Genomic DNA, 56,564 nt, shown 5'->3' with positions numbered 1-56,564 from the left:
AGGACCTCGCAACTTTGAAGTTTTTTTGCTTTTCTTTGCAAAACGTATGATGCAAAATCAAAATAATCCCTCTGCACTTGGGTATATAATGGCCTTGTCGGCAGCTGTTATGTGGGGGGTATCAGGTACCTGTGCACAATATTTGTTTGAAGAAAAGGGGGTTTCTCCTTCCTGGTTGGTGTGCTGGAGGATGGTAATTGCCGGCTCGCTTTTATTGGCATTTGCCATTTTCAGAAAAAATTCCGATGCCAGGCTGATATGGGGCAAAAAAAGAGATATATGGGAAATTTTGATTTTCAGCACTTTTGGAATGGTCGCTGTACAATTTACCTATTTCTACAGTATCAGTCTTTCCAATGCCGCGACGGCAACAGTTTTACAGTATGTAGGGCCGGTTTTCGTAGTTGGGTTTTATGCGGTCAAATTAAGACGGCTTCCCAAACCGAATGAATATATCGCTTTGGCTCTGGCCCTGACCGGTACTTTTCTTCTGGTAACTCATGGAAGCTTTGAAGCTTTGGTGATTTCGGAAGGGGCCCTGTTGTGGGGATTGCTTTCGGCGATATCTTTGGCTGTTTACACTATACAACCTGTGCAATTGCTCAGGAGGTTTTCTGCACCCACGGTAACAGGGTGGGGGATGTTTATCGGAGGATTAATCTATTTACTGGCCAGCAATCCATGGTATTTATCCGGGACATGGGATGTGGGTACTTTTTTGGCATTTGCCTATATCATTCTTTTGGGTACGGTCATTCCTTTTTCCATCTTTCTGGCTTCTTTGAATAGTATTGGGGCACAGACAGCCAGTCTGCTTTGTTCTGTTGAGCCCTTGTCAGCAGCCTTAGTGGCGGTTGCATGGCTGGGGGTGACATTTACCGCAATGGATTGGCTGGGGACCTTTTTCGTTGTCATCACGGTAGGATTGCTTACCATGTCCAAACGACCTGTCAAGTTACCTGCTTTGCGGGCTTTTTGGAAAGGGAAGGTGAGGTAAGAGGCCTAAATGGCGTGACGGTATCAGGACTAATCTATTCTCTCAGCATGAATCACGAATACAGCTGGGAGTCTTATGCCTAGGGTAGAACATGCGATTGCTTCGGAATCTAGTTTTTTTCTTATCCTGACACGTAATTTCATGCTTGCTTCACCAAATCTATTTCTATCTAAATTAAACCCCTCCCTTAAACTTCGGTCCATGACAAATTGGTCGCCTACCAAAGCTTCAAGCCTTTCAATATCACTTTCTTCAAATCTTAAAACATTTAACTTATTTTTTCGACTAAAGTCGGTTGAGTCTGATTTCAAGCTCTCACCACCGGCTAAAGCGCGGTGGAAACTGTACTTCATCTGCGGGAATCACCGAGATCTGCGGGCGATTTTTCTTTGCGCCCTTGCGTCTCTGCGTGAAACAATTATCCTTCCGACCTGAGAAACCCTAATCATCGTGATACCTCCTGCCCTTTTATATTCTATTGATTTTTAATATCTTAATTTCCGGAAACCCAAGACAGCCATGAACAAAAACCCTAACCCTTACCATGTTGACAAGCCCGGCAATCCCTCCACGGCTGCAAGCAGTAAAGTCAAACTTAATGACCGTTCCAGCGGGAAACCCTTGAAAGTACTCTCTGAGGAAGACTGGGATTTTTGGGTACACAATGGCTATGTGGTGGTAAAAAATGCCGTTCCTAAAGAGCAGGCTTCCCGGACCGCGTCATTTTTATGGGAGTTTGAGGATAAGGATCCTAATGCCCCTGAAACCTGGTACAAAAACCCTTACAATGAAATGGAGATGAAAGAGCTGGTGGGTACAGGAATGGTAGAAGTGTACAATCACCAGCAACTTTGGAACAACAGACAGGCACCCAAAGTCTACGAGGCCTTTACGGATATTTGGGGGACAGAGAAGCTTTGGGTGACCATTGATAGGGCTAACCTGAATTTTCCCATTCGTCCCGGACATGAATACAAGGCCTTTATTCATTGGGACTATGACCCGGAAACCAAGCCTCAAAATGTGCAAGGCGTGCTTGCCCTTGCTGATCAGAAGGATGAGAATATGGGTGGTTTTCAGTGTATTCCCGAACTGTACCGGACTTATGACATTTGGAAATTAACACAGCCACAGGACAGAAACAGGTTTATGCCAGATATCAGCCAATTTGAAAATGACATAGTCAAAGTCAAGTTGGAAGCAGGTGACCTGTTGATCTTCAACAGCCTGCTGCCCCATGGCATCCGGGCCAACAGGTCTGAACAGGTAAGGATTGCGCAGTATATATCTATGATGCCTGCCGAGGAGGAAAATGAGGAGCTGCGACAATGGCGGATCAACTCCTGGGAAAACCGGGTAGCTCCTACAGGTTATGCCTTTCCCGGAGATCCCCGCAATTGGGAGCAGACCAAGTATGAGAGAGCTGAATTGTCAGCATTAGGGAAAAAGTTGTTGGGGTTGGAAAAGTGGTAATTTGGCTGCCAATGACAAATAGCTATTTCTCGCGGCGATCGCGGCGACCTCGCTGCGCCCGCTGCGTGAAACCTTTTGTCATTTGATTATCTGTAAATGCCTAATTTTAAAATCGCAGAGTGACTGAGTGAATAGGAAAACCGCCGAAGGCCACAAAAACAGAAAGGCACCAAGGTTCACAAAGTAATTTGTGTTATTCTTAGTGCCTTCTTGTCATCGTGGCATGAAAAAATCAAGAAATCTCCATTCCAACTCTTTCCAGCAATGCCTTGGTTGCCTTGATCCCTTCTACTTCTGATAGATCGTTTCCTTCATATTCTATACCTACATAGCCCGTGTATCCAGCATTCTTGACAATCTGCATCATTTTGTAAAAATCTGTTTCCACGCAATTGCCTTCTGCATCAAAGTTATTGGCTTTGGCACTGACCCCTTTGGCAAAAGGCATCATCTCTGCCACACCCTGATAGCGGTCGTATTCTTCCACACATTCCCCTTCCCACTCGGTCTCTCCGGAGCGCTTGACACAGAAGTTGCCGAAATCAGGTAAAGTGCCGCAATTGTCCATGCCGGTATTTTGAATGACTTGGGTAAGCCATTGACCATTGGAGGAATAGCTGCCATGATTTTCCACTATTACATTTATTCCGTGGGGCTTGGCAAATTCGGATAGGTTGCGCAGACCATCTGTGGCCGCGGCCCCCACTTCTTCAGCGGTTCCCCTCCCAAAAGCATTGACCCTGATAGAATGACATCCCAGAAACTTGGCAGCTTCTATCCATTTTTTGTGGTCGTCTACAGATTTCATTCTGGCTTTTTGGTCCAAATCCCCCAAAAACCCTTCCCCATCCACCATGATCAATACGGACTCCATACCAAGGTCATTTACCCTTTTTTTCATCTCTCCAAGATAGTTCCTGTCTTTGGCTTTGTCCTTAAAAAAAGCATTCACATACTCTAAGGCATTGATATCAAAAGTGTCTTTGGTAAACTTCGCAAAGTCCAGGTTGTCCAGCTCTCCTGCAAAAAGCATCTTGTGCAGCGACCATTGGGCCAATGAGATTTTGAAAAACATGTCTTTGGATGTTTCTGATACAGTTTCTTCGCTTTTTTGGTTTGCGCCTCCGCAACTCTGCAGCAAAATTGGGCTGACATAGGCGCCTATTCCAAGTAGACCAAGATTTCGGATAAATGTTCTTCTTTGGGTATTGTTCTTCATAGTTCAGGTTGATTACTTTTTCAGAAAGGCAAAATACCCAATCCCCTACATTTAGAGTTAGCCTTTCATATAAATGTTATTAATTTTGTCCGTATTAAGCATGGCATTTGCCAGCTTGGCTGTGTTACAGTCTGCAGAAGCGCATTGTGAAATGGTGGCTCAGGATCCTTATGGGTGTGATGTATGGGATTGTTACGCGATTGGATGTTTGTATTGGCATTGTGATAATACCGCTGGGAATGGGGAGTTTTGTTATGATCATCATTAATTAATATGATACAGCGCTGTTTATGGGTAGTGGTGTTTTTATCAATAATTTCCTGTAATCAACCTATTGATAAAGATACCCTACCTAATTTAGTAGATCTTACAGTTATAGATTCAGTATTGGTGGAAGAGCCTGACTTTTTCATGAATGGGCAATTTCAAGTTAAATTGATTGGAGATAGTATAATTGGTGTATCTTCTTATAAATCACCATCTGTTGGATTTTACCATATTTCTGGTACGCAGCGTAAAAGAATTGCTTCAGGAGATTATCCAATTGGAGCCTTTTCGCCATCCTATTTTGACGCATCTGAGTATCCTGTAGTCTATATTCTTGATGGCAAAAGTGAATCAGTTTTAAGTTTTGATGTTGAAAAACAAGAGTTTTTGGAAAAAATTAAACTAAGTTTACCTGATGGGAAAAAAATCAAATTATTAGGCGCAAATTTCAAGAAAACAAAAAATAGCTTTTTGGTTGAACTGACATCCTCTGCATATGATGTTCTCCACCCTGACTTCTACAAGAAAAGTGGAAGTTTAGTCTACACTTTTGGAATGGACGGTAAGGCAAAGAGCCTTTCTTTCATGGAATATCCTGATGTTTATAAGTCTGTTGAGGTTTCTTTAACCCCGTCAAATTATCTGTCAATGGGAAGCAACTCAGATCAAGTACTGTTTTCCTTTCCCCATTCAAAGACAATAAGCATTTACTCAGATTCAGGAGAATTTTTGGATTCTTTGACCTTGCCTCAAAGCAGATACTTTGATTATTCTTTAGTAGGGGCAGAAAAAGTAGTTGGTTATGATGACTTATTTAATTCTGTAGACGAAGAAAAAATCCGTCTTCCCAATAACGATTATTTCACCTCTGTATATTGGTCTAATGATTTGTTCCTTTTCGAAACTTGGATGAACAATGGAGAAATTGGCCCTGATTATGCAACTTTTTGCCATCTACTTTTATATGACCAGAAAAAGAAAAAATGGTCAGAAACCTCAAACCCAATGAATCTTTTAGACATAGGAATGCTTGTGGGTGTAGTGAATGACACACTTTACTTCTTTGAAGGAAGTCTGCTCCAACATGATGAAAAATATATCAAAAGGGCCGTTCTTAAATAATTTGGCAACCAGTAGAAAAAGTAATTCAGGTGAATAATAATTAAACGCAACACTTTTGGTTTAATATTTTACCCAGGATTGAAGCATCAAAAAAAACAGGGCAATACGCCCTGCCTCAATTGGTCCATCAATTAGCAATGGGTATCAACTTAACTTAAACCTGATCGGCAATCTCATCCTGACAGCTACTTCTTTTCCCCTTTGCTTTCCTGGAATCCAGTCAGGAGATTGACGGATAACCCTGAGTGCTTCCTCGTCACAGCCCCCACCTATTCCTCTGAGAATTTCCGGGTTGGTTACCCTTCCATCATTCTGAATTTCAAACACCACGTAAACTGTGCCCTCAATGCCCATCTCTTTGGCTTTATCCGGGTAATGCAAAGTCGAGCCCAGGAATTCATTCCAGGCCTCCATTCCCCCTTCGAATTCCGGAGAATCTTCTACTACATCGAAAATTTCATCTCCACTGGAAGACAGGGTGTCAACGTCTAAAGGAATGTCCAAAGTCTCAGCAAAATCTTCCTCTTTGCCGGTATCGCAGGCAAATACCACAAGCATAGCTGCCATCAATGGGAAGGCCAATAGAAAAAGGGCTTTTTTGATGGCTTTTGGTTTTTCGTTTTTCATCATCATTTTGATTCGTTTTTTGGTTTGAAAATGGTTAAAATTATTGACCAGCTCGTTGTTGCTTTCGGTTATCAAAAGTCCCAAAAGCAATTTGGCATAATCAGTTTTCGAATAGGCAGTGGTTACTTCTTGGTCTGCTTCATACTCATGCACTTCTCTTAGACTTGCTTCCAAAAATATCCATACCGGGTGAAACCAAAGGAAGGACTTGCTGAGATGCAATAACAGTAGATCCATGGTATGCCCTTTTTTGACATGAACAGATTCATGAAGGAGAATCGGTTTTTGGTCTGGGTCATTTTCATCGTAATGGGGCAGGAATATGTAGTGGAAAAAAGAAGATGGCTGTAGATCTGGATTGACAACGATACAATATCCATCCTTATGATACTTTTCTGATTGGACAATTCTTTTAGCAGTCAGCCCCAACCCATACAGCAACATGCTTATCTGCCAAATTACACCTGTGATGTACACCCAGAAAAGAATCCCTAATACCGTCCAGGTACTACTTTGATTTTCGCTTTCCAGAAACTGAAACTCAGGTAAACTATATGAAAAAACACCAGGTAAAGTTCCACTTGAAGCTCCAACTTTAAAACTTAAAAAGGGAAGTATCATAGCGAATATAACTGAAGAAATCAGGTATGCCCTATTCCAACTGAAAAAGGTCAATTTCCTTAAAAAGAGCCTATAAAATCCGTACAAAAGAGCCAAGGCTAAACTGGCTTCCCAGAGATAATTGAACAGCTGATTCATGGCATATCCTTGTTTTCATTTTCTTCAATTAACTTTTTCAGTTCCTCAATTTCCTTTTCGGAAACACCTTTTTCTTTCACCATAAAAGAAAGCACGTTTTTGATCGATCCATCAAAGTAGTTTTTTAGGAGACTATTGAAGCTTTTGCTTCTGTATTGCTCCTGTGAAATGATGGGGAAGTATTCATGGATGTTGCCATAGGTCTTATGGTCCAGATATCCTTTCTTTTCGAGTTGCTTGATATTGGATGCCAAGGTTGTGTAGGGAGGCTTTGGTTCGGGGAGTTCATTGAGAATATCTCTGACAAATCCCTTTTCCAAGCTCCAAAAGACCTGCATCAATTGCTCTTCATTGTGTGTTAATGGTTCCATAATCCAAACATAATACTAATTTTTTAATATAACTACGAAAAAGTCGTAAATCTACGAAAAAAATGTAATCATCCTGGCTATTGATAAATCAAAGAATTGATGAACTGTGTAATTGTGCACTAGGCTTCATCGTCCATATAAGCGAAGCTAATATGCGAAAATCAGCAAAATCAGCAAGATCAGCGGCTAATTTTTTTTAAGGCCCCAATTGGAACCTTTGGTTGTTTTACACCGCTGTGGGCATCAACTCGCACCGCTTCCATGGGTTGTTAATAGTCAATTGGCCAAATGTTATTCTTCGTCAATTGCTCAGAAAGCGTATTGAAATTAGTTAAAAGTTAATGGTTAAAAAGTTAAAAGTAGGGTTTTTGGTGGATGGAAAAGGTGATCAAGGTGTGAAGGAGATAAACTTAGATCGATACACTATTCCTTAAACTCAACATTTAACTCAATCTGAAATTTATAATCTAAGATTTCTCACTAAGTTCGAAATGACAAGGTGAGGCCGACTTAATTTTAAACCTGAAAAGAGATTTGATGTTGGGAATTTATTTCGCCGTAGGCATATATCAACTTTATATCGCGAAGCATATATCCAACATTCATTTCTCAAAAATCACTTCCTCACTGGGAACCCTGAATCTCTCTCCGTAGATTCCTTCGGGGAGCCCTTTTCCGCAAGCGATGACCATGGATATTTCAGCTGATTTCGGTAGATCCAGTAGTTTCTTCACCCTTTTAGAGTCAAAACCCTCCAAAGGACAGGTGTCGTACCCTTTGGATTTCATGGCATACATAAAGGTCATGGCCGCTAGTGCTACGCTTTTATGGACTGAAATTCTTACATCTGTTTCGGACACTTCTCTAACCATAGGTCTTTTCAGTCCTACCAACCAAGCAATCAAACGCTTGGTCAGAGACCAAAAAGGATATTTGGAATATAACCTCGGTATCAGCTTCCCATAATAGGAAAGCACTTGCTTCTCTTTCTTTGGGTTTATTCCATTGTAATTTTTCTTAACCTGTTCGTAATTGGCCCGGGCTCTTTCCTTCCAATTATCCCTGCGGGCTACGATCACGACCAATTCCCTCGCTGTTCTGGCCGCACTCTGCCTCATACATATCTCTGCCAGGGCCTTTTTTAGCTTAGAGGATTCTGGCACCCTGTAAAATTCCCAAAGTTGCAAATTGGAGCTATTGGGAGCTAAAGTTGCCAACTCCAGACATTCCTGTATTACCTGATGATTGAAGTTTTCTCTTTGATCAAAAACCCGCACGGACCTTCTTTCTTCGACTATATCTGAAAATTCTCTTTCCTGTATCAAATCCTTCATTTGTTCAAAATAATTAACTTGGTATTTAAGCTTTTTTTAGTTTTGTTAAAAAACCAATTTAAAATTACATTAAATTACGAGCAACTTTTAATTCTGCCCTTATGGTTTTGCAACTTATCAAATTAGAACTGCTCAAAAGCATGCGCTCGACTTCCTTTGCAAAGTCTGCTTTAGTAGCGATATTTTTAGCATTTATGGCCGTGGTACTCTTAGCCTATGTGCTTTTACTGGGAATAGTACTTAAAGATGTATTGGAGAAGGTAGTTGAAAATGCAGACGCTTATACCACATTGAGTTCTGGACTGATTTATTTCTTTCTTTTCGAGTTTATGTACCGGTATTTTACCCAGCAACTGCCCGTAATGGAGCTGGAGCGCTTTTTACACCTTCCCATCAAGAAAAGTAAAATCATACACTTTCTACTCGGAAGAAGCTTTATTTCGCCTTTGACTTTGATCGCTCCATTGCTTTTTGGCCCTTTTGCTTATCGGGAAATTCTCCCAAGGTTTGGAGATACTGCAGCCATTTCCTGGATTGCGGCTGTAGTATTGACCAGCTGGTCTTTGCATTGGCTGATGCTTTGGTTTAAACAAAAATTCGAAGATAGCCTGACCGGAATAGGAATAGTGTTTTTAGTCTTGCTGCTTGGTGCAGGATCAAACTATTTCGGATGGTACAACCTCGGGGAAATCATCAAACCTTTGTTCGACTGGTGTTTGACTTCTCCTATCCCGGTACTTGTCCTTTTAGGCGTTTTTGGTGGGCTTTATCAATTGGCATTTATTTACTACAGTAATAATGCTTACCTGGAAGATTTATCACAGGAAGAAAACATACGTTTTGCAAATCAAGACCTTGGATTTTTGTCAAGATTTGGTTTGGCTGGAGAGTTTGCAAACTTGGAATGGAAGCTGATCATAAGACATAAAAAATCCAGGACTTACCTGATGCTTGCAGGTTTCTTTCTTCTTTATGGTTTGATATTTTATAACAATCCTCAATACAAAGCAGATGAAGGATTCAGTCATTTATTTGTCTTTGTAGGTTCATTTATCACAGGGATTTTTATGCTCCAATACGGACAACTTTTCCTGAGCTGGAATTCTGCCAACTTTGATTTTTTCCTCCAAAAAAGAGAGGGAGTGGAAGCTTTGATCAAAGGCAAATATCTTCTTTTTATAGTGGTTTCTATTCTTTGCTTACTTGCTTCTATACCTTATGTTTATTTTGGGTGGGACATTCTATTGATCCATTTAGCTACTTTCCTTTTCAATATGGGGCTGGTCATACATCTGGTGATATATTTATCTCTTTGGAAACCTAAACCTATGGACCTCAACAAAGGCGCGATGTTCAATTACGAGGGAGTGGGTATTGCCCAATTCCTGATGATCATTCCTATGCTGGTCGCGCCTTACGTTGTCTATTTACCATTTGCCCTGATTTTCAATCAATATATAGGCTTGGCTGCATTGGCCATTGTGGGCATGGCTGGAATCATTGCCTTCAAACCACTTTCCAAAATCTCGGTACAACGTGTATTGGATAACAGATATGAAATTTCATCCTCATTCAGACAAGAAATATGATTACTATAGAAGGACTCAAGAAGCAGTATAAAGATGTCGTGGTACTTGATGTACCGAATCTTTTTATTCCCAAAGCAGAATGTTTTGGCCTGGTAGGCAACAACGGGGCAGGCAAAACCACTCTTTTCCGAATCATCCTTGATCTGGTTCGGGCCACATCAGGCAAGGTCACGATAGATGAGGAAGACGTAAGTCAATCAGAAGATTGGAAATGGAAAGTAGGTGCATACCTCGACGAGCATATGCTATTGTCTTATCTGACTCCAGATGAATATTTTGAAGCACTTCGTAAAATGTACAGAATGTCTGATGCAGACCTAAGCTTGCACTTAGAAAGGTTTCATGAGCTATTTAATGATGAGATTTTGGGTAAAAAGAAATATATAAGGGATTTATCCAAGGGCAACCTCAAAAAGGTCGGAATAGCTGCCGCATTGATGGGAAATCCTGAAGTGGTCTTGCTGGATGAGCCCTTTGAAAATCTTGACCCTAGCTCTCAGAACAGATTGAAAAAACTGATTCTTAATGAAATAGAAAAATCCCAGATTACATTTCTGATTTCAAGTCATGACCTGAATCATGTCACAGAAATCTGCGAAAGAATAGTCTTGCTTGAAAAAGGTGTTGTGATCAAGGATATCAAAGAAAAAGAGCTGATGGTAAATGAGTTGAATGAATACTTTGGGACTTAATTTAGTTTAAAACATATTTTTAAATAAAGTCCTGAAAAGAAAAAAATAATTAAATCTGGATAAAAGAGATTTACCGGAATGGTAAATCTCTTTTTGATTGTAAACAATTGATATCACCTGTTCAGTGGAGAAAGGTTGTTTTCTCGCGATTGAAATTAATTGACGCAAAGGCAATCCTATTTTTGGGATACTGGCACCACTAATGGCAACAGCAATTTCACTTTCGTTGCTCAAAACATCAATCTGAAAGTTTTCTCCTTCTATATGCAAATCCGAGATCAATTGTACAGGATACATACCATTTATTTTTCGGATGTTGAAATTTTGAGTTTCCCGTTGATTTTCCAAGTGGTCACATCACTGGATCCAACTTCTCTGGGAACCCCTAAGTTAAAATCTTCAAACTCATAGGAAATTACTGCTCCTTTTCCTGTAAGTTTTTCATAAAGACCAATGGCCAAATCCGGCCAAGATTGAATATTTTCTTTTGATTCTGACATGGTTTAAAATTTTTATGGTTTAGTAATCATTTAACATGTACCTGTCTATTTTGTTTTTTTAAAAAAATTAATGAGTCAGAAAGCCAGCAATTCCACCAGCTCCTTGGATAAAGGCATCCTAAACCTTAATTTTCAATATTCAATCGTACCATCCGTGAAAAAGGAAAGAAGAGCATTTATAAAAAAAATCAGTATGGCATCCCTGGCATCAGCATTAGGTGCCGAGATCGTTTTTGCTGGAAATATGCCCAAGGGATATGTCCCTGTATTTTTGGAAGAGCAGGACAGCCTCAAGTCTATGGGTAAGGACCCTGCTTTGAAAGTTCTCAATGACAGGCCTTGGAATGTGGAAACCCCCATACATCTACTTGATGAAAAAGTGACGCCTGCTGAAAAAATGTTTGTCAGAAACAACGGGCTTATTCCGGAAAAAATCGAGACTTCCTCCTGGACATTGACCATTAGGGGAGAATCCGTCAATCAGGAAAAAAGCTATACACTTGACGAGTTGAAGTCCAAGTTCAAAACCCATACTTATCAGCTCACCCTAGAATGTGGCGGCAATGGTAGAGGTGAATTTTACCCTCCTGCTGAAGGCAATCAATGGGGGCAGGGTGCAGTTTCATGCGCGCAATGGACAGGAATAAGACTTAAAGACCTATTGGACGATGTAGGAATAAAAAAAGATGCGGTGTACATAGGCTATCACGGTGCAGATTCCCACCTAAGCGGAGATCCTGGTAAAGAATCCATCTCAAGAGGTATCCCCATTGCTAAAGCCATGCAAGAAGAAACTTTGGTTGCTTTTCAAATGAACGGTAAGGATATTCCCTTGGCGCATGGATATCCCTTGAGATTGGTGGCGGGAGGCTATCCAGCTTCCGTTTCTGGCAAGTGGTTGAAAGCATTGTCGGTGAGAAACAAAACCCATGATGGCTCAAAAATGGAATCTCCCTCATATAGAGTTCCCATAGAACCTGTAGAGCCAGGAGAAAGGACACCTGATGAAAATATGCGTATTATAGAATCAATGCCCGTGAAGTCTATCATCACTTTTCCCAAATCAGGAGCTGAGTTTCCCTTAGGAAGAAACCTTGAAATTCGTGGACATGCCTGGGCAGGTGAAGAAGAGGTAAATCAGGTTGCTTATTCGATCGATTTTGGAAGCACCTGGCAATCCTGTAGACTTGAAAAACCTGTCAATAGATTTGCTTGGCAGCATTTTCAGGCTCAGATTAAGTTTCCGAAAAAAGGATATTATGAAGTATGGGCCATGGCTACAGACAATAAAGGACGTAGCCAACCCATGGTGGTCCCTGGATGGAACCCTAAGGGCTACCTCAACAATGCCTGCCATAGAATTGCCGTGAAAGTAAGCTAAAATGAGAGAGCAGGATATCAGAAAATTAATTACAGCGATTTCAGCTTTAGGACTTTTGATGGTTGTGATGGTTGTGGCTGCCATCAGTTTTGTGCTTCTGGTACAATATCAACCGGAAACACTCTCCAGATGGTTCTCAAAAACGAAAAAAGAAACCACAGCAGAAGTGGCTCCTGTCGATGAAGATGAATGGACTGCAGAACGCATAGAGGAAGTTGGCTTGGTACAAGGTGAAGGCTTGCAACTGGTATTGACCAACTGCACCAATTGTCACTCAGCCAAGCTAGTGACACAAAACAGGTTTACCCGGGAAGGCTGGATTCAGGTAATCCAATGGATGCAGGACACACAGGGGTTTTGGGACTTGGGTCCTTATGAAGAACCTATAGTCGATTACTTATCAACCCACTTTGCTCCCGAAGCCCGAGGTAGAAGGATGCCATTGGAAGTGGAGTGGTACAGCTTGGAGTAGGGGAATGAGCATAAGTAGAGAAGAATTTTTTATGCAAGAGCGCAAACGCAAAGAAAACGAAGGATTTCCAATATTTTTTTTAAATTGATTTTACAACCCAATATATTACTTTGGAAGACTAATGGAAATGGAAGAATTCAGCGAAGAGGAAAAGTTAGAAGCCAGAAAAATCATGGCAGCTGAGTGGAATAGCTTTAGGCCACCTGTAGAAATCGATCAGCGCATCACCGAGCTGGTTTGGGAGCATTTTTCTGAGGAAAAAATCATCAAAAAATTATCGGAGGAGTTTGAAGCCAAGTCTTGCTATATCCAAAAATGCTTTTGGTTTAGCGAGGCCAACACCCTCACCAGGCGGGAAGAAGAAGCACGTGGCGCATTTTACCAAATCACCAAATGCCACGAGACTTGTGTACCTAGAAGGTTTAGAAATGTTTGATTTAAAATATTCTATCATAAAACTAGATTATTTAAAGACATTAAATGATAAACTTTGAACACATCATTCATACTACATTTGATAAGAAACCTTCTATTACACATAAGAAGTTACTTGATTATTTTGGTCAGGATAAAAATGGTATAGCCAAAGCCAATGACATTTATCTTAAAATGACTGAACCTGAATTTCTTAATAAGTTTCATGGTAACAGAGAACCTAACTGGATGCATTTACAGGAGATAGGTGATTTTGGTAAAGTTGATAGAAGTAGGTTTACTGAACAATTTGAACCTGATCTAAAAGAAATGCCAAATGGTGAGTTATATTTTATCAACCATGATGGATCAAGACAGTTTGTAGCAGGTAAACCTTTAGCTTTTTTGGATAATAAAGCAAGACAGAAACTTGTTGAAAATGTTGTATTCAGTGCTGTTGGTGGATGGGATGGTAGAATGATAGATGTTGATTTTGAAAATGATATGTCTATTCCTGTTACTGAAGTTGTTAATGCTCTCAGAGAAAGTCTTATTGAAGTCGGTGCTACTGAAGCTGATCTTTCATGGTTAAAAGAAAGAGCTATCAAAATATTAAAAGACAGACAATTGTCTTTAATGGATAGTGATGAACTTCAGAATGTAGTTGAAGAAGAAGGTAATGAATTTCTTAATGAGGAAGAAGAAACTGATATCAGACAGTCCAATGATGTAGTAAGAGTTGAAAGTTTTCTTAAAAACAGTAAAGACAATGCTACTGCAAATGTTAAATTGATGTTATCTTTTATTCCTGATTTAGCAAGATTTGAAGTAGTTACTGATGAAGCTGGTAACAGAAGTGCTGAAATTGAATATAAAAGAGATAGTTTAGAAGAATCACTTCAGATGGATGAAGATGATACTTTACCTGGTTTTGTAGATCCACATCAGATATGGAGAAAACTTGAAGACACTTTATCAAATATATTTACACAATCTGATTCAGGTAAAGTTGAATCTGTATTAAGTCAGATGATGGAAAAACTGGAACATAAATCCAAAACTGATGTTTCTGTTGCTTATGTTACTGAAATGGTAAAACAGATGCCTGAATGGAAACAAGTACAGTTTGCTTCTGCATTTAGTAAATCCAGAGTTATATTTAGCACAACTGAAGTAGCAGGTGATATTGGTAATTATAATTACAAAATATTTGATCCAGCTGAAACAGGGAGTAAAACTACTAAGATTAAAAACACTTGGTCTGAAAGTATTTCACAAAGTATGATGTTTACTTCTACAAAAGACAAGTCAGGAGTAGTTCAATATAGTAAAAATGATAAAGGTATTAAAGAATTAGAGGGTCTTATTGCTGGTACACAAAGCCTTATTAGAAAAAATAAATTTTCTAATTGGAATGAAATGGGTGAAGTAATGACTCAAATGGAAAATTTATTGAATGCAATGGGTATTCCTGTAACTAATTTTGATAATAATAGTTACATGGCTTTGTTTCAAGACATACAATATAATAATCCTAATTTACAAAAACCTAATCAGATCTTAATGCATATTGCTGGTATGATAACAGAAGCTAGACTTACTGTTAGAAATCAATCAGATTTTGGTAAAGATGGTACATTCAAGAATCCAATAAAGAATACCAGATTACTTAATACATTTGCCAGATATGCAGCTATGACTTCTGATGATATCAGTGAATCCACTGTTATGTTGGCAGGTAATAAGATGGCGTGGACTTTCTCTATGCCTACATATCTTGACCTTAGGCTAGCTGAAATAAGAAATGGACTTTATAGAAATGAAGAAGGTACACCAAGAAATAAGTTTGTAGAAGAGTTAGAAGCAAGTAGTCCTTACTACCGTAACAATAGTTTCTTACAAAGATTACGGAGACTGTTCATTTAAGTGTGTCTGCTAACTTTACACAAGATGAACAAGAAAAAGACAATTGAGGATTTATTAAATGATCCAAAGATGAGTGACCGTCTAAAAGAGCGGTTATACAGCAAGAAGGGCTTGCTGGGCAAAGAGAGCCCCTTTAGTGAGATTTTACAACAAATGGTGAATACCATGCTTGAGGGAGAGATTGAGAGTTTGGAACAAATACGAAAACAAAGACATATCCACGTTAAAAGCCAATGAATAGACCCATGAAGAAGCTGTTTTTATTCCTGATCGCCCTTTCTTTTTTTGGACAGGGAATGGCCCAGAACCCCTTTGCCTAACTGGGGTACCAACCGAGGGTCGCCACGGCGAGCAACGGGAAGTTCAACGAGTTCCACGACTAGGACAGCGTGGTGAGGATCGGGTCGGTGCTGTTCAACGTCAATACCAAGCGGATCGTCGGACTTGTGGAGAGGGACTCCGTTGCCTTGGAGACTTCCTACGAGGTGGACGTGGTCAGCCGGTGGATATCCCCGGACCCCATGTCCGAGATGCGGACCTGGCTGTCGCCCTACAATTTCGTGCAGAACAACCCGTTGAATCGCATTGACCCGGATGGAAGGTTGGATGAATGGGCATACAATTATGAAACCAAGGAATTGACATGGCTTAGCGATTTGGGGGGGAGATGAGCAACAAATTGTCCATGTGGTCAATAGTGAAGGAAAATCGGAGCCGGTTAAAAGTACCGCAATTATTGATGGATCTGAGGTGTATGTGACAGAGGTAGGCAAAAATTCAGTTATGGTTTCTTCCTATGACCCTGTTGGGGATATTCCGGATGGATATAATTCAAATTCAGGATACAGCTATGATGCTTTGGATTTAAAAGTAAGGCACAGATTAAAAGGAACTTCTTTGTGGTCATTGGTCGCAAACTCTGAAGCCAGTGGAACGGCTGGACCTATCCATAGCCAGAATGCGGTAAGGGAATACATGAAGAAGTATGGAACCAATTCATCGTTGTTTTATGCCGTTGAAGAGGGTTATTTCTCTCCGGCTGGCTCCCTTGATATTACGAAATCGGCCCATGGCCTTGTAAATAAAATTGGCTCAAGCGCAGTCAAACAATTTAACGTACAACCAAGATGGCAGGGTGTTCAAACCAAATCAGGTAGTTCAAACCCCTGGAACCAATTTTTAAAGGAAAATAAAGGAAAGTATTCAGGCAGTGGGTGGCAACAGCGAGCTTTGGAGGATTACAAAAAACTAAGATCGGGGAATTAATGAAACTTGTTGTAACTTGTAGGAAATGTTTCTCAACAAATAGACTTAAGGAAGTCACAAGCGATCGGTATCGACTTTCACAAACTATAGGGGAGAATTTTATCTTGAAGTGCAACAAGTGCTCGTTTGAGAATACGTATTCGGTAAATGACGTACATGCTGAAACAGGTGCCTTACCGTCAGTTCTTATCTTGGTGTCCTTGATTATAATCGGAAGTACGCTTGTGTTTGTCAAGGATTACGTTGGCATCAACTCTTGGTAGATAATCCCTGGATTGTTAGCTGTCCCAGGGTCATTCTTAGCTATCAGATTGAGTATTGAAAAGAGGAAAATTGAATCATTCAACAAGTTTAGAACAAAATGAAAATGAGGCTCCTCACAATACTACTGTTCCTGCTTCCGTCTATAAGCAGCCTTGGGCAAAGCGAAACAACTCTGGAAATCAAATCCGGTGAAACCGATCAGGAAATCTATGTGATTGTCGACGAGGCGCCACAGTTAAAGGGAGGGGAAAAGGCACTGTCCAAATTTTACGGGAAAAAGTCAGAGCATGAAATTGCGGAAAACCGTAAGGATGGCAAAACGGTTTATTTTCAAATGGTCATAAACCAAGACGGTTCTGTTTCCGATCTTGAAATTTTGCTTAGCCAATCAATGGAATTGGAAAAAGAAGTCAGAAGAATTGTAGGGCTGATGCCTAAATGGATTCCGGGGATAAAGAATGGAAAGGTTGTAAGAACCAAAATCACGCAGGAATTGACTTTTATCGTCCCGATCCAACCACAATTGCTTAGCTGATCCATAAAAGCGTGACTTGGATACTGTCAAAATACTAATACTATCATTCCCTTCAAACAAAAAACACCCTGCAAAGTGGGTTTTGGTAGGATTTGAGTTACTCGAATGAGAGGGATTCTGCGACGTTTAGTTCTGTAAAATTAGTTAAATCCAAACTTTTCCCAATCGCCCTTTCACGATTCGTGACCGGACCATCCCGCATCCTCCACTAGATCGAGCAGCATTTCCGCCGCTACCACCTCATTCTCGTCTTCGGCTTCAAGCATTTGGTCGAGTTTTCCGGCTATTCTTTTCCGGGTGGTTTCCGGCCATGATACCCATAGTGATTTGAAGCAGGAATCCACGGCCAAGGATTGGTCCATTGTAAAATCACATAGTATGTATTCCAAACGCAATCTTTTAAAAAGCTTAGCCTTTTCCTGTGTGCTTAAGCTTTCGATTTTCTCTTTTACCAGTAGGTCCACCTCGTCAATGTCGGAATTGAACAAAAAAAACCACAGCCTCTCCAGGTTGTTCCATTTCTCCAGCCGGGGAGTGCCAATAAAGAAAACTCCAGCGTTGATGGTCTCATATATTTGTATTTTATGATGGATTGTTTCCAGATAAGGGATTTTCTTCAGCATTTCAAGATTGTCCTTGATCCCCATGATTTTTTTCCTCTGCGGTGACACCAAGACACCCATGATGCAAGCGGCTTCCACCAATTTTTCAAAAGGGACCTTCTCAAGTTCTTTTTCCGTGGCCACGTGCAAACCCAACCCGTTTCCCTTGTTGAAATGCCCCAAACCCAAAAGGAGAACCCTGGCCCTTAGTCCGGACATCATCAACTCCCAAAAACTGTCGAGCATCTCGCGATAGTCCCCCAACCCCAGGTGTACCATAAAATCAACGCCATGGTCGTATTGGCCGACTTCGGAAACGATATATTCTATGTCGCCCGTGACCAGTTCTTTGAATTTGGCGTCATTTCCGAAAACCCAATTTTCAATATCCGGGTAAATACTCGTTGTCATAACATTGGTTGGCAAGCCGGATTTGTTTAAAGCAAGCCAGGGAAGATTCAATAGTCTGAAAATACGAAACATGTGCGATGATACGGATATTCAAATTGCCCTTCATCTTACTTGAGAACAATTGAACCCGAATCTTGACGGTTTCAATATTATCACGGTTTCACTATCTTTTACGGGGAATGGCCAGATATATGTTCTGGACTGTAAACCCAATCCATCTGGGTTCTGGTTTGCAAATCCCGAACAACCAGTCAGTCCTTTCCGAAATTATAGCGCAGCCCGATATTCGCCCGCAGGAACAGTTCCCCGGGAGAAGCCAAAAAATAGGGTGTGGTCTCTGCCAGTATAATAAAATGGCGATGGCCGGAGATAGGTTTAAAGCTGAACCCCAAAGGAATTCCTGCCTTTGCCTGTTCAAACCTATGCAACCCAAGCATCAATCCAACATGCAGGTTGTACCACTCGGTTTGTTTGAAGTTATGGTGGAACAACCCCTCAATCCCGGAAGGGTAATTGACCATATCCGGGGCAATTACCCTCAACTCCCCAAAGTACTTCTTCTCAAAATCCGTACCTACCCCGATTTGGTTGGTCAGGCCACCTTTATAAAGCCCCACGTGCACCTGGGCTCCCAGATCACTCAATGCAAAGAAGATCGTGGCCAGAAAAAGGAAAACACTCTTGTTATTTTTCATAGTCCTAATAGATGGTTGAATTGCATCAGACGAAATATGGGGTTTTTCGTATGGATTGAAAAACTGTTTTTCATATAATTGCCTGACTTGGTTTTTTATAATTAAATGACTTTTGTTGCTAAGATCCCATGTTCTTATACGCAAATATTATGAAATACCGGATTCTTTTTGTTTTTTTTTCCACAAATTAACTAACTTCATCTAAATTTACCGGAAAATCAAATATAAAAACCGGCGGCCAGGGGTTTATTGGGGTCAGGCGGTTTAAGTTAAAGATATTGGTATCGGTGCAAGGATTTGTGTGCAGGGATGTATCCTGCACTTGTGGGCATATAAATAGATGTTTGGTCAAAAAGGAAGATTATGGAACTGAAAAAGACAAGATTGCCCATTTGGGTATTGATGCTGCTTTGGATCCCGTTCCTCTGTGGCTGTGAACTGGACGATGAGAGGTGCTTGCCTTATGAAGGGGAGATATTTCCTTCATCTTATCTCGGTTATTTTGGGTTTTCATGTAACGGGGTAGTGATTAAGGTAACCAACGCTTCAGTGAACTCATCCTGGGAATGGAATGGAAAGACACATGACGATGTCATTGTTGTCCGTATCCCGGAAGGGGTGGGGTTTGAGGAATTTTTTGGTTTTCCGATCGATGAGGCGAAGGCTGTCCAGAGGTTTTATTTTGATTTCAGGGACCTTGATCCCAGTGAGGAACATTTTTGTACCATGGAGTATTCCGAACCAAGCCGACGGGTATATATGACCCGGTTCGCCCTGACAAGGTGCGGGTATGTCAATAGAAACGAGCGTTAAGCATCAAGGCTGTTAGACATGAAGACAACCCTTACCCTTGTTCTCGCATTTCTCTTGGTTGGGTTGTTCTATTTGGTTCCGGACAGGGCGCTTTACTATTGGGAGGGAGATGTCAAACATTACTACAGTGTGGACACATCCATTGCATTGCTTGAATTTAGGCTTGACCATATCGAAAGCCGGGATTTATCGGAGGATTATCAGGAAGCGGAAGCCGTCCGTATCAAGGATGATTCCACCATACAACTGATTACCCGTTCAAGATCAAAACTACTGGACAGGCTCGAGGCCAAGGACATAACCCAGTACCCGGCCATTCGGGTCAATGGGACTTCTGGAATTTCCTTTGTCACTGACGAGATTTCCGTGATGTTTGAGCAGTATAAAGGCGATTCCGATTTACATGGGTTTGCCGATAGATTTGGATTAATTTACCTGCGGGAAACAAGTTATGGGGCACAGATCTTCCGCCTCCGGGATATATCAAAAACGGTTGCAATCGCCAACCATATCCAGGAAAATGAAGAGGTGATTTGGAGCAACCCCAATTTCGTGCATCTAATATCATTGCACAACGATCCGTTGTACCCTGACCAATATTATTTGAACAATACCGGTCAATTTGGAGGTACCGTCAATATTGACATCAATGCGCCCGAAGCGTGGGGGCTTGCACTGGGGTGCGACAATATACGCGTAGCCGTGATAGACGACGGGGTGGAAAACCACGAGGATTTTGATGGCCGTGTTCTGCAGGGATTTACCGCTGGCAGCAACAATACGAATGGTGCCCCAGTTCAGAATGCCAGGGCGCATGGGATGGCTTGTTCGGGGATCATTGCTGCAACACATAACAACAGTCTGGGGATAAGGGGGATTGCCCCCAATTCCCGTATCGTGCCTATAAATATTTTTCCGAACACCCCAGTCCCTCCCGGTGCAGGTGCCGCCACCAATGTGGAAATCGCGGAGGCGATAAACTGGGCATGGCAACCCGCAAATGGCAATGCACATATTTTGAGCAATTCATGGGGCGGGGGTAGCCCGAATGTTGATATTACCAACGCAATAACGGATGCGAGGACCCTAGGTCGGGGCACTCTTGGCGCAGTTGTCATATTCTCGGCAGGCAATTCCGGGACTTCTGGAGTAACATACCCGGGGACCGTAAACGGTGTTGTCACTGTTGGCGCAATAAATAAAAACGGCAATATATGGGGTTATAGCAGCCGTGGCCCCCAATTGGATTTGGTGGCTCCATCCGGGAATACGAATCTCAACGGGGATGTAAGGACAACTGACCGAATGGGAACCAACGGTTATGAATCGGGCAATTATACCGATAGGTTTGGAGGCACTTCGGGTGCCGCTCCCCAGGTATCGGGCGTGGTGGCGCTTATGCTGTCCGTGGATCCGGGCTTGACGGAAACACAGGTAAGGACAGCTCTTCAAAATTCCGCGATTGATATGGGGATCCCCGGCTTTGACAATACCTACGGATATGGCCGTGTTAATGCTTTTGCTGCGGTCAGGGCGGTCCTTCCGCCAGTTAACGGGCCGGCCCTACTCTGCTCAAGCAACTCCTATGTCCTGGCATCCCTCCCTCCGGGAGGCAGTTCCCCAACCTGGTCGGTAACACCAACGCATCTCTTCTCAGGAAGTACTTCCGGCAGTGGCACTACCGCAAATCTAAGCCCATACCACCACCTTACCAGCGGGGAGGCGACCATTACGTTTACCGTACAGACGGATTGTGGCCCGATAAATATTCCCCGGACTTTTTGGGTTGGCCGGCCAGCTACACCGGGAAGTATTATTGGGGACACTTCCCCAAGTGTGGGGAGTTACAAAAACTATATCGTGGCCAGCCTTCCGGCGGGGGCCACGTCCATGTCCTGGACATTGCCGTTTTGTTTTGGTTGTTCACAACCATGGTCGTTTCATTCTGGCCAGACTTCGACCCAGATGACGGCCGTTGTTGGGGACCCGGCAGGTTATGTCCAGGCAGTGGGCGTCAACAGTTGCGGCAATGGTGGGGCCTCCCTGCTGTATGTCACCCCTGATGACGATGGGCCATGTGACCCTTGCCCGCTTATTTTTCCCAATCCCGTCTCGGAAGAGTTGGTCTTGGAATGGAAACAAAAAGATGGCTCCCGAATTGACGACTATGTGAATCAATACGAGGTCGCTTTGTATGATATGCATGGGTTTAAATTGCTCTCGGGACATTCGAATGCTTCGGTCTTTAGGATGGATATAAGAAGCCTAAGAAACGGTTTTTATTATCTACATATTGTCAGCGACAAGGGTCTGATACGCAGACAAATCAGGGTGGAAAAATGAACGCGGGTTGGTCGCAATGACCCGTGCAACCGGTTCTATTTCCTTATCTTAGCAGAGGTTTCTATTCCTGCGAAACAAAGAGGCTGTCCGAAAAGGGCAGCCTTTTTTATGCCGCTATTTTTTGATTTTGAAACTCCAATGTCGTGATCAGTGGTCTTTGATTAGAATTTTCCCTTGGCACGTATAAGACCGGCCGACTATTGTAGGGTTTATAGCCCAAAGATGATTTTAGTCCAGATTGCATACTTTTGGCCACCATCTTTCTCAGATTATGGCCAATTGCCATCAATAAGAACTCTAATTCCACTTTTTCTAAACCAGTGAGTGTAAACCTGTTGAATTTATTATTGCTTTTAAGCTGGCCAAACGCAGCTTCCGCCTCTATTGGTCTTTTGCTCCTGTGTTCAAGCCCTTTTTCATTCATTAGTTTTTCCCTGGCCTGCTGTTTTAAGAAGTTTAACCTATGGTTCACTTCGATTCTTCTGTTACCTGTCGCTTTGTGGCATTGGGCTCTTAAGGGGCATCCTTCACAGTTTTTTGCCTGATAGTAAGTCACTTGAGATAAATGTCCATTGCTTGAAATGCGCTTTCCCTGTCCAACATTCTCCATGCGCTGTCCCATGGGGCATACATAAAAATCCTGCCCTGCATTGTAGAAAAGATTTTGGGCAAGAAAAGGATTGTTCTTTGTTTTCTTCTTTTGCTCCATGTGGAAGTAATTGTATTTCACGTAGGCATCAACTCCCTTTTTTTCAAGCATTTCATAGTTCTCCTCACTGCCATATCCTGCATCAGCTACTATCTCTTTACTTTGTTTGTTATACGCTTTTTCAAAACTGTCCAAGTGGGATTTTAAAGTGGTGGTATCCCCTGGTGTTTGGTGGATTGTAGCATGGGTAATGAATTGATTTTCAGTTGATATCTGAGGGTTGTAGGCGGGTTTTAGTTGTCCGTTTTTCATGTGATCCTCTTTCATTCTCATGAATGTGGCATCATGATCTGTCTTACTGTACGAATTTCTGTCCCCCAAAATCTCCAAGTCTTTTTCATACTTCTCCAGCTTGGGAAGATGTTCTTCCTGAAGCTTTTGCAGCTCTTTAGCAACCTTTTTTGAAGGTTCTTTCAGCTTTTTGTTAATGACTGCAAGTCGCTCCCTTAATTCTTCGGAATCAATTTTTTCAGGCAATTCTTCTTGGTTAACCTCTTGATTATCTGACAGGATGCTCTGCTCAATATTTGATAAAACACTCTTGATTTTGCCTTCTAACCTTTCTTTGTGCTTTTCAACTGACTTACGCCAGACAAAGGTGTATTTGTTGGATTTTGCTTCAATCTTGGTTCCGTCAATGTATTGTACATCAAGGCTTACTTATCCCATCTCAACAAGCATTTTTACCACTTCGGCAAACAATGTCTTGATGGAGTCTTTTAGGATTTTACCGCGAAAATCATTGATGGTTCTGAAATCAGGGGTTGAGTTTCCTGAGATAAACATGAAGTGGATGTTCTCATGGAGTGCTTTGGCTATTTTCCTGCATGAATACACATTGGATAAATAGCTGTAGAACAAAACTTTGATCATCATTCGTGGATGATAGGCTGATGTGCCTCCACCCTTGTACTCCTTAATAATATCGCTGATATCCAATGAGTTAACTACAGTGTCAACCAGTCGAACAGGGTGATTTTCAGGGATTTTATCGAAAATATTTACCGGAAATAATTCTGGACAATTGCCAGTCTGATTCTTAAAAACTACCTTAGCCATTGTTGTATTTTGTACAACTCTAAAATAATGATTTTAGAGAAAATCAACAATAAAAAAAGGGTGTCTCGACTTTTCGGACACCCTCGTCAGGTGGAGCTGGCGAGATTCGAACTCGCGTCCAGATAGGGAAACACCGTACCGTCTACATGTTTAGTCACCTGTTGGGTTTTCGACTGCTGTTTGCTGGATGACACACCTGACAGCAGCTTATCTACTAGTCTTAGCCTTGCTTAGTAGCCTCACAAGGAGCAGCCCTGTCAAGTCGACACCCCAGATCTGACCGGACAGCGCAACGGTCAGTGGGATGTGGCCGGGGAGCATCTATCGAAGCTCAACCCTTTAAGCATTATCTAATTCCCCTAAGGGATAGATTAGGCAGCCATGGCGTAATTAGATTCGCCAATTATAGTTCGTATGAATGATTCACAGGCGTACATACTCCACCTGACATGCGAGCCCGATCCTTACACCTACTGTCAAAACCGGTCAGCCCCATTGTTTCCAAATAGGAGGACAAATATAATGGAAATAAAGTTCAGTAAAAGGGAAGTATATTGTTTATTTAAGTGTGTAATTGTTTAACTGATTAACTGAGCTCTCTGGCTTAGGCATTTGGATACCAAACTAAAATTCCAAACCTTTGCAAAAAATAAAATTAAACCTGCTTTGAGACTGATTCCATTTCTAATCCTGTTTTTTCTTTCTACCAGTACTTTCTCCCAAATCCTGAATATTGAACGCTATCGGATCCAAAGTGACACAGCAAAATCACTTTCCATCAAAGCCACAGCAGGATTGAATATTTTCAATAGAAGTGCGGCTGCCGATGCTCCTGTGAATCTTTTTGGCTACAAATGGGACATCAATTCCATGTACCACCCGGGAAAACATGCCTATATTTTTGTTTCAAACTTCGATTACCTGAGAATCAACGACAATGACTTCTTAAACTTTGGCTTGATTCATGGCAGAACTGTTTTCAATTATGAGGAAAAAAATAACCTGGAAACTTATATACAGTATTCTTTTGACAATTTTAGAGGCTTGGCTCCCAGATGGATTGCGGGGGGTACATTTAGGACCAAAGCCATCAAAAGTGAAAGACTTACCATGGTTTTAGGCTTAGGCGGTTTGTATGAAAACGAAACTTGGGAGCACCCATTTACAGAAGAATTTGTCCAAGTGGAGTTTTTGAAAAGTTCAAATTACATCTCCTTGCGCTGGACTATCAATGATTATGTGGATTTCAATACAGTGACTTACTATCAGGTAGGCTATGACAGGAGTATTCAGGCATTTAGAAACCGGATAAATGGGAATTTCAACCTGAACACAAAGATCACTGACCGTTTTTCTTTAAACAATAGCTTTAGCTTTAGCTACGAAGACAAACCTATAGTCCCAATTACGCCTTTTATATTTGCGATCAATACCGGAATTTCCTTTGATTTTTAATCAAATCAAAATGAAGTATTTAGCAAAAAATAAACTCAGATTGATCCTACAGGCAGGTTCATAATTACAATAATTTTATATCTTGCGGTGATGGAAAATTTTGTTGTTTCAGCTAGAAAGTATAGACCTTCCAATTTTAAAAGTGTAGTGGGCCAAGGCCATATTACTACCACTTTAAAAAATGCCATCAAAAACAACCACCTGGCACAAGCATTTCTTTTTTGTGGTCCAAGAGGAGTAGGTAAAACTACCTGTGCAAGAATTCTGGCCAAAACCATCAACTGCGAGCATTTGACAGCTGATCACGAGGCATGCAACAAATGTGACTCCTGCCTGGCTTTCAACAACAACGCCTCTTTCAATGTGCACGAGCTGGATGCCGCATCAAACAATTCTGTGGACGACATCAGAAATCTCGTAGAGCAAGTCCGTTATGCCCCGCAACAAGGACAATATAAAGTCTACATCATTGATGAGGTCCACATGCTTTCCAATCAGGCCTTCAATGCCTTTTTGAAAACCCTGGAAGAGCCACCTAAGTATGCTATTTTTATCTTGGCTACTACCGAAAAACACAAAATAATTCCTACAATACTCTCCAGATGTCAGATTTTTGACTTCAACAGAATCCAGATCAATGACATTGCTGAACACCTTAAATACATTGCAGGAGAAGAAAAAATTGAATCTGAAGAAGAGGCTTTGAGACTGATTGCAACCAAAGCTGATGGCGCTTTGAGAGATGCATTATCCATATTCGATCTAATTGTCACTTATTCTGCAGGAAATAAGCTCACATATCAGGAAACGATAAATAATCTTCACATCCTGGATTATGACTATTACTTTAAAGTAGTCGAAGCCTTATTGGCAGGTAGCATTTCCAAGGTCCTGCTGATTTTTGACGAAATTCTCAAAAAAGGATTCGATGGACATAATTTTATCATAGGCTTGACAGAACACCTCCGTGACCTGATGGTCTGCAAGGATCCTGCGACTATAGAACTGATCCAAGTTTCTGATGCTGCGAAAGAAAGATACATGCATCAATCTCAGGAAGCACACATTTCCTTTCTTTTGACCGCCTTGAATATTTGCAATCAATGCGACATCCATTATAAGGCCAGCAAAAACCAAAGACTACATGTGGAGTTGGCCTTGATGAAAATAGCCAAAATTCCACAGGCTATTTCCTTGGCAGCACTGGCTCAGGAAGAGTCAAAAAAAAAAGCCTGAGTGAACCCAACTCCAATGGCAAATCTGAAGAAGTAGCCCCTGCCCTATTCAAAGATGCCAATCCATTTGCTGCCAAAAAAAGCCCTGTTCAAAAGACCCTTTCCATCCCAAGCAGCATCCAAGAAGCTAAGAAAAAAGTAGAGGAGAAAAAAGTTACCCCTACACAATCAGAGGAAACCAAAGAAGTAAAAGAGGAAATAGCCCAACCCGAAATCGGCAAGGAACACTATGATGAGAATCATGTGAAAAATGCTCTTTTTGAACTTGCAGATTCTTTTAGAATTCAGAACAGAAGTTTGGAAAGCACTATCCTGAAGCAACCTTTCCGATTGGGAGAGTCAAAAATCACTTTTAAACTGATTGGCGAAATCCAGGAAGACATCTTCCAAAAAATCAGACCTGAAGTACTCAAGCTTCTTCGCTCAAAACTCAATAATGACTCAGTGCAAATTGATTTTGAAATCACAGAGGAAACGGAAGATCCATCAGTCAGAAAACTTTACACGAACACTGACAAGCTGATGTTCTTACTGGAAAAATCTCCCGCCTTGAAAGAATTACAAAAGAGATTTGGACTGGAAACAGACTTCTAAAAATCCAGTCCTATCCCAAAGTTGATCATATTCTGTAACTGAACAGCCTGTCGGGGAGGGCCCTGCTCTTGCTGGATAAACACACTTTCATCATAAATCAACACTGTTTCAATCCTGGTAGTGATAAATTTATTCACTTTCATGGAGATGACGGAATTGAAATTGACTACGAAATTGCCCAGCTTTTCAAAATTGGAGAACATGTTGAGATCAGCTCTCCAACGGATATTTTCCAATAATTGTATATCTGTGGTAGAACCAAAAGAAATACCGGCCTCTGCCCTGACCATCTCTCCTGCCAAGACCCCAAAAGCTCCAGCATTGCTCAGAGAGTCGTCCATGACAATGGTAAATCTCCCTGTAAAAGGGGAGGCTATCAGTGAGACCTTATCTTTGTTTTTGTACTCTTTTCTATAATTGAGACCTGTGGATGACTGTACATAAGCTGGCGCCAACAAATCCGAAATTCTGTTTCTGGCATCCTCTTCTGCTCCCGCTGGCCGGAAGTACCTATACCCGGACAACAACTGCGTTCTTGCATCTATCTGAGTGGAGAGGTACCATACATCTGTCAGTTCTCTACCATATTTACTGATAAAAATAAAGTTATCATTTGTTTTCCTGGTCTGAAATCTCCTGTCAGAAATCCTATTAAAACCAAAATTGACAGTGAGCTTGGAATCCCAAATGATCCTATCCTTTTTGTAATTCGCAAACATGATCAATCCCGTATTCAAAGCCATATTGCTCACCCCTCCTGCATTCCAATTTGAAAGGCTGACTTGTTGAATACTCAGATTGAAATTCCCTCCTTTTTCCCAAAAAATGGGCTTCACCTTTTCTTTGATGATCACAGAGTCTCCCAACATGATGATTGTATCTCCACTGATCAATAACGTATCCGCCAAAATCAAGGGATCCTGCGCACGGACCAAGTGTGCATGGACAGCAAATAACAATAAAAACAGTAGAAGTTTTCTAAACATTATCGGTGCCGGGTTAGCAGAAAATTAGGGTTTGTTGATAGTGATTTTTTGTCCAACTTTAATGGTATTATCAGTCAGGCCATTCCATCTGCGGATGTCGTCTACCGAAACACCATACTTTTGACTGAGCCTGAACAATGTTTCTCCCTGAAGTACTGTATGTACTACCCTACCCTGGTTGGAGCTGACCCGGGGGGTTGAAGCTGGAGTATTTGCAGCCGGCACATTTGAAACCACATCGGAGGAAGTACTTACAGGTGTATTTGAACCTTGCTCTGAAGATGCAATTATTTTCTTGTATTCAGAGGCAGGTACAAAAGGAATTTCCTCTCCCCGCTTCCTAGGCTGTCTCAGGTTTAAAATCATTCCTGCCCTCAGATCTCTATCCTCCCTGATCCTATTCTTTGATTTTAAAGAAGAAAGTTTGATTCCATACATCTGGGAGATTGACCAGAGCGTTTCTCCAGGCTGTACCACATGCTCTTCTACTTCCGCCTTTCCTTTCTTAGGCCGTGTATAGTAGTATTGACCAGCCTCCACAGGCTCATCTTTATCCAGGTCATTGATGCGCCTGAACCTTCTTTCACGAATCCCAATATCATCTGTGAATTTTTCTTGACTTGTATTTTTATCAGCCAATACACCGTCAATGTTGTTAATCTGAATTTGGTTTGGTTGAGAAGCTTTTTGGGTATTTCCGGTGACTTTTGGGAAGGCAGAAGCTGTAGTCACCACTTTTTGGGTTTGTTGCTGATTTTGATTGCTAACTTCTCTTTGAATCACCGCAGGGTTTGCCTGCTGAATACCCTCTTTGATATATACAATAGAATAAGGCTTATCACCGGGAATATTACCTCTTACTGTCCAAGTATTGTACTCTTTCAAATGCGCTTCTGTCACCCCTAGTCGTGGAGCCACTGCTTTCAAAGTTGTTGGCCCCTGGATTCGTACCTCATCCAAAAAACCCGAATTACTTACCAACACCCCAAGTTGATTTTCAAAAGCTACTTTATGAGCCAGAAATTTTTTAAAGTACCAATGGGAATTCCTATCAATTTCTACAACCCTCTTTCCATTATACTGGGTCCCAAAGTAGGATTTTGCACCACCTAGCCCCATTTGATAAGATACCAAAGCACACATCCAATTGTCAAAAGCCTGATTGTGTTTTTTGAGATATAATGCGGCTCCTCTTGAAGATGAAACAATATTCTTTCTTTCATCTATCTGATTGTCGACGCGTAGAAATACTTCCTCAGCAGTGCCTTGCTTAAACTGCCAAAAACCAACAGCATTAGATGTTGACACTGCATCTGAGATCAATCCTGATTCCTGAATGACGAGGTATTTAAGATCTTCTGGTACACCGGCATTTCGAAACTCCCTTTCTACATAAGGCATAAAAAGACTTGCCCGCTCTGCCTTCATTCTGAAGTAACTAGGATTCCGATAGAGGGCATCTACATCCAATTGTATCTCCCTTCTAGCTTGTTCATTGATCCTTACCAAAAGATCGGCAAACTGTATCTCCCTAGGAACTTGAGGAATTTGAGCCAAAGCCGAAAAAGCCAAAAAGAAGATCAAAGGGAAAATAAAAAGTCCTTTAAGCTTAAGCGATGTAATTTCTCTCATAATTTTCTTGCCAACATTAATCCATCCCTGATGGGTAACAATACATTTTCCACCCTCGGGTCATCCTGAATCATCTGATTGTATTCCAAAATGATTTTTGTGTCTTTATCCACCTTTTTGCCTTGCTCGACCAATACTTTCCCTGACCACAAAACGTTGTCTGCCAAAATGATGCCACCTGGATTCACCCTATCAACGACCAAATTGTAATAGTTGATATAATTGGCTTTATCTGCATCAATAAAGACGAAATCGAAAGTGCCTGGCAAATTCGGGATTAGATCCAATGCATTGCCCAATCTGTATTCTATTTTATCGGTCAAGCCTGCCAATTCAAAGAATCCCCTGACCATACTTTCAAGTTCATCATTGATGTCCAGCGTAATCAGTTTACCTCCCTCAGAAAGCCCTCTGGCCATACAAATACCTGAGTAACCCGTATAAGTCCCAATCTCCAAGATAACCTTTGGTCTATGTAATTTGACCAAGAGTTCCAGCGTTTTTCCCTGCAGATGCCCTGAAAGCATTCTAGGCATCATTACTTTTGCCTGCGTTTCTCTGGAAATCTGAGCCAAAACATCATCTTCCGGACTGGTATGTTCCTCACAATATTTTAGTAATTCAGCAGAAATAAACTCCATAATCAAACAGGTAGGTAAGTAAGAAAACTCAATTGATCCGGCGCATAAACTTCGTTGGCTATATCCTGAAGCTCTTCTGCACTGGTATTTCTTATGATTTCAAAGATAGTATCCAAGGAATCAATTTTCCCTTTATCCAGAAGATTTTTCCCAAAAACCAACATCAAAGCGGCATAATTCTCCTCAGCCATAGCCATCTGACCAATTGCCTGTTCTTTGGCCATGTGCAATTGCATTACCCCCAATTTTTTCATCCTTAGCCTCTCCATTTCTTTCAAAACCAGTTTTCGTGCACGGTTGAGAGTATTGGGCTCAGTTCCGAAAAACACTCCAAAAAAACCTGTATCAGAATAAGTTTGATAATGGGATTCCACACTGTAAACATAGCCATACTTTTCCCGAAGAGACAAATTCAATTTGGAATTCATGCTGGGACCACCTAGGATGTTATTCAGAAGGTACAGTTTGAACCTCCTTGAATCATGTAAGGAAAAAGCCGGTTGACCCAAAGCACAATGAGACTGGGTAATTTCTTTTTCCACCACTTTTGATTTCGGAATATAAGTGGAAAAATCACTTCTCACATAAAGACTTCTCTTCCTGGGGATTTGGGATAAAAATCCTTCCACTTTCTGAAGGACTTTTTTAAATGGAATGTTCCCCACAACTGAAAACACAACCTGAGTAGTATCTAATCTGGTTGAAATAAACTCAAAAAAATCCTCTTGACTAAAGTTGCTTACAGTCTCTTCTCTTCCCAGAATATTCCTTCCCAGAGCGTGTCCCTCAAAAACCAGCTCATCAAAATCATCCTGAATCGAATCATCCGGAGAATCTCTGTACATGGACATTTCCTCCAAAATTACCTGTCTTTCTTTTTCAATCTGCTTTTTTGGAAAAGTGCTGTTGAAGGTAATGTCGCAAAGTAATTCGGCCGCCTTTCCAAAATGCTCTTTTAAGGTACTTGAATAAAAACAAATCTTCTCTTTGGTCGTGTACGCATTGAGTTCTCCCCCGAGCGACTCTAGCCTGTTGATAATGTGATAAGCTTTTCTTTTTTTGGTACCCTTGAAGGCCATATGCTCCCAAAAGTGGGCCAAGCCTTCTTCCTCTTTAGTTTCATCCCGGCTTCCTATGTTTAGGATAAATCCGCAATGCACCATTCGTGTATGAGAGATTTCCTGATGTAGAATTCTTATGCCGTTTGGCAATTCCTTTAGGTTATACTGCATGCAAACTTTTTTCGGTAACTGGAATCAATTTTCACTTCTGAAAGTAACACCCAGCAGCCTCAACTGATTCAATTACAAAAATAAAAGTGTTTTTGGGATTACAACAAATCTCCATAAATACTCAGGGACAGCCCCCATTTTCCTAGAATAAATTATCTTTGTCTGTCAACTTGAAGTCGGTTTTACCTGTAATATCAAAATATCCAACTAATATCAATTCATTATCTATAAATTAAAAAACAAGCTCAAGTGACCCAACCCCATATTTCAATGTATTTCCAAGTGTTTCTACTATATTTCAATATCAATTAATACCCATCCAGTATCTACCTAATATCTATAAATATCTATCAAACCCATGAAATACACCCCTCTCCCAAATACACTATATATCAAAAACAGAAAAAAGCTGGCTGAAAAGCTCCCAAGTAAATCCTTGGCAGTTTTCCATTCCAATGACATCATGCCTACCAACGCAGATGGCACCATGAAATTCAGGCAGAACAATGACCTTTTATACCTTTCGGGAATAGATCAGGAAGAAAGTATTCTGGTCATTTGCCCGGATTTCCCAGACCCTGACATGAGGGAAATTCTTTTTTTGAGGGAAACCAACGAGCATATCGCAATTTGGGAAGGGCACAAATACACCAAAGAGGAAGCCCAAGAAGCCTCAGGAATAGAAAATATACAATGGCTGGACAAGTTTGATAATATATTCAACACTCTGATCTCCTTGAGCGAGCATGTATTCCTCAATACCAATGAGCATCTGCGTGCTGGCACTGTAGTGGAAACCAGAGACGCCAGATTTATCAAATCCTGCAAAGAAAGGTATCCATTACATCAATACCACCGGGCTGCCCCCTTGATGCATCAGCTTAGGGCAGTAAAAGAACAGGAAGAAATAGATCAGATGCAGATCGCCTGCGACATTACCGAAAAAGGATTCAGAAGAATCCTCTCATTTGTCAAGCCCGGGGTGACTGAATATGAAATTGAAGCGGAGTTTATCCATGAATTCATCAAAAACAGGAGCAAAGGTTTTGCTTATGAACCTATCATAGCCTCTGGAGCCAATGCTTGTGTGCTACATTACCTGGAAAATAAGGAAACCTGCAAAGGCGGTGATCTGATACTTTTTGACGTAGGTGCTGAATACGGCAATTACAATGCGGACATGTCCAGAACCATACCTGTTAACGGCAGATTTACCCCACGTCAGCGCTCCGTCTATGAGGCTGTGCTGAGGGTGCAAAAAGGAGCAATGGACATTTTAAGACCTGGTATCAATATTCAGGAGTATCATAAAGAAGTCGGCCTGATGATGCAGGCGGAGCTGCTGGGGTTGGGCTTGATCGACCAAACAGACATACAAAACCAGGATCCCAAGTGGCCTGCTTACAAAAAGTATTTTATGCACGGTACTTCCCACCATCTAGGTTTGGACGTACATGATGTCGGGACCATGTATGAACCGATCAGCTCCGGAATGGTATTTACGGTAGAACCTGGCATCTATATTCCTGAAGAAAACCTTGGAATCCGCTTAGAAAACAACATTGTGATCCAAGATAATGGCTACCTGGATCTGATGCGCAATATCCCTATTGAGGTAGAGGAGATTGAGGAGCTGATGAATAAATGATTTTGATTTACGAAATACGATTGACGATTTACGAGGGGCAGAGATAAGTGATAAGTAGTTTCATTTAGGAATGGGATTTTTGGGAATTGTAAGGAATATCGAATTTCGAATGATGAATGATGAATCAAGAAGGGAGTTACGAAGTACGATTTACGAGGGGCAGAGGTAAGGGATGTCAATTGTACTTGGTAAGGTGAATTCTGGAAGGATATCGAATTTCGAATGATGAATAATGAATAATGAAGGAGAGGTCACCCGATGTTTGAGGGAGCCCAGCCCTGTAAGGGCGAATAATGTAATAGCCCAGGGTTTCAACCCTGGGGTTTGAGCCAGAACGTTGAAATTGTTTTTGGCCGAGGGATGTCAAAGAGTGAGAATTGCGGCCCGCCAAAAACAGGGAAGGGATGAAGGGAGTTACGAATTACGAAGTACGATTTACGAGGGGCAGAGGTAAGGTGTGCCTGAATGTAATAGGAAACTGGGAATTTTGGAATGGTGAGGAATATCGAATGATGAATAATGAACAATGAATCAATGAATCAATGAACCAACAATTCAACAGTTCTCCAATTAATCAATTCATCAGTTCCACAAAAATTAACCTTTTCTTTATGACCTATTCATATAATTTCCCGAGGCCGGCAGTTACTGTAGATGCTGTAGTGGTATGTACCGAAAAAAATAGCATTCTCCTGATAAAAAGGAAAAATGATCCATTTAAAGGTCAATGGGCTTTGCCCGGTGGCTTTGTGGATGAAGATGAAATCCCCGAAAAAGCTGTTCAAAGGGAACTGAATGAAGAAACAAGTCTTGAGCTAAAGCCATTAAGCATGATCGGGGTTTTTGGAGAAAAAGGCCGAGATCCAAGAGGGTGGACAATTTCTGTTGCCTACTATTTCGAATGTATTGAGGGGCTGATGTCAATGGCAAAATCCGGATCGGACAGTGCTGAAACTGAATGGTTCCCGACATCTGAACTTCCGGAATTGGCATTTGACCATAAGAAGATTATTGCGAAAGCTTTGGACGGAAAGGATCGAAGCAAAAAAACTCAGTAGGAAATTGGATATTGAATCCATCTCTTAAACTTCTATTTTAAACATGCGATTTTTTTCAAGATCCAACATGCTACATGCCAACACCTACGTGATTATAGGATTTTTTTTAAAATTCTCCATATAAAACAAATCCTATAAAAATAACCTTAAAAGGATGATTAAATAATATTTTTTCTTCATTAATGATTTTTATTGTACTTTTCAAATATTATTTTTTATCATAATTATTTGTGACCTAATTTTTATTTCATTATTATTGAAAACTATATATTTATTTTAATTTGAATTTTACTTAATGAAACACTATCTATCTATCTATCTATCTATCTCAATAGTAACCTTATTGGGATTTAGTTCCTGCCAAGAAAGTGGTCAGGATGAATTAAAAGAGGGACTTGAAACAATGCTAAAAGATCAAGATCCAGTCGCTTATGAAAATAAGCTAAAAGAATTAACCCTATTTATGGGAGAGGTATTCAAGGATCCTGAGGCAAGGAGGGAGTTGTTTGACCTAGCTAAAGCGGATGAATATGAAGAGGATATTTCATATAGTTTAAAAACTTTATTAGAAACAAACCAAAATCCAAACACGAGACAAGGTTCCGCAATAGTACAAGCTTTCTACAAAAATGCTGAAAACCATCGACTTGCTCAAGAAGAAGATTTTGATGAACAAGAATTGATTCATTTTATCAATGAAAACGAAATCAGTATGTTGGCTCCATATATGATCGGGTATTTTGAACCGGAGTCACTTACTGAACTTACAGTTTCTTGGTGGACGGAAGAAATGGAGTTGGAAGGATTGACCCAAGACCCAAATTGGAAAGGTGAAACTCCAGGTTTTAAATTAAATATAAATGATGAAGATAATTTTATCCAATTTCGAAAATCAGAAGCAAACTATTTTTCAAATGAAATGATTTATGCTGATGATGATTATGCTTTAGATAATCCAACTGTTGTTTTTGGTAGTTTTGGAGATGATGCAAGTCTGGACCCAGGCGATGGTGGAATAATCGGCGGAACAAATCCTCCCAACCCACCGTCTTCAAATTTTGTAAACCATGCTTCATGTGATGACTTAACACAGAATAGTATTGTCAGATTAACTATGCCTAAGTTTAGATTAACAAGTTCTATTAGATCTTGGCCACATCCTGACAAAATATCATTATGTATAGTTTTAGGGGCTACTTCAGGAAACAATGGAATTACATCAAGACCATTTTATGAAGAAAAAGTTACTCGATGGCATGCTCAAAATGACGCTTGGGTAACTACACCTGCCTCTTTCATAATAAATAATTGGCAAGATAGACAAGTTGATATGGCATTTGTAGTTTTTAATCGAAGACCTTATGCAGGGAGACAAGAATTTACTGCAAGTGTATCGGTTAAAAATGGAGAAACTACATCAACCCAAACAGCTACTGTAGGAGGATGGGCTAGGTCTCAAAGATATGCAAATACAGTTTTCAATAGATGTGGAACAATTAACGACCCGTACCGAAATAAGGATTTTGGAATAACACCACATAATGGAACCCAATTTGGGATAGAGAAATTACGTGACTTCGAATTCATTTTAGTTCCAGAAATCACACTATGAAAAATATAATCCCCATTGTTTTACTATTCTCCCTCATAGCCTTCAATTCCTATTGTCAAACAGAATTAGGGCTTTTCCCTCAGCTTGGAATAGGGACTCAAACCGATATTCCAAACAGGGAGACTGTAGCAGGTGCTTCTATAGGTCTTGGCTTAGATTTTAAAAATCAAGGAAACAGGTGGCAAGCAGTATTAACCCTCAGCAAATTTTCCAACCAGAAACTTAGCGATTTGACATATCATGGGTTTAAATCATGGACTGCTAGCTTACAGTTTGGACGACAATGGGAAACTAACTTCTCTATTGGCAATAACAATATCCTAGTAGGAGCAGGAGGTATGGTGATTTCATCACTTCAGCCAAATGTTGCCCCAGGTAGGGACAGAACCGTCAGCTATCCGGCCTTAGGGATTTATGGAAGAATTTTATACCCCATTGGATCCCAAAATTCTCCATTTTTGGTTTTTTATGAACCTTCCATATTTGGTGAAGGCTTCATGAGGAACCTTTTGGGCATAGCCTATAAACTAAATCCGTAAATAACTGACTCATTGTATATATTTCTAAATAATTTATATATAAATTCTTACGAATAGCTAAATCCAATCATGTTGAAAACTTTATGGATTACCATTTTCTTAGTTTGCTTGTTCTCTTTTGAAAGCTTGGCACAAAGCAAAAGCCAATGGTACCTAGGAGGAAGGCTCTCTTCTGTAAGCCATGGCCATTTCAAAGAAGGAAATGACTTTGGTGCAGGTTTGTTTGTTTCTAATAAAAGACCTGTATGGAGCAAACACCAACTCATCTGGAACAATGAACTTGGTTTTGATGCACTTCTGCCCTGCAATAGACCAGAAGGATGTAGGTCTTGGTGGTACGAGCGCAGTGCCAGGTTTTATACAGGTTTGGAGAAAAATTTCATATTATTCAACCAAAACCTGTCCTTTGGCGCAGGTGTGAACTTCTTTTATGGCAGCCAAATGTCAACACGCATAACCGTTAGAAGTACCGATCATATCAACAATGTATCAAGCACATCGATCTACAAATCTTACGAGCAGGTGTTCAGTTATTTCCAGCCGGGGGCCAGAATTGGTTATCAAAATAAAAAGTTCACTGACCAAATTCACTTCTACCTAGGCTATGATTGGATTTGGAACAATCACTTGACAAGTTTTTCGATGTATTACCGAATCAGAAATTAACAAAAAGCTAGATATAGAAGCTCCCATAGTATTAGGCGTCTAGGGTTCATAACTAGTCCCGCCAGGTTTTGAAAACAGTAAACCCTTGAGGTCTTCGTGACCTCAAGGGTTTGGTGATTATGCAGTTTAAAAAAAGACTTCGAGTCAAATGTTTCAAGAAAATCCCTATCGATCCCAAAGGGATCATATGTTTATAGCAACGATCAACATATGAAGGGTACGACCCCGGCAGGGGTCGAATTGACCGAGTTAAATATTTTTTTAATCATGTGATCTACCCACAGTCTAACTTTCTCTTTTAAGAAACTTCGTCTGTAAGTTGAAAAGTATGGGAAGTTAATTACATATTTCATAACTTTGTTCTATAATATAGAATAATTCATTCTTATAAAAATTTAATGAGAATTGTCACTTACAAACGAATACAAGAATTTGCAAAGAAACATGCTGATTCTGAATTGGCACTGCGCTTCTGGTATTCTACTACAAGTAAGAAAGACTGGAGTTCATTAAATGACATAAAAAACGATTTCAATTCAGTTGACTATGTGGGCAATCATCGATTTGTTTTTAATATCAAAGGAAATACATATCGGTTGATTGCAATTATATCATTCAATGCAAAAAAGGTTTATATCAGATTCATCGGTACACATGCTGAGTATGATAAAATAAAGGACATTCAAAACATTTGAATCATGATTAAGTCTGAAAAAGAATATAATGCTATTATAGAAAGGATCGAAGAACTACTTTCCAATCCAGATAATATAGAAAATCCTGATGAAAAAGGATTTGTAGAATTGAACCTACTTTCTGACTTAGTAGCAGACTATGAAGAGAAGCACCACGCGATAATGGCTCCTACTTTGGCAGAAGCAATAAGACTCCGCATGCAAGAAAGAGGTTTAACACAAAAATCATTATCAGAATACCTTGGTGTAAGTACCTCCAGGATCAGCGAGTACCTGAATGGGAAAAGTGAACCGACACTAAAAATCGCAAGAGAAATCAGCAAAAAGCTAGATATCGAAGCTTCTATTGTATTGGGAGTCTAGAGTTGAAGAGACCTGTAAATCCTTATTGTCTTCCAGACCTCGAGAGTTTAAATTGGATTTTATGGGTAAAACCTTCGAGGTTTTGAAAACCTCAAAGGTTATAAAAAAAGCCGACCCCTTTCGAAGTCAGCTTTTATCCTATGTTTTAATCATAAATTTGAGATCTAAAATCTAAAATCCCAATTATCCAATAGACACTCTCTTGAAAGCAGCTACGGTCATGCCTTTGCTTACACTGTCAAGGTACTGAGCAATAGACTTGCTGTTGTCCTTTACAAATGCCTGGCTAAGCAAAGTATTTTCTTTGTAGAACTTGTTCAGTTTGCCCAGAGCGATTTTCTCCAGCATCTCTTCCGGCTTGCCTTCCTGTCTTGCCTGGTCTTTACCAACTTCGATTTCTCTTTCTACAACTGAAGAGTCCACACCGTCTTTATCAACAGCTACTGGGTTCATGGCAGCAATCTGCATGGCCACATCTTTACCTGCATCTTCTACGTCCGCACCACTGGTATTGGTCAAGGCTACTAAAACACCCAATTTGCCATTGGAGTGGATGTAAGGCACTACTGCTTCACCTGTAACTTTTTCAAAGTGGGAAATCTCGATTTTTTCACCGATTTTACCGGTCATCTCTACAATTTTCTCAGCAACGGTGATGTTTTCGAATGGAAGCGCATTTACTTCTTCAGCAGACTTGGCGTTGTTAGACACCGCAAGCTCTAAAAGTGTATTGGCAAAAGCCACAAACTCGTCATTTTTGGCAACGAAGTCAGTTTCACATGTCAAAGACAAAAGTGTACCTTCAGAACCATTGTCACTCACGTGAGTAACAATAGTACCTTCTTTGGTTTCTCTGTCAGCTCTGGAAGCAGATACTTTTTGGCCTTTTTTTCTAAGGATATCGACAGCTTTTTCAAAGTCACCTTCCGCTTCAGTAAGGGCTTTTTTACAGTCCATCATACCGGCTCCGGTCATTTGTCTCAATTTGTTTACTTCTTGTGCAGTAATAGCCATTGTTTTCGTCAATTTATGAGATTAAACTTTTTTCTATTTTTTGAGCGAGACCTGTCAACTTTTGAATTTCGACAGTATCCCAAGATGAAACCTTCGAGGTTTAAACTATCATAAGTTTAGACCAAAAGAATCTGAAAAACCTCAAAGGTTTGGTAAAAACAAAAAATTGAACACAGGCCAAGACCACATGTTCAATTTTTTTGTATTGTATATTATTTCAATGTGGATTACTCTTCAGTTCCGGCATCCACAGCTTTTTTAGCTTCTTCCTCTTCAGAAAGTTTAGCTTCTTCTTTGTCTTTTTTCCTTTCAGAAAGACCTTCTTCTATAGCTGCTCCGAATGCTTTCACCAATAAAGAGATAGATTTGAATGCATCGTCATTGGCAGGGATTGGGAAATCTACTTCTCCTGGATTGGAGTTAGTATCTACCAAAGCGAATACAGGGATACCAAGCTTTTGTGCTTCCGCGATTGCAATATGTTCTCTTTTGATGTCCACGATAAAGAGGGCTGCAGGAAGTCTTGTGAGGTCAGCGATACCGCCAAGTACAGACTCCAGTTTTTCTCTTTGTCTGGTAATCATCAGACGTTCTTTCTTCGCCATATTCTTGTAAGCATCTTCCTTCATCAATTTGTCGATGGAAGACATTTTCTTCAAGGATTTGCGGATTGTAGCGAAGTTAGTCAACATACCACCTAACCATCTTTCGGTTACGTAAGGCATGTTCAGTCTTTTTGCTTCGTCAGCTACCAAGTCTTTCGCCTGCTTTTTAGTAGCAACGAACATGACTTTTTTACCTGAGCGAACGATCTGCTTGATTGCGTTGGATGCTTCTTCAAGGCAAACGAGCGTTTTGTTTAGGTCAATGATATGGATACCGTTCTTCTCCATGAAGATGTACGGCGCCATTCTAGGATCCCACTTTCTTGTTAAGTGTCCAAAGTGAACACCAGCATCCAGTAAGTCTTTATATTCTATTTGTGCCATTAATAAATGATATAGTTTCGATATAAAATTTGGAAAACCAGATTAACGCTTGGAGAACTGGAATTTCCTTCTTGCTTTTCTACGTCCCGGCTTCTTACGCTCGACCATTCTTGGGTCTCTGGTAAGGAATCCTTCTTTTTTCAAAGCGGGTCTGTGTTCGACATCAAATTCGCAAAGTGCTCTGGCGATTGCCATTCTTGCAGCTTCTGCCTGACCTTTGATACCTCCACCGTCTACATTGATTTTGATGTCGTAAGTTCCGTCAACTCCTACTAGAGCCAATGGCTGCTTAACTACAATCTGATGCAAATCAAAAGGGAAATACTGCTCGATCGATCTGCTGTTGACAGTGATCTCACCTTTTCCCGGCTTCATGTAGATTCTTGCAACAGATGTCTTTCTTCTACCGATTGTGTTGATAATTTCCATGAACTGCTGAGATTAAAGTTTGATTTCTTTCGGTTGCTGTGCTGCATGAGGATGCTCAGGACCATTATAAACAAATAGGTTTCTGTACATCTGTCTGCCCAATCTGTTTTTAGGCAACATACCTCTGACAGCTTTCTCTACAAGAATCGATGCTGATTTGTCTTTCAGGATTCTTGGGGTAGAGATTCTCTGACCACCTGGGTATCCAGTATGACGAACATATACTTTCTCGTCCATCTTTCTTCCCGTCAATCTTACTTTGTCTGCATTGATGACAATCACGTTGTCTCCGCAGTCTACATGAGGGGTGAAATAAGGCTTATGCTTACCCCTCAAAATTCTGGCAACCTCACTTGCAAACCTACCTAATACTGCAGATTGGGCATCCACTACCACCCATTTTTTATCTACAGTAGCAGCATTTGCCGATTTGGTTTTGTAGCTTAATGTATCCACTGTGTAAATGTTTAATTATTAGCTTGTTAAATATACTTCACCCTCAAAAAGGGACACAAAGATAGAAGTAATTTCTTTTTATTGCAAAAGAAACTAATTTATTGCCCACATTTTCTAGTACTTAGCTGTTTTTTTCCAGCTGCTTGACCAATACCTCAAAGTCTTTGGGGTAAGGGGCTTCTACCTGAATATGAGTCTCATCCATCCCCAAAAAGCCTATTGAATAGGCATGAAGGGATACTCGCTGCATAATGGGCTTTTCGTCTGTACCTTTTTTTAGATTGAAACGCCTTTTCAAAGAAGACAGATACAAAGGCTTGCCTCCATACATCTCGTCACCGCAAATAGGTGATTTCAAATAGGCTAGGTGAATCCTTATCTGATGAAGCCTCCCTGTGACAGGCCTGCATTCTATTAAAGAATGCAGGTAATATGTCTTCAAAGTATTGAAAACAGTCGTGGAGGGCTTCCCATCTTTGGTAATCTTGGCAATTCCCTTGTTGGTCGCATAAATATTTCTATCCACCTGAACTTTATCGTACTGATGAATTCCTTCTACTACCGCATGATAGATTTTATTGACCTTTCTGTCCTCAAACTGGATCGCAATGTGTCGGTAAGCTTCCGGGTGTTTGGCGATAACTAAGCAGCCTGAAGTCTCCTTATCCAGCCGATGACACACCTGGGCATCAGGGGTGTATTGCCGGGCAAGGTCCAGAATATTCTGGGCTTCATGCCTATCGTCCAATGTCGATAAATAGGGAGGCTTATTGACCACAAGGTAATCCTCGTTTTCAAACAGAATAAGATCTTTAAAGTCTATTTTTTTCATGTATTTCCCCGTGTCTCTTTTCAAAGAGTTTGCAAAGGTAGGAAAAGGATGGGGTAAAAAAAATCCTTCCGCTGGGAAGGATTTTTATCTTAATTTCCGAAAGGTGCTATTCTTACTTAATAATTGTAAATTCACTTGCTGTCAAACTGGCATTGTCCCATTTCAAATCACCATTAAAGTAAACTTTAATTAATTGAATACGATTTAAGTCATCAGATCTATAAATTTCAGCTTCTATAGAATCACTCTCATTTTCATTCCACTGAATAACTGTCTTTTCACTTAAAAATAAAGCCAAATTATAATCCCTTCCGAATCCCGGCTGATTTATTCTGAAGTTTCTGGGCATGTCAAGATGATCTTCATAAAACTCTTCTAGCCGTCCATTTATTTCGTAGAAGATTTTGATATCCTCAGGATCAAGATATCTCACATGATTAGGATCCAATCGGTTGTTTCCTTGTTCGTCTAGGATAGTGATAACCACACTAGTATCAATGAAAACGCCTAGATTTGGTAGAGCTTCTTCTTCTTTTGAACAAGCACTTACCATCAAAAGGAGAAAGGGAAGAAGGTAAATTAAATTTTTCATGACAAGTTAATTTTAAGGGATAATATTAAATACCATTGTATCAAATTCCTGACAACTGAAAGTGACAAGAATCAATAAAAAGAGAAACAGGTGGCAAAACTGCCTACTTAAAACAAGTGATCTGTTTAAGAAGCTGTGTGGGGGGGGGGGGNGGGAGTAATTCATCATTTTTTGAAAAGTTTTATTAGAGGTTAAAATAATTACTTAGTCAATGTAAAAATTCAAAAGACAAGATTTTTTTAAAAAATTTTAGTTTAAAACATTTTATACCTCTCTGATTATCAGTTTATTGGGATTTACGATGGGCGAATCACGAGGCTGTTCTATATACTTACCTCTACACAATTCTCAATCCATTTTGTTTCTTGGCTCTTGTTTCTTGTTTCTTGTTTCTTGGCTCTCGCTTCTCCCCCGATAGCTATCAGTGCTCTCTCCTCACTTTTCCGCCGGCAATTCAAAACTGAAAATAGAACCTTTACCCAAAGTACTGCTCACAGAAATCTTGCTCTTGTGCCCCTCTAGAATGTGTTTGACTATCGCAAGGCCCAAACCGGTGCCTCCTTTTTCTCTGGACCGGCTTTTTTCTACCCTATAAAACCGCTCAAAAATTCTTTTCAAATCTTCAGGAGGAATACCCTTCCCATTGTCCTTGACTTCTACGGTCAATTTTTGCCCTTTGTGTGCTTTGAGATGTACCTCTACTTCTCCCCCATCATGATTATATTTGATCGCATTGGAAATCAGATTCTGACAGACCCTGAAAATCTTGTCCTTGTCAGCAAAAGTATGGTATTGCTTTTCCTTATCGTAATAAAAACGGATCAGCATATCTCTTTTAGAGGCTTTATGCTCCAACTCCTCTATGACTTCATGAATGACCTCTTTCAGATCAAAGGCCTCAAAATGAAATTTAATTACCCCGCTTTCCATCTGATTCAAGGTCAAAAGGTCCTGTACCAATTTGTCCAGAGCATTGAGACTCTTTGCTGCCCTTTTCAAAAACTTTAACCTGACAGACTTGTCCTCCACTGCTCCATCCAAAAGTGTATGGATATAGCCCTGGGCTGCAAAAATCGGGGTTTTTAGCTCGTGTGAAATATCTGCAATGAATTCTCTCCTAAAGGCTGCATTCTTTTGAAGAGTCTCTATTTCTTTGTTCTTGGACAATGCGTAGGAGTTGATTGTCTTGTTGATTTTTTTCAAAGGTGAAATCGACAATCGGGTACTTTTCTCTGCTATGGACGTGTAATCCTTTTTCTGGATTTTTTCCAATACACTATATATATTGCTGATCTCCTTAAAAATTAAAAATTCAAGCGTTACGTTCATCAGAATATAAGACACAGAAAAAGAAATACCACCTGCTACAACTAGAAGCGTAGGGGTGGCATCATCCAATAATAACAAAAATGCAACGGTGAGGGTAGAAATAGCAATAGCCAATACCAATGAAATTCCCCTCGATGTAGTCAGCATATAATCAATTCAAGTCGAACTTATAACCTACTCCTTTTACAGTAGTGATATAATCATCGCCTATCTTCTCCCTCACTTTTCTGATGTGCACATCCACTGTTCGCGCAAGCACAAATACATCAGCACCCCAGATATTCTGCAAAAGGTCATCTCTACTGAATACCATATTAGGGTTTTTGGCAAGGAAATACAAAAGTTCAAATTCTTTTTTGGGTAAAGTGATGATTTTACCGCTTTTGTCTATGGTGTAGCTAGTCCTGTCAATGGTCAGATCTTTTATCTTAATCTGGGAAAATTCCTGTTCCTTTTTGGATTCTCTTCTGAAAAGTGCAGCAATCCTGCTCATCAAGGCCCGGGGTTTGATTGGCTTGGTGATATAATCATCAGCCCCTACATCAAAAGCAGCGACTTCCGAATACTCTTCAGATCTTGCAGTCAGAAAGATAACGAAAGTGTTTTTCAACTCAGGTATCTCACGGATCTGTCTGCAGGTTTCTACACCATCCTGATTGGGCATCATAATGTCCAATAAAATCACATCCGGATGAAATCTGTTTGCTATCTTGACGGCTTTGATACCATCTTCAGCAGACTCTACTTCGTATCCCTCTTTTTTAAGATTATAGGACAGCAAATCGACAATATCAGGTTCGTCATCGACGACCAGGACTTTTACTTTTGGTTTTTCGCTCATTTGAATTTAGCGGGTTAATTAAATTCGCTAAGGCGATGCTAATTTAAAAAAAGCCTTTAGATTAAAAGGTTTTTGACAGGCAAAGGCGGATAAAAACAACATAAAGTTTACTTAGCTGAACTCAATGTTAACAAATAGTTAAGCTTAAGTGAATTAATTATTACGTAGTCCGTGAGCCTCCTGCAATTCCATCTCCAAAGACCCTACCATGAGCTTTGCCTTTATTTTAACAGGAATCTTGTTTTTGTCATCTGAAACCCAGATTGTGATAGGCTGTTCTCCTCTGAAAAGTTTGTTTTTGGGAATTACCGGTGAAAATATAAAGGAGGGGTAAGAGCCCATTTTGGTTGAAACGGTTTCTTTACCTTCGAATATTAACTTTAGGTTATATATTTCTTTGTCAAAAAATCCTGTCAGGGTTACCGAGTCTCCTTTTTTGAGTTTTTTCAGATCCATAGTCCGCAATAAATAAAAACCACTTACGATATCCTGGACGTTTGGAGGTACTTTATAATCTTTGGTATCTACTACTTTTTGGTTTTCCCTGTCATAAAGCCGGACATGGGCATTCTTCTTTTCATGATCAAAAATCACCCGCTCATGCTTTCTATACTTCCCTTCTTCGATATGCCTATAAGATTGATATGGAATAATCTTGGCAGTATCCAGGTAACTGCCCCAATTGTCATTTACCCTGAAGAGTTTGAAAACACCTAAAGTCTCTCCGAAAACATCTATTTTATAAGTAGGCCTGTTATTGATGGAGGATATTTGTGGGCTGACTACCATCCTAGCTTCAGCAGCGTCCAAAAAAGAATAACTTACCTTAAACACCAACTCCTCCCCGCTCTTGAATGCTGTGTTTTTTTGCGCAAAAGAATGTGGGCAAAGCACAAAGAAAAAAAATGCGACAACTACTGACGTTATTAGGGTATTTTTCATTAATTTGAGGTTTGTACTAATAGCTTTTCAAATCTTATTCCAATATTAGCATAATATTGAAGCTACCTGATTTTTGGTGCCAAGAAGAACATACGTATGCTTTTTGGAAGTGTTGGGTCTCCAATTATCAATTATTAATTTCACATATTCAAATCAATGAATTGTTAATACTAAAATATGAGCGCAAATACTGAAAAACTCAAAGCTCTCCAACTGACAATCGACAAGCTGGAGAAAACCTATGGCAAGGGTACTGTCATGAAATTAAGTGACAATAAAGTACAGGATATCCCTGCAATTTCCACAGGATCTTTGGGATTGGATATGGCTTTGGGAATCGGAGGAATTCCTAGAGGAAGGGTCATTGAAATTTACGGTCCGGAATCTTCCGGTAAAACGACCTTGACCATGCACTGCATCGCCGAAGCCCAAAAAGCCGGAGGACTCGCAGCTTTCATCGATGCTGAACATGCTTTTGACAAAACTTATGCGGAGAAACTCGGAATTGACATAGAAAACCTACTGATATCCCAGCCGGACAATGGAGAGCAGGCCTTGGAAATTGCAGAACACCTGATCAGGTCAGGGGCCATTGACATCATTGTAATTGATTCAGTAGCCGCATTGGTTCCTAAAGGAGAACTTGAAGGCGATATGGGGGACAGCAAAATGGGTCTTCAGGCCCGATTGATGTCGCAGGCGCTCAGAAAGCTTACCGGAGCCATCAATAAAACCGGCTGTTCCTGCATTTTCATCAATCAATTGCGGGATAAAATCGGAGTCATGTTCGGAAGCCCCGAAACCACCACCGGTGGTAACGCCTTGAAATTTTATGCTTCCGTACGTTTGGACATCAGAAGAATAGGCCAGATCAAAGAAGGCGCTGATAACGTTCTTGGTAACAGAACCAAAGTCAAAGTGGTCAAAAATAAAGTAGCACCACCATTCAAAGTAGTGGAATTTGACATTATGTATGGCCAGGGAATTTCCAAAGTAGGCGAAATCATAGATCTGGGTGTGGAATTTGAAATTGTTAAAAAAGCAGGCTCCTGGTTCAGTTATGAAGGCAACAAACTTGGACAAGGCAGGGATTCTGTCAAAAATCTACTTCTGGACAACCCTGAATTGATGGAAGAAATCGAAAAGAAAATCAAAGAAAAAGCTGGATTGGGCAAAGCCTCCCTTCCAATTGAAGAAGGTGAGGGCTGATTCCCTCTCCTTTCAAAAAATCAAATCCCGGTTGATCAATTCAGCCGGGATTTGTTTTTTCAAGAAAATATGGAGTCAAATTGATTAAGTGGCTCTGATAGCTTCCACAGGGTCTAGCCTTGCTGCCAAAGTTGCCGGAACAATGCCGGAAACAATCCCTATGACCGAGGAAATACCCAGGCCTAAAACAATATTTTTGAATGACAGCACCAGTTCTAAAGATCCCACCGGAATGAAAGTAATCGCAAAAACCAATAAAATTCCAGTGATCCCTCCTATCAAGCTTAGAAAAACAGCCTCAAATAAGAATTGGGCAAGAATAAAGTAATTTTTGGCTCCTAATGATTTTTGAATCCCAATAATCCCTGTCCTTTCTTTGACCGAAACAAACATAATATTGGCAATTCCAAACCCACCAACCAAAATCGAAAAACCACCGATCACCCAACCAGCAGCACTGATTACATCAAAGATAGAGCCTATTGTATTCATGATAAATTCAGATTTGTTGAGTGAAAAATTATCTTCTTGGGTAGGTTTGAGACCTCTCTTGGCTCTTAATAACCCTATAAGTTCATTCTCCAATGCAACCAAGCCAACATCATCATCTCTGCCCTTGAGAGCAATACTTGGTTCTATGCCGTTTTTGCCTACATAATATAGCTTGGTAAAGCTGCCATAGGGAATCATCACAGCCTCATCTTTGGAAGCAATTTCAAATAAGCCTTCCCCCTCTTCTTCGAATACACCGATGACTACAAACTTCCCCCCTTTGATTTTGATTTCACTCCCTATAGGATTACGGTTTGAAAAAAGAGTTGAAGCAATTTTAGTCCCAATGATGGCTACATTTCTTGAGGAATTGATCTCAAGTTCTGTAAAAAACCTTCCGGCATCCAGAGGAATATCATAAACATCTTTGTAGGTAAAGGTTACCCCACTGAGGTTGGTCCCTTGGTACGAGTTACTACCGGACTGAACTGTAGTATTGGCCGAAGCTGAGAAAGTAACAGCTTCCGCACTGCGAAGTTTTGCCCTCAAAAAAGTGTACTCATCAAAAGTATTGTAAGGCCTTCTGAAATATTTCCACCAGGGGTAATCTGGTCCTCCAACGAATTGGAATCTATTTACAGTTACTACATTACTTCCCAGAAAGCTGAAGCTTGACTTGATGTTTTTTTCCAGTGAGTCTACCAAAGTAAAAACAGCAATGATTGCGAAAATACCAACAGTCACTCCTAAAAGCGACAATATGGTTCTAGTGAGGTTGGATTTTAAAGCCTGAAGTGCAAAGATCAGACTTTCCCAAATGAGTTTAAGAAATACCACAGATTTGTAAAGTGTTTAAAACTAATTGACAAGATAAGTAGATTTAGGGATTTTTATTGTTATCTTTGCAGTTTTTAAGATTATTCTTAATAGACATAACAAAGCAAATTCTATTCATTCTATATGAAGTTATCAGACTTTAAATTCGACGTCCCCAAAAAGCTTATTTCTCACTATCCAACAGAAAACCGAGATGAATCGAGGCTGATGGTAGTACACAGAAAAACGGGAGAAATTGAGCACAGGGTTTTCAAAGATATTGTAGACTATTTTGGTGACGGAGATGTATTTGTCATGAATGACACCAAAGTATTTCCTGCAAGACTATACGGAAACAAAGAAAAAACAGGTGCCAAAATTGAAGTGTTTCTTTTGAGAGAACTTAACCAAGACCTCAGGCTTTGGGACGTACTTGTGGATCCTGCAAGGAAAATCAGAGTAGGAAATAAGCTTTATTTTGGAGACAGTGACTTGGTAGCAGAAGTCATTGACAATACAACTTCAAGAGGGAGAACGATAAGATTTCTTTTTGATGGTACAGATGAAGAGTTCTACAAGACAATAGATACGCTTGGAGAAACACCGATCTTGAAAGAATGGATTGACAGAAAAGTTGAAGCTGAAGACAGAGAAAGATATCAAACTATCTTTGCCCAAAACGTAGGTGCTGTCGCAGCCCCTACTGCAGGACTTCATTTCACCCCACATCTGCTCAAAAGACTTGAGCTAAAGGGTGTTGAAGTCACTCCTATTACTTTACACGTTGGCCTTGGTACTTTCAGACAAGTAGATGTGGAAGATCTTACCAAGCACAAGATGGATTCAGAGAATTATTCTATTCCAGAAAAAACCGTAGAATTGGTAAATGAAGCCATTGATAATAAGAAAAGAGTGGTTTCAGTAGGCACCACTTCTTTGAAGACCATTGAATCGTCTGTGACAGCAAACAACAGGCTGAAAGCCAGCAGTGGCTGGACTGATAAATTTATCATCCCCCCTTATGAATTCAAAATCGCCAATAGCTTGATTACCAATTTTCACTTACCTGAGTCAACTTTACTGATGACTGCTTCGGCATTTGGAGGGTATGACTTGGTCATGAAAGCTTATCAGGAAGCCATCAAAGAAAAGTACAGGTTCTTCTCCTACGGAGATGCCATGCTGATCTTATAATCACTTTAAAAGAGGCTCTAAAAAAGCCTCTTTTTTTATTTTTCTATTTTTCACCATCTTCGGGAACAGTTATCCTAATTCTAGTTTTTATTTTTGGTTTTCGAAAAATTCATGAAAAAATACGCAATCATAGTAGCTGGAGGCAGTGGCACAAGAATGGGGGGCTCAATTTCAAAACAATATCTTGAAATAGGTGGAAAGCCAGTCTTGATGCATACCCTTGAAGTTTTTTTTAATTCGGACAGCAGTATCAACCTGATTCTTGTGATCCCCGAGTCTGACTTTGAACTTTGGTATAAGCTATGCTCAGCGCATGAATTTAGCATCCCCCATCAATTGGTCAAAGGAGGAAGCAGCCGATTTCAATCCGTCAAAAATGGACTTTTGCATATTCTTGATGAAGATGGTCTTGTCGCTATTCATGATGGAGTCAGGCCTTTTGTCAAACCGGAGGTAATTCATGAAAGCTTTAAAGTAGCAGCCCAAGAAGGTTCCGCAATTGCTGTAGTATCTTTGAAGGATTCTATAAGAAGAGTGGGAGAAGACAGTAAATCGGTATTCCAGGAAAGACAATTCTTCCGCTTAGTACAAACGCCCCAGACCTTCCAGATCAGGAAAATAAAAAAAGCCTTCAAAACCGAAGAATCGCCGAAATTCACAGATGATGCCACAGTGTATGAGCATCAAGGCTGGCAGGTAAGCTTGATTACAGGCAATCCCGAAAACATCAAAATCACTACACCCGAAGACATGAATTATGCGGAATTTCTTATCGGTAAAAATCCGTAGAAAATTTCACCGATAAATTCCCGTATTTCACCGAGTTTTCCATAGGCTTTGCCTTTTTTGAAAAGGAAGGCTTCTCTCCCCATTGTAGATTTGTCTAAATCAAAACTCAAATCAAAATCACCATGGCAAAGTCAAACTATCCGGCAAAAAACAATGACATCACTGTTGGAGTCATTCTGGTCCTCGTTGGAGGCGTCATTTTACTAAGAACCTTAGGTATTTGGTTTCCCAGCTGGTTCACCACCTGGCCGATGATACTGATAGCTGTGGGGCTTATTGTAAGTATCAAGAGCAATTTCAAAAGTGGTTTTGGCCTTTTTATGATCGCATTTGGAGGTGTATTTCTCCTTGTGAAGAATTTCAACCTCCCTTTCAACATATTTCCCTATGTGATCCCTGTAGGTTTGATTGCATTAGGTATTTATTTGATTATCAAAAGGAATTCTGACCGCAGGATATTTGAGCAGAGCTTTTCAGATTCTATGAAAAAATTTGATGAATCTATGACCGGGCTTGGTTCAGGTATGGGAACTTCTGAAGACTTCTCAGGCACTTATAAGTCTACAGATCATGCAGATTATATTGACGCACAAGCTCTTTTCACAGGTATCGAAAGAAGAGTCATGAGCAAAAACCTGAAAGGCGGGAAAGTAAGTGCGATCTTTGGCGGTACCGACATCGACTTAACCCAAGCAGACCTAGCAGAAGGAGCTGCAATCAATATAGAAGTGGCATTTGGAGGTGTAAAATTGATTGTTCCTTCCAATTGGGATCTTCAGATCAATGTCACTAATATCTTTGCAGGGGTCGAGGATAAAAGGATGTTTCAACCAGTTACTTCCGGGGAGACAAAAACTCTTAGAATCTATGGATCAGTAATATTTGGAGGAGTTGAAATCAAGTCATTCTAATTCCCGCGCATGCTTCAAAGACTGACATCTTTATCAAAACTTAATTGGCTGATAATAGCAGCGGTAGTCCTGACCTGGATTACCGCTTCCGTATTTTTACTTTTTTATTATGGGCAACCCCTACATGCCTCCATTATCGAATCTCTGACTTTGACCATCTGGATATTTTTGAGCCTTTTGATTTTGGAAAATGTCTTTAAATACTTCTCTCCAAAAAACCATCAAAAATGGCTTATTGTGGGGTTACCTTTGATCATATCCTTTGGAGTTGTTTTCTTCAGCAAATTCCTGCTTGGGATTTTTGTGCCAAACAATCCTGATTACCTCTCCTTTTCAGAACAGCTTTTACCTTTAAAGATTTTTATTGTATTTATAATTCTTCTTGCATGGTCATTGATCTTAATCATCTATGGCCAGATTGAAGATCAGATAGAAGCTAAAGAAAGACTGGGTAAAATCCAGGAAATGGCCAAGGAGGCTGAGCTCTACCATCTCAAACAGCAGCTACAGCCCCATTTTCTTTTCAATAGTCTCAATTCTGTGAGTGCTTTGATCAAATCAAACCCCGAAAAAGCCAGAGAGATGATTTTTCAATTGGCAGATTTCCTTCGGGGAACTATCAATAAAGGAAATAACAAGTGGATTAAGGTAGCTGAAGAAAAAGAGTATCTTGATCTGTTTTTAGCAATTGAAAAAGTACGGTTTGGACATAGGTTGAAAACTGAATTTCGGATATCTGATGATACTGAGGAACTCAAACTCCCCCAATTGTTGATCCAGCCAATACTTGAAAATGCAATCAAGCATGGACTATATGGCATTACAGGCGAGGTACTCATTCAAATAGCTTTCGAAAAACAAGGGGAGTTTCTTACTGTCATGATCACCAATCCTTTTAACCAGGAAGCTGGAAAAACCAAAGGAAGTGGATTTGGACTTGAAGCGGTAAGCAGACGGCTTTTTCTTATTTTTGGGAGAAATGACCTTTTGAAGACCACAGAAGAAGCCGACACTTTTAAGGTGAAAATAAAAGTACCTCAAATTCAATAATTATGACCCGCACATTGATTATCGACGATGAACCTTTGGCGACAGAAATCATCAAAGAATACTTGGAGGATTATCCACAATTTGAAATTGTAGGAGTTTGCCATAACGGTTTTGAAGGCCTGAAAGCTGTACAGGAGCTGAGTCCGGATTTGATCTTTTTGGATATTCAAATGCCGAAAATCAATGGACTTGAGCTGCTTGAACTGTTAGAAAAACCACCTGCGGTAATTTTCACAACAGCATTTGATGAATACGCCATGAAGGCATTTGATGCGCATGCAATTGATTACCTTCTTAAACCTTTTTCCAAAACGAGGTTTCAAAAGTCAATAGAAAAATTCACCCAAGCTAATTCAAATGTAGTGCAAGCTATGGCCTTTCAAGAACAAATTCCCGATACTACTGATAGAATTGTTCTCAAAATCAAAAATGAAATTAAGATAATCCCTGTATCTGAAGTAATATACCTGGAGGCAAATGATGATTATGTGAACATCTACACCAAAGAAGGAAAGTATCTAAAAAACAAAACTCTTACTTTTTATGAAAAAAACCTGGACTCGGCACAATTTGTAAGAGTTCACCGGTCTTACATTGTGAAGATCCAGGAAATCCACAAAATAGAACCTTACGAAAAAGACTCTTATCAATTGATCCTGAGAAATACTGCAAAAATCCCCGTCAGTAAAACAGGCCTCCCAAAACTCAAAGCAGCATTAGGGATTTAAAAGAAAAAAGCCCACATGGGGGCTTTGATCAATATTCGTCTTCGTTGAAGAAGAAGTCATCTTTCGTTGGATAATCCGGCCAGATTTCCTCTATGTTTTCATATGGCTCGCCGTCATCCTCTAATTCCTGAAGGTTTTCCACGACTTCCAAAGGAGCGCCTGAACGTATCGCATAATCAATCAGTTCGTCCTTAGTTGCAGGCCATGGTGCATCTTCCAGATAAGACGCAAGTTCTAATGTCCAATACATATTTTCTGTTTTAAAATGTTTACCGCCTTAACGGCTTGCAAAAATAGAAATTGTTTTAAATTTTCAATTGTTAACTCATTAATTATTTGAAAGTTCCTTCAAGATGAAATTTTTCACATCAACTTTCCTTTTAAAAGCACTGAGCTTTCTTCTGAGCATAATTTCAAAATCACCCTCATTCGTTCTGAAGTTTTCAGCATTTTCTTTAATAGTGGACAGTTCATTCTCATCCCTGTAAATAAGATCTTTCAAAATTGAAGCCTTAATTCTTTTTTGTTCATCCTGAGGCCTTTCTCTAAAGTCAGGATATTTTGAATTTGCCAGTTTATTCAAAAACAACTTTTCAAAAACCACCTCAGAAAAGAATGTAAAGGACCTCATGATCAACCCTGCATCTTTGGGCTTCCTTTGGGTGATCCTCTTCCATTCTGCTTGCAGTTTCTTTGCTGACGAAATGACCTCCGGGTTTGTTTCAGCTTTAGCAAGCTTTTTCATTTCCTCGGTCATTTCTTCCATTTTTTTCACCTGCTCCCAAGGTTTCAGCTGAGGTCCGGTCTGAACAGTTCTTCTAAACCTGCTAAAAATCCTATTGTTCAGCTTTGAAAATTCATCCCATAGAGGCTGCCTTTTTTCAGCGGGAACTTTACCGGAGGCTTTCCACTCTTTTTGAATTCTTTTGGAAATTTCAAAAGCTTTTTTAGCGTCAGGATTGTCAAATGCTTCTCTTGCCTGACGCACCAAATCCTCGTACACTTTGATATTCTCTTCTGCCTGTAGCGCGAGACCTTCAAAAAAATGTTTTCTGTTTTCAAAAAATGTATCCAAGGCAGCATTAAATGTATTTTCGATTTCTTCTTCGAATTCCTTTTCAACAGGTCCTGTTTTGATCCACCTCATTTTGAGGTTTTTCATTTCTTCAGCGGTATTTTTCCAATCTGTATCGTTCTTGAGGGCTTCCGCTTCAAGAATAAGCCCTTTTTTGATTTCGAGATTTCTTTCCCTGTTTTTCCTGATGATATCTTCCAAGTAGACCTGAAGCTTTTCCAAGTCCTCTATCAATGGGACAAAGTCCCCTAAAGCATCAAATTCCAACAAAGAATTTTTAAGGTGTACCAGCTTCATAAGAAAAGAACCTTTGTTTTGATTCTCCTCTATGTCCTTTTTCAGACCTTCAATCTTTTCCTTCAAGGTCTCAAACCTGTCTTCGAAATATTTGATCGTACTGGCTTCGTCTTCTTTTACTTCTCCAATCACCCTGTCCGGCTGATTCATAAATCCTCTGAGATAAACCTTGTTATCTTTAATGTACCCGTATGGATGCTCCATTTTGATCTAATAGGTTGGTTGCGTGGCAGTCTTAGTTAATTCCTGCAAATTAATTAATTCAAAAGCATTTATCCTAAGAAAGGGCTTTTTTTGCCATATTTGTCCTTCTTGGCACTTTCAACATTAAATAATCAATTATGAGTTCAGAAAAAATCATCTTTTCAATGGCGGGGGTATCTAAAATATATCCACCACAGAAAAAAGTACTGAAAGACATATATCTCTCATTTTTTTACGGCGCAAAAATAGGTGTTTTGGGTCTCAATGGCTCGGGAAAATCTTCTCTTTTGAAAATCATCGCTGGCCTGGACAAAGAGTTTATCGGTGAGGTAGTATGGTCTCCAGGATACTCCGTGGGCATGCTGGAACAAGAACCCAAGCTAGACCCGGACAAAACGGTCAAAGAAGTAGTGGAAGAAGCCGTTTCAGAGACGGTGGCTTTGCTCAAAGAATTTGAAGAAATCAATGAAAAGTTCATGGATCCAGCTTTGATGGAAGATCCTGATGCCATGGACAAGCTGATCACCAAACAGGGTGAAGTACAGGAAAAACTCGATGCTGCGAATGCTTGGGAACTGGAAACTATGTTGGAAAAAGCCATGGATGCGCTGAGACTCCCTCCAGCTGAAGCAAATGTCGCCAACCTTTCAGGGGGTGAAAAAAGAAGGGTAGCACTTTGCAGATTGCTTCTTCAAGAACCTGATGTTTTGTTGCTGGATGAACCTACCAACCACCTGGATGCTGAATCTGTTCTTTGGCTGGAACAGCATTTACAACAATACAAAGGAACTGTCATCGCAGTGACCCACGACAGGTACTTCCTGGACAATGTAGCAGGTTGGATTCTGGAATTGGACAGAGGTGAAGGTATACCATGGAAGGGTAATTATTCTTCTTGGCTTGACCAAAAACAAAATAGACTAAAACAGGAAGAGAAAACTGAATCCAAAAGACAAAAAACACTGGAGCGGGAACTGGAGTGGATCCGCATGACTCCAAAAGCCCGTCAGGCAAAAGGCAAGGCCAGGTTGAGTGCTTATGACAAACTCATCAGTGAGGAAGGAAAAGAAAAAGAAGCCAAACTGGAATTATACATCCCACCTGGACCAAGGCTGGGAGCCAAAGTCATTGAAGTAAATGGGGTCTCCAAGGCTTATGGAGACAAATTGTTGTTCGAAGACCTTTCTTTTAATTTACCTCAGGGAGGTATAGTGGGTATCATTGGACCCAACGGTGCAGGTAAATCCACACTTTTCAAATTGATCACAGGTAGAGAAAAACCTGATGCCGGTCACTTTGAAGTTGGAGAAACGGTGAGGTTGGCCTATGTTGATCAAGAACACGACAATTTGGACCCCAACAAAACAGTTTATGAATCTATTTCAGGTGGAAATGAAATCATGAAATTGGGCAATAAGGAAATGAACTCAAGAGCTTATGTAGGCAAATTCAATTTTACAGGATCAGATCAGGAGAAAAAAGTCGGGGTGCTTTCTGGAGGTGAAAGAAACCGCGTTCATTTAGCGATGACTCTGAAAGAGGGTGGAAACCTGCTCCTACTCGATGAACCTACCAATGACCTGGATGTCAACACCCTAAGGGCTTTAGAGGAAGCTTTGGAAAACTTTGGGGGTTGTGCGGTGATTATTTCCCACGATAGATGGTTCCTGGATAGGATTTGTACGCATATTCTGGCTTTTGAAGGAGATTCTCAGGTATACTGGTTTGAAGGAAACTTTACAGATTATGAGGAAAACAAGAAAAAACGTTTGGGTGATGTGACACCTAGGAGGATCAAGTATAAGAAGTTGAGGTAGGTAGAGTGTACGAAGTACCAAGTATAAAGTACAAAGTACCAAGAAGGGATTCGGATAGTAGAGATTAACGAGAAGTCAGAAGCGAGAGACGAGAATCTTCAATGAAATATGCTAGCGCGAAATAAAGTTGAAATATGCCTTCGGCGATATATTGGTGGCGTGTAATTAAGAGAATTACTCTTAAAAAAAGTATCAAGTAAATTCTGGACGGGACAGAGAGTTTAGACACATATACCTTGAATACCATTCATATTTTAGGTTGGATATTATAACAACAGAAAACTAAACACCCTAGAGGATATCACTAGGGTGTTTGTTTTTTGACTACCACAATAATATATTATGATTATCCGCTTGTATAC

General features: G+C 40.3%; 57 protein-coding genes, 1 other RNA gene and 2 pseudogenes. 33 read left to right on the top strand and 27 right to left on the bottom strand.

Annotated features, from left to right (window positions below):
• The first annotated feature begins 46 nt into the window (after positions 1-46).
• Positions 47-997, top strand: a complete 951-nt coding sequence (locus tag A33Q_RS00720) for a DMT family transporter (RefSeq protein WP_009035674.1) — start codon at positions 47-49, stop codon at positions 995-997.
• 29 nt (positions 998-1,026) lie between these two features.
• Here A33Q_RS00720 and A33Q_RS00715 read toward each other — a convergent pair whose 3' ends face one another.
• Entirely contained in the window at positions 1,027-1,350 is a 324-nt protein-coding gene (locus A33Q_RS00715; RefSeq protein ID WP_009035673.1) for a hypothetical protein, read from the bottom strand.
• Between the two features lie 166 nt (positions 1,351-1,516).
• Between A33Q_RS00715 and A33Q_RS00710 the strand changes: the two genes are divergently transcribed.
• Positions 1,517-2,470: a phytanoyl-CoA dioxygenase family protein gene (locus A33Q_RS00710; protein WP_009035672.1), complete on the top strand. Its 954-nt coding sequence runs from the start codon at positions 1,517-1,519 to the stop codon at positions 2,468-2,470.
• Between the two features lie 232 nt (positions 2,471-2,702).
• On the opposite strand, the gene A33Q_RS00705 is transcribed toward A33Q_RS00710, so the two are convergent.
• Positions 2,703-3,689, bottom strand: coding sequence for a sugar phosphate isomerase/epimerase family protein (locus tag A33Q_RS00705; RefSeq protein ID WP_009035671.1), 987 nt, complete (start codon positions 3,687-3,689; stop codon positions 2,703-2,705).
• 100 nt (positions 3,690-3,789) lie between these two features.
• Here A33Q_RS00705 and A33Q_RS22040 point away from each other — a divergent pair, with 100 nt between their 5' ends.
• Positions 3,790-3,957 carry a hypothetical protein gene (locus A33Q_RS22040; protein ID WP_160169327.1) on the top strand — a complete coding sequence of 56 codons (168 nt, stop codon included), beginning with the start codon at positions 3,790-3,792 and terminating at the stop codon, positions 3,955-3,957.
• A 5-nt stretch (positions 3,958-3,962) separates the two neighbouring features.
• Entirely contained in the window at positions 3,963-5,078 is a 1,116-nt protein-coding gene (locus tag A33Q_RS00700; RefSeq protein ID WP_009035670.1) for a hypothetical protein, read from the top strand.
• Between the two features lie 144 nt (positions 5,079-5,222).
• Here A33Q_RS00700 and A33Q_RS00695 read toward each other — a convergent pair whose 3' ends face one another.
• The 3 genes from A33Q_RS00695 to A33Q_RS00685 form a co-directional block, all read right to left on the bottom strand.
• Entirely contained in the window at positions 5,223-6,464 is a 1,242-nt protein-coding gene (locus tag A33Q_RS00695) for a M56 family metallopeptidase (protein ID WP_009035669.1), read from the bottom strand.
• Positions 6,461-6,835 carry a BlaI/MecI/CopY family transcriptional regulator gene (locus tag A33Q_RS00690; RefSeq protein ID WP_009035668.1) on the bottom strand — a complete coding sequence of 125 codons (375 nt, stop codon included), beginning with the start codon at positions 6,833-6,835 and terminating at the stop codon, positions 6,461-6,463. The genes A33Q_RS00695 and A33Q_RS00690 overlap by 4 nt, the downstream gene beginning before the upstream one ends.
• A 602-nt stretch (positions 6,836-7,437) precedes the next feature.
• Complete coding sequence (locus A33Q_RS00685; protein ID WP_009035667.1) at positions 7,438-8,169, bottom strand: nitroreductase family protein; 732 nt, start codon at positions 8,167-8,169, stop codon at positions 7,438-7,440.
• Between the two features lie 101 nt (positions 8,170-8,270).
• Here A33Q_RS00685 and A33Q_RS00680 point away from each other — a divergent pair, with 101 nt between their 5' ends.
• Together A33Q_RS00680 and A33Q_RS00675 are read left to right on the top strand one after the other, a co-directional pair.
• A complete protein-coding gene (locus tag A33Q_RS00680) occupies positions 8,271-9,758 on the top strand; it encodes a DUF5687 family protein (protein ID WP_009035666.1) in 1,488 nt (495 codons plus the stop codon).
• A complete protein-coding gene (locus A33Q_RS00675; RefSeq protein ID WP_009035665.1) occupies positions 9,755-10,450 on the top strand; it encodes an ABC transporter ATP-binding protein in 696 nt (231 codons plus the stop codon). The genes A33Q_RS00680 and A33Q_RS00675 overlap by 4 nt, the downstream gene beginning before the upstream one ends.
• 6 nt (positions 10,451-10,456) lie before the next feature.
• On the opposite strand, the gene A33Q_RS00670 is transcribed toward A33Q_RS00675, so the two are convergent.
• Entirely contained in the window at positions 10,457-10,747 is a 291-nt protein-coding gene (locus A33Q_RS00670; protein ID WP_009035664.1) for a hypothetical protein, read from the bottom strand.
• A gap of 5 nt (positions 10,748-10,752) precedes the next feature.
• On the bottom strand, positions 10,753-10,950 hold the full coding sequence (locus A33Q_RS00665) for a hypothetical protein (protein ID WP_009035663.1): 198 nt from the start codon (positions 10,948-10,950) through the stop codon (positions 10,753-10,755).
• Positions 10,951-11,143: 193 nt separating this feature from the next.
• Here A33Q_RS00665 and A33Q_RS00660 point away from each other — a divergent pair, with 193 nt between their 5' ends.
• The 8 genes and pseudogenes from A33Q_RS00660 (at position 11,144) to A33Q_RS00625 (ending at position 17,208) form a co-directional block, all read left to right on the top strand.
• Positions 11,144-12,331, top strand: a complete 1,188-nt coding sequence (locus A33Q_RS00660) for a sulfite oxidase (protein ID WP_051394795.1) — start codon at positions 11,144-11,146, stop codon at positions 12,329-12,331.
• Position 12,332: 1 nt separating this feature from the next.
• Complete coding sequence (locus A33Q_RS00655; RefSeq protein WP_009035661.1) at positions 12,333-12,803, top strand: hypothetical protein; 471 nt, start codon at positions 12,333-12,335, stop codon at positions 12,801-12,803.
• 127 nt (positions 12,804-12,930) lie between these two features.
• Entirely contained in the window at positions 12,931-13,239 is a 309-nt protein-coding gene (locus A33Q_RS00650) for a hypothetical protein (RefSeq protein WP_152527359.1), read from the top strand.
• 44 nt (positions 13,240-13,283) lie between these two features.
• The gene (locus A33Q_RS00645) at positions 13,284-15,143 is read left to right on the top strand and encodes a hypothetical protein (RefSeq protein WP_009035659.1); all 1,860 of its coding nucleotides are present in this window, start codon (positions 13,284-13,286) and stop codon (positions 15,141-15,143) included.
• 24 nt (positions 15,144-15,167) lie between these two features.
• Positions 15,168-15,347: pseudogene (locus A33Q_RS00640) on the top strand (IS256 family transposase); the annotation flags it as partial.
• Positions 15,348-15,532: 185 nt separating this feature from the next.
• Complete coding sequence (locus A33Q_RS22515; RefSeq protein WP_316929403.1) at positions 15,533-15,814, top strand: RHS repeat-associated core domain-containing protein; 282 nt, start codon at positions 15,533-15,535, stop codon at positions 15,812-15,814.
• Positions 15,815-15,830: 16 nt separating this feature from the next.
• On the top strand, positions 15,831-16,409 hold the full coding sequence (locus tag A33Q_RS00630; protein ID WP_009035656.1) for a hypothetical protein: 579 nt from the start codon (positions 15,831-15,833) through the stop codon (positions 16,407-16,409).
• A 367-nt stretch (positions 16,410-16,776) separates the two neighbouring features.
• The gene (locus A33Q_RS00625) at positions 16,777-17,208 is read left to right on the top strand and encodes an energy transducer TonB (RefSeq protein WP_009035654.1); all 432 of its coding nucleotides are present in this window, start codon (positions 16,777-16,779) and stop codon (positions 17,206-17,208) included.
• Positions 17,209-17,381: 173 nt separating this feature from the next.
• On the opposite strand, the gene A33Q_RS00620 is transcribed toward A33Q_RS00625, so the two are convergent.
• Entirely contained in the window at positions 17,382-18,221 is an 840-nt protein-coding gene (locus A33Q_RS00620; protein WP_016254434.1) for a hypothetical protein, read from the bottom strand.
• Positions 18,222-18,472: 251 nt separating this feature from the next.
• The gene (locus tag A33Q_RS00615) at positions 18,473-18,916 is read right to left on the bottom strand and encodes a hypothetical protein (protein WP_009035652.1); all 444 of its coding nucleotides are present in this window, start codon (positions 18,914-18,916) and stop codon (positions 18,473-18,475) included.
• 363 nt (positions 18,917-19,279) lie between these two features.
• Between A33Q_RS00615 and A33Q_RS00610 the strand changes: the two genes are divergently transcribed.
• Positions 19,280-19,729 carry a hypothetical protein gene (locus A33Q_RS00610; protein WP_009035651.1) on the top strand — a complete coding sequence of 150 codons (450 nt, stop codon included), beginning with the start codon at positions 19,280-19,282 and terminating at the stop codon, positions 19,727-19,729.
• 18 nt (positions 19,730-19,747) lie between these two features.
• On the top strand, positions 19,748-22,072 hold the full coding sequence (locus A33Q_RS00605) for a S8 family serine peptidase (RefSeq protein ID WP_009035650.1): 2,325 nt from the start codon (positions 19,748-19,750) through the stop codon (positions 22,070-22,072).
• 106 nt (positions 22,073-22,178) lie between these two features.
• On the opposite strand, the pseudogene A33Q_RS00600 reads toward A33Q_RS00605, so the two are convergent.
• Positions 22,179-23,840, bottom strand: a pseudogene (locus A33Q_RS00600) (IS1182 family transposase).
• Positions 23,841-23,928: 88 nt separating this feature from the next.
• Positions 23,929-24,334, bottom strand: a transfer-messenger RNA (tmRNA) gene (gene ssrA, locus A33Q_RS21720).
• 172 nt (positions 24,335-24,506) lie between these two features.
• On the opposite strand from ssrA, the gene A33Q_RS00595 reads away from it, so the two are divergent.
• The 3 genes from A33Q_RS00595 (at position 24,507) to A33Q_RS00585 (ending at position 27,124) form a co-directional block, all read left to right on the top strand.
• Positions 24,507-25,295, top strand: coding sequence for a DUF481 domain-containing protein (locus tag A33Q_RS00595; RefSeq protein ID WP_016254428.1), 789 nt, complete (start codon positions 24,507-24,509; stop codon positions 25,293-25,295).
• Positions 25,296-25,385: 90 nt separating this feature from the next.
• Positions 25,386-26,531 carry a DNA polymerase III subunit gamma/tau gene (locus tag A33Q_RS00590; RefSeq protein ID WP_009035648.1) on the top strand — a complete coding sequence of 382 codons (1,146 nt, stop codon included), beginning with the start codon at positions 25,386-25,388 and terminating at the stop codon, positions 26,529-26,531.
• A 242-nt stretch (positions 26,532-26,773) separates the two neighbouring features.
• Positions 26,774-27,124: a hypothetical protein gene (locus A33Q_RS00585; protein ID WP_009035647.1), complete on the top strand. Its 351-nt coding sequence runs from the start codon at positions 26,774-26,776 to the stop codon at positions 27,122-27,124.
• Here A33Q_RS00585 and A33Q_RS00580 read toward each other — a convergent pair.
• Genes A33Q_RS00580 through A33Q_RS00565 form a run of 4 tightly spaced genes read right to left on the bottom strand, consistent with a single transcriptional unit; the run spans position 27,121 to position 31,615 of the window.
• The gene (locus tag A33Q_RS00580) at positions 27,121-28,110 is read right to left on the bottom strand and encodes a DUF3078 domain-containing protein (protein WP_009035646.1); all 990 of its coding nucleotides are present in this window, start codon (positions 28,108-28,110) and stop codon (positions 27,121-27,123) included. The genes A33Q_RS00585 and A33Q_RS00580 overlap by 4 nt on opposite strands.
• A 24-nt stretch (positions 28,111-28,134) precedes the next feature.
• Entirely contained in the window at positions 28,135-29,742 is a 1,608-nt protein-coding gene (locus tag A33Q_RS00575) for a LysM peptidoglycan-binding domain-containing protein (protein WP_009035645.1), read from the bottom strand.
• Positions 29,739-30,383, bottom strand: a complete 645-nt coding sequence (locus tag A33Q_RS00570) for an O-methyltransferase (protein WP_009035644.1) — start codon at positions 30,381-30,383, stop codon at positions 29,739-29,741. Before A33Q_RS00570 ends, A33Q_RS00575 begins: the two co-directional genes overlap by 4 nt.
• A gap of 2 nt (positions 30,384-30,385) precedes the next feature.
• Positions 30,386-31,615 carry a M16 family metallopeptidase gene (locus tag A33Q_RS00565; protein WP_040489574.1) on the bottom strand — a complete coding sequence of 410 codons (1,230 nt, stop codon included), beginning with the start codon at positions 31,613-31,615 and terminating at the stop codon, positions 30,386-30,388.
• Positions 31,616-31,973: 358 nt separating this feature from the next.
• Between A33Q_RS00565 and A33Q_RS00560 the strand changes: the two genes are divergently transcribed.
• The 7 genes from A33Q_RS00560 (at position 31,974) to A33Q_RS00530 (ending at position 38,196) form a co-directional block, all read left to right on the top strand.
• Positions 31,974-33,263 (top strand): aminopeptidase P family protein, encoded by a 1,290-nt coding sequence (locus tag A33Q_RS00560; protein WP_009035642.1) that lies wholly within the window; start codon positions 31,974-31,976, stop codon positions 33,261-33,263.
• A gap of 611 nt (positions 33,264-33,874) precedes the next feature.
• Complete coding sequence (locus tag A33Q_RS00555) at positions 33,875-34,321, top strand: NUDIX domain-containing protein (protein ID WP_016254425.1); 447 nt, start codon at positions 33,875-33,877, stop codon at positions 34,319-34,321.
• A 295-nt stretch (positions 34,322-34,616) separates the two neighbouring features.
• The gene (locus tag A33Q_RS00550) at positions 34,617-35,933 is read left to right on the top strand and encodes a hypothetical protein (protein ID WP_016254424.1); all 1,317 of its coding nucleotides are present in this window, start codon (positions 34,617-34,619) and stop codon (positions 35,931-35,933) included.
• A complete protein-coding gene (locus A33Q_RS00545; protein ID WP_009035639.1) occupies positions 35,930-36,472 on the top strand; it encodes a hypothetical protein in 543 nt (180 codons plus the stop codon). Before A33Q_RS00550 ends, A33Q_RS00545 begins: the two co-directional genes overlap by 4 nt.
• A gap of 69 nt (positions 36,473-36,541) precedes the next feature.
• Positions 36,542-37,138, top strand: a complete 597-nt coding sequence (locus A33Q_RS00540; RefSeq protein WP_009035638.1) for a hypothetical protein — start codon at positions 36,542-36,544, stop codon at positions 37,136-37,138.
• Between the two features lie 398 nt (positions 37,139-37,536).
• Positions 37,537-37,833 (top strand): type II toxin-antitoxin system HigB family toxin, encoded by a 297-nt coding sequence (locus A33Q_RS00535; protein WP_009035637.1) that lies wholly within the window; start codon positions 37,537-37,539, stop codon positions 37,831-37,833.
• 3 nt (positions 37,834-37,836) lie between these two features.
• Positions 37,837-38,196 (top strand): helix-turn-helix domain-containing protein, encoded by a 360-nt coding sequence (locus A33Q_RS00530; RefSeq protein WP_009035636.1) that lies wholly within the window; start codon positions 37,837-37,839, stop codon positions 38,194-38,196.
• Positions 38,197-38,379: 183 nt separating this feature from the next.
• Here the strand turns inward: A33Q_RS00530 and tsf are convergent, their stop codons facing one another.
• The 9 genes from tsf to A33Q_RS00485 all read right to left on the bottom strand — a co-directional run bounded on the left by tsf (position 38,380) and on the right by A33Q_RS00485 (position 45,620).
• Positions 38,380-39,210, bottom strand: a complete 831-nt coding sequence (tsf, locus tag A33Q_RS00525) for a translation elongation factor Ts (RefSeq protein ID WP_009035635.1) — start codon at positions 39,208-39,210, stop codon at positions 38,380-38,382.
• A 227-nt stretch (positions 39,211-39,437) separates the two neighbouring features.
• Positions 39,438-40,199 (bottom strand): 30S ribosomal protein S2, encoded by a 762-nt coding sequence (gene rpsB, locus A33Q_RS00520; RefSeq protein ID WP_009035634.1) that lies wholly within the window; start codon positions 40,197-40,199, stop codon positions 39,438-39,440.
• A gap of 42 nt (positions 40,200-40,241) precedes the next feature.
• Positions 40,242-40,628, bottom strand: coding sequence for a 30S ribosomal protein S9 (gene rpsI / locus A33Q_RS00515; RefSeq protein ID WP_009035633.1), 387 nt, complete (start codon positions 40,626-40,628; stop codon positions 40,242-40,244).
• Between the two features lie 12 nt (positions 40,629-40,640).
• Complete coding sequence (gene rplM / locus A33Q_RS00510) at positions 40,641-41,084, bottom strand: 50S ribosomal protein L13 (protein ID WP_009035632.1); 444 nt, start codon at positions 41,082-41,084, stop codon at positions 40,641-40,643.
• 121 nt (positions 41,085-41,205) lie between these two features.
• Positions 41,206-41,916 (bottom strand): RluA family pseudouridine synthase, encoded by a 711-nt coding sequence (locus tag A33Q_RS00505; RefSeq protein ID WP_009035631.1) that lies wholly within the window; start codon positions 41,914-41,916, stop codon positions 41,206-41,208.
• Positions 41,917-42,028: 112 nt separating this feature from the next.
• Positions 42,029-42,508 carry a hypothetical protein gene (locus tag A33Q_RS00500; protein ID WP_009035630.1) on the bottom strand — a complete coding sequence of 160 codons (480 nt, stop codon included), beginning with the start codon at positions 42,506-42,508 and terminating at the stop codon, positions 42,029-42,031.
• Positions 42,509-42,943: 435 nt separating this feature from the next.
• Complete coding sequence (locus A33Q_RS00495) at positions 42,944-43,984, bottom strand: sensor histidine kinase (RefSeq protein ID WP_009035629.1); 1,041 nt, start codon at positions 43,982-43,984, stop codon at positions 42,944-42,946.
• A gap of 4 nt (positions 43,985-43,988) precedes the next feature.
• The gene (locus A33Q_RS00490) at positions 43,989-44,678 is read right to left on the bottom strand and encodes a response regulator transcription factor (RefSeq protein ID WP_009035628.1); all 690 of its coding nucleotides are present in this window, start codon (positions 44,676-44,678) and stop codon (positions 43,989-43,991) included.
• A gap of 153 nt (positions 44,679-44,831) precedes the next feature.
• The gene (locus A33Q_RS00485) at positions 44,832-45,620 is read right to left on the bottom strand and encodes a DUF3108 domain-containing protein (protein WP_009035627.1); all 789 of its coding nucleotides are present in this window, start codon (positions 45,618-45,620) and stop codon (positions 44,832-44,834) included.
• Positions 45,621-45,797: 177 nt separating this feature from the next.
• Between A33Q_RS00485 and recA the strand changes: the two genes are divergently transcribed.
• Positions 45,798-46,829 carry a recombinase RecA gene (gene recA, locus A33Q_RS00480; protein WP_009035626.1) on the top strand — a complete coding sequence of 344 codons (1,032 nt, stop codon included), beginning with the start codon at positions 45,798-45,800 and terminating at the stop codon, positions 46,827-46,829.
• Positions 46,830-46,913: 84 nt separating this feature from the next.
• Here recA and A33Q_RS00475 read toward each other — a convergent pair whose 3' ends face one another.
• A complete protein-coding gene (locus A33Q_RS00475; RefSeq protein ID WP_009035625.1) occupies positions 46,914-48,158 on the bottom strand; it encodes an ABC transporter permease in 1,245 nt (414 codons plus the stop codon).
• A gap of 123 nt (positions 48,159-48,281) precedes the next feature.
• Between A33Q_RS00475 and queA the strand changes: the two genes are divergently transcribed.
• The 5 genes from queA to A33Q_RS00450 all read left to right on the top strand — a co-directional run bounded on the left by queA (position 48,282) and on the right by A33Q_RS00450 (position 52,809).
• Positions 48,282-49,331: a tRNA preQ1(34) S-adenosylmethionine ribosyltransferase-isomerase QueA gene (gene queA, locus A33Q_RS00470; RefSeq protein WP_009035624.1), complete on the top strand. Its 1,050-nt coding sequence runs from the start codon at positions 48,282-48,284 to the stop codon at positions 49,329-49,331.
• A gap of 111 nt (positions 49,332-49,442) precedes the next feature.
• Positions 49,443-50,120, top strand: a complete 678-nt coding sequence (locus A33Q_RS00465) for a 2-C-methyl-D-erythritol 4-phosphate cytidylyltransferase (RefSeq protein ID WP_009035623.1) — start codon at positions 49,443-49,445, stop codon at positions 50,118-50,120.
• Between the two features lie 122 nt (positions 50,121-50,242).
• Positions 50,243-51,031 carry a LiaF transmembrane domain-containing protein gene (locus A33Q_RS00460; RefSeq protein WP_009035622.1) on the top strand — a complete coding sequence of 263 codons (789 nt, stop codon included), beginning with the start codon at positions 50,243-50,245 and terminating at the stop codon, positions 51,029-51,031.
• 9 nt (positions 51,032-51,040) lie between these two features.
• Entirely contained in the window at positions 51,041-52,081 is a 1,041-nt protein-coding gene (locus A33Q_RS00455; RefSeq protein WP_009035621.1) for a sensor histidine kinase, read from the top strand.
• A gap of 2 nt (positions 52,082-52,083) precedes the next feature.
• Positions 52,084-52,809 carry a LytR/AlgR family response regulator transcription factor gene (locus A33Q_RS00450; RefSeq protein ID WP_009035620.1) on the top strand — a complete coding sequence of 242 codons (726 nt, stop codon included), beginning with the start codon at positions 52,084-52,086 and terminating at the stop codon, positions 52,807-52,809.
• 28 nt (positions 52,810-52,837) lie between these two features.
• Here the strand turns inward: A33Q_RS00450 and A33Q_RS00445 are convergent, their stop codons facing one another.
• Both A33Q_RS00445 and A33Q_RS00440 read right to left on the bottom strand, forming a co-directional pair.
• Positions 52,838-53,059: a DUF2795 domain-containing protein gene (locus A33Q_RS00445; protein ID WP_008625540.1), complete on the bottom strand. Its 222-nt coding sequence runs from the start codon at positions 53,057-53,059 to the stop codon at positions 52,838-52,840.
• Between the two features lie 78 nt (positions 53,060-53,137).
• A complete protein-coding gene (locus tag A33Q_RS00440; RefSeq protein WP_009035619.1) occupies positions 53,138-54,385 on the bottom strand; it encodes a DUF349 domain-containing protein in 1,248 nt (415 codons plus the stop codon).
• Positions 54,386-54,522: 137 nt separating this feature from the next.
• Between A33Q_RS00440 and ettA the strand changes: the two genes are divergently transcribed.
• On the top strand, positions 54,523-56,202 hold the full coding sequence (gene ettA, locus A33Q_RS00435; RefSeq protein ID WP_009035618.1) for an energy-dependent translational throttle protein EttA: 1,680 nt from the start codon (positions 54,523-54,525) through the stop codon (positions 56,200-56,202).
• Positions 56,203-56,564 lie beyond the last annotated feature (362 nt).

Source organism: Indibacter alkaliphilus LW1 (assembly GCF_000295935.2).
In the GTDB taxonomy this organism is placed as follows: Bacteria; Bacteroidota; Bacteroidia; order Cytophagales; family Cyclobacteriaceae; genus Indibacter; species Indibacter alkaliphilus.
Note: the sequence above shows the minus strand (reverse complement) of the source record. Positions and strands in the feature narration are given on the sequence as shown.

What these genes read in the sequence shown, in the direction of transcription:
- A33Q_RS00720 (WP_009035674.1), top strand. Translation starts at nt 47, where the DNA reads ATGATGCAAAATCAAAATAATCCCTCTGCACTTGGGTATATAATGGCC.
- A33Q_RS00715 (WP_009035673.1), bottom strand. Translation starts at nt 1,350, where the DNA reads ATGAAGTACAGTTTCCACCGCGCTTTAGCCGGTGGTGAGAGCTTGAAA.
- A33Q_RS00710 (WP_009035672.1), top strand. Translation starts at nt 1,517, where the DNA reads ATGAACAAAAACCCTAACCCTTACCATGTTGACAAGCCCGGCAATCCC.
- A33Q_RS00705 (WP_009035671.1), bottom strand. Translation starts at nt 3,689, where the DNA reads ATGAAGAACAATACCCAAAGAAGAACATTTATCCGAAATCTTGGTCTA.
- A33Q_RS22040 (WP_160169327.1), top strand. Translation starts at nt 3,790, where the DNA reads ATGGCATTTGCCAGCTTGGCTGTGTTACAGTCTGCAGAAGCGCATTGT.
- A33Q_RS00700 (WP_009035670.1), top strand. Translation starts at nt 3,963, where the DNA reads ATGATACAGCGCTGTTTATGGGTAGTGGTGTTTTTATCAATAATTTCC.
- A33Q_RS00695 (WP_009035669.1), bottom strand. Translation starts at nt 6,464, where the DNA reads ATGAATCAGCTGTTCAATTATCTCTGGGAAGCCAGTTTAGCCTTGGCT.
- A33Q_RS00690 (WP_009035668.1), bottom strand. Translation starts at nt 6,835, where the DNA reads ATGGAACCATTAACACACAATGAAGAGCAATTGATGCAGGTCTTTTGG.
- A33Q_RS00685 (WP_009035667.1), bottom strand. Translation starts at nt 8,169, where the DNA reads ATGAAGGATTTGATACAGGAAAGAGAATTTTCAGATATAGTCGAAGAA.
- A33Q_RS00680 (WP_009035666.1), top strand. Translation starts at nt 8,271, where the DNA reads ATGGTTTTGCAACTTATCAAATTAGAACTGCTCAAAAGCATGCGCTCG.
- A33Q_RS00675 (WP_009035665.1), top strand. Translation starts at nt 9,755, where the DNA reads ATGATTACTATAGAAGGACTCAAGAAGCAGTATAAAGATGTCGTGGTA.
- A33Q_RS00670 (WP_009035664.1), bottom strand. Translation starts at nt 10,747, where the DNA reads ATGTATCCTGTACAATTGATCTCGGATTTGCATATAGAAGGAGAAAAC.
- A33Q_RS00665 (WP_009035663.1), bottom strand. Translation starts at nt 10,950, where the DNA reads ATGTCAGAATCAAAAGAAAATATTCAATCTTGGCCGGATTTGGCCATT.
- A33Q_RS00660 (WP_051394795.1), top strand. Translation starts at nt 11,144, where the DNA reads ATGGCATCCCTGGCATCAGCATTAGGTGCCGAGATCGTTTTTGCTGGA.
- A33Q_RS00655 (WP_009035661.1), top strand. Translation starts at nt 12,333, where the DNA reads ATGAGAGAGCAGGATATCAGAAAATTAATTACAGCGATTTCAGCTTTA.
- A33Q_RS00650 (WP_152527359.1), top strand. Translation starts at nt 12,931, where the DNA reads ATGGAAGAATTCAGCGAAGAGGAAAAGTTAGAAGCCAGAAAAATCATG.
- A33Q_RS00645 (WP_009035659.1), top strand. Translation starts at nt 13,284, where the DNA reads ATGATAAACTTTGAACACATCATTCATACTACATTTGATAAGAAACCT.
- A33Q_RS00625 (WP_009035654.1), top strand. Translation starts at nt 16,777, where the DNA reads ATGAGGCTCCTCACAATACTACTGTTCCTGCTTCCGTCTATAAGCAGC.
- A33Q_RS00620 (WP_016254434.1), bottom strand. Translation starts at nt 18,221, where the DNA reads ATGACAACGAGTATTTACCCGGATATTGAAAATTGGGTTTTCGGAAAT.
- A33Q_RS00615 (WP_009035652.1), bottom strand. Translation starts at nt 18,916, where the DNA reads ATGAAAAATAACAAGAGTGTTTTCCTTTTTCTGGCCACGATCTTCTTT.
- A33Q_RS00610 (WP_009035651.1), top strand. Translation starts at nt 19,280, where the DNA reads ATGGAACTGAAAAAGACAAGATTGCCCATTTGGGTATTGATGCTGCTT.
- A33Q_RS00605 (WP_009035650.1), top strand. Translation starts at nt 19,748, where the DNA reads ATGAAGACAACCCTTACCCTTGTTCTCGCATTTCTCTTGGTTGGGTTG.
- A33Q_RS00590 (WP_009035648.1), top strand. Translation starts at nt 25,386, where the DNA reads ATGGAAAATTTTGTTGTTTCAGCTAGAAAGTATAGACCTTCCAATTTT.
- A33Q_RS00580 (WP_009035646.1), bottom strand. Translation starts at nt 28,110, where the DNA reads ATGTTTAGAAAACTTCTACTGTTTTTATTGTTATTTGCTGTCCATGCA.
- A33Q_RS00575 (WP_009035645.1), bottom strand. Translation starts at nt 29,742, where the DNA reads ATGAGAGAAATTACATCGCTTAAGCTTAAAGGACTTTTTATTTTCCCT.
- A33Q_RS00570 (WP_009035644.1), bottom strand. Translation starts at nt 30,383, where the DNA reads ATGGAGTTTATTTCTGCTGAATTACTAAAATATTGTGAGGAACATACC.
- A33Q_RS00565 (WP_040489574.1), bottom strand. Translation starts at nt 31,615, where the DNA reads ATGCAGTATAACCTAAAGGAATTGCCAAACGGCATAAGAATTCTACAT.
- A33Q_RS00560 (WP_009035642.1), top strand. Translation starts at nt 31,974, where the DNA reads ATGAAATACACCCCTCTCCCAAATACACTATATATCAAAAACAGAAAA.
- A33Q_RS00555 (WP_016254425.1), top strand. Translation starts at nt 33,875, where the DNA reads ATGACCTATTCATATAATTTCCCGAGGCCGGCAGTTACTGTAGATGCT.
- A33Q_RS00550 (WP_016254424.1), top strand. Translation starts at nt 34,617, where the DNA reads ATGAAACACTATCTATCTATCTATCTATCTATCTCAATAGTAACCTTA.
- A33Q_RS00545 (WP_009035639.1), top strand. Translation starts at nt 35,930, where the DNA reads ATGAAAAATATAATCCCCATTGTTTTACTATTCTCCCTCATAGCCTTC.
- A33Q_RS00540 (WP_009035638.1), top strand. Translation starts at nt 36,542, where the DNA reads ATGTTGAAAACTTTATGGATTACCATTTTCTTAGTTTGCTTGTTCTCT.
- A33Q_RS00535 (WP_009035637.1), top strand. Translation starts at nt 37,537, where the DNA reads ATGAGAATTGTCACTTACAAACGAATACAAGAATTTGCAAAGAAACAT.
- A33Q_RS00530 (WP_009035636.1), top strand. Translation starts at nt 37,837, where the DNA reads ATGATTAAGTCTGAAAAAGAATATAATGCTATTATAGAAAGGATCGAA.
- tsf (WP_009035635.1), bottom strand. Translation starts at nt 39,210, where the DNA reads ATGGCTATTACTGCACAAGAAGTAAACAAATTGAGACAAATGACCGGA.
- rpsB (WP_009035634.1), bottom strand. Translation starts at nt 40,199, where the DNA reads ATGGCACAAATAGAATATAAAGACTTACTGGATGCTGGTGTTCACTTT.
- rpsI (WP_009035633.1), bottom strand. Translation starts at nt 40,628, where the DNA reads ATGGAAATTATCAACACAATCGGTAGAAGAAAGACATCTGTTGCAAGA.
- A33Q_RS00505 (WP_009035631.1), bottom strand. Translation starts at nt 41,916, where the DNA reads ATGAAAAAAATAGACTTTAAAGATCTTATTCTGTTTGAAAACGAGGAT.
- A33Q_RS00500 (WP_009035630.1), bottom strand. Translation starts at nt 42,508, where the DNA reads ATGAAAAATTTAATTTACCTTCTTCCCTTTCTCCTTTTGATGGTAAGT.
- A33Q_RS00495 (WP_009035629.1), bottom strand. Translation starts at nt 43,984, where the DNA reads ATGCTGACTACATCGAGGGGAATTTCATTGGTATTGGCTATTGCTATT.
- A33Q_RS00490 (WP_009035628.1), bottom strand. Translation starts at nt 44,678, where the DNA reads ATGAGCGAAAAACCAAAAGTAAAAGTCCTGGTCGTCGATGACGAACCT.
- A33Q_RS00485 (WP_009035627.1), bottom strand. Translation starts at nt 45,620, where the DNA reads ATGAAAAATACCCTAATAACGTCAGTAGTTGTCGCATTTTTTTTCTTT.
- recA (WP_009035626.1), top strand. Translation starts at nt 45,798, where the DNA reads ATGAGCGCAAATACTGAAAAACTCAAAGCTCTCCAACTGACAATCGAC.
- queA (WP_009035624.1), top strand. Translation starts at nt 48,282, where the DNA reads ATGAAGTTATCAGACTTTAAATTCGACGTCCCCAAAAAGCTTATTTCT.
- A33Q_RS00465 (WP_009035623.1), top strand. Translation starts at nt 49,443, where the DNA reads ATGAAAAAATACGCAATCATAGTAGCTGGAGGCAGTGGCACAAGAATG.
- A33Q_RS00460 (WP_009035622.1), top strand. Translation starts at nt 50,243, where the DNA reads ATGGCAAAGTCAAACTATCCGGCAAAAAACAATGACATCACTGTTGGA.
- A33Q_RS00455 (WP_009035621.1), top strand. Translation starts at nt 51,041, where the DNA reads ATGCTTCAAAGACTGACATCTTTATCAAAACTTAATTGGCTGATAATA.
- A33Q_RS00450 (WP_009035620.1), top strand. Translation starts at nt 52,084, where the DNA reads ATGACCCGCACATTGATTATCGACGATGAACCTTTGGCGACAGAAATC.
- A33Q_RS00445 (WP_008625540.1), bottom strand. Translation starts at nt 53,059, where the DNA reads ATGTATTGGACATTAGAACTTGCGTCTTATCTGGAAGATGCACCATGG.
- A33Q_RS00440 (WP_009035619.1), bottom strand. Translation starts at nt 54,385, where the DNA reads ATGGAGCATCCATACGGGTACATTAAAGATAACAAGGTTTATCTCAGA.
- ettA (WP_009035618.1), top strand. Translation starts at nt 54,523, where the DNA reads ATGAGTTCAGAAAAAATCATCTTTTCAATGGCGGGGGTATCTAAAATA.